Below are 52527 nucleotides of genomic sequence, written 5' to 3' on the forward strand. Positions count from 1 at the left end.
TTTTTCAATGACTTCATTTACTTGTTGTTCATTTGTTAATTCTACTTTTTCCCCGTTTATTCCATAAAAGGATGCTTCAAACGTCTCTTTCCCTTTTACAAATTCGGTTTTAATTGTCCAAAATTCTTCTGGGATAAACGCTTGAATTTCTTTTTCGCGATCTATAATTAAGCGAACTGCAACAGACTGCACACGACCTGCACTTAATCCTTTTTTTACTTTCTTCCATAATAAAGGACTAATATTATAACCAACAAGTCTATCAAGTACACGTCTCGCTTGCTGTGCATCCACTAAATCCATATTAATTGCACGAGGATGTTTAAAGGATTCTTTAATCGCATCTTTTGTAATTTCATTGAATACAACTCGGCAATCCGACTCTACATCTACATTCAGCGTATTTGCTAAATGCCAAGCAATCGCTTCTCCTTCGCGATCTGGATCGGCTGCAAGATACACTTTTTTTGCTTTTTTTGCCGCTGTTTTCAAATCTTTTAAAACAGGCCCTTTACCACGAATGGTAATATACTTCGGGGTGAAATTATTTTTCACTTCTATCCCCATTTGGCTTTTAGGTAAATCGCGAACATGGCCCATAGACGCGACTACTTTGTATTTTTTCCCTAAATATTTTTCAATAGTTTTCGCCTTAGAAGGCGACTCCACGATTACAAGGTAATCTGACATGCTAGTGCCTCCTTAAGAGGTGGATTCAAGTCTTCGTCTTTATTCACACAAAAGTTCCTTCCTCAAAGTTCCTGAAACCTTTTTGGATGGATTATTGACTAATATTATTGATTTCTCTCGTTTTTGTCAATCAACAATGAATATAACATACAGTGACTATCTACTATTTGTCAATAATTGTTTAATAAAAAACATGAAATATACTATATACATCTAAATTTAAAAACGACTTAAAACACTTTCTTTTTAGGTGGGCGAGAGCATCTGGCCATGCATAGTAGCGGTCAGGGCCTTTCTCTGCCACACGCGAGGTTTAAAACACAAGGTAGAAAGCAGGAGCGGGTTATGTTTTATTTTACGTGACAAGGATATATAGATAAATTTAGAAATATAAGTTGAGAAAACGAAAGAAAACCCTCTTTCTTTTTAGCCGCGCGAGAGCATCTGGCCATGCATAGTAGCGGTCAGGGCCTTTTTCTGCCACACGCGAAGTACAAACAAAGGAATAATCCATATGTCGAAAAATCAAAATGGATTCATATTATAATTTGAAAGTTCTTCCATCACATCTTCGGCACATTGAACTAATTTTGCTCCTTGTTGAATGAGCTGATTCGTTCCAACCGCACTCTCAATATAATTAGGACCTGGCATGGCAAATACTTCTCTATTTTGCTCTAATGCGTAATCTACTGTTATAAGAGAACCACTCCGCACTTTCGCCTCTACTACAAGAACCCCTTGACAAAGCCCGCTTACAATACGGTTTCGCCTCGGAAAATACCATTTTTGCGGTGCATAATGCGGGGGGTACTCCGTTACAAGCAAGATTTGTGCTTTCCATTTTTCATAAAAATCTTGATTCTTCTTTGGATACATATATTGTAAACCGTGTCCTAATACTGCAATTGTCGCAAAGTGATGTTCTACTGCAATTTCATGAGCAATTGTATCAATTCCATTTGCAAGACCACTCACGATTAGCCATTCATCGCTCATAAGCGGTTGTAAAATAGATTGTATGCTTCCTTTTCCATATAAAGACGGATTTCTCGTTCCAACAACAGCTAATTTTTTTGTCGATTGTAATATTTCTTTCTTTCCCTTTCCATATAAAATAAACGGGGGATCAGGAATTTGGCGCAATAAACTCGGATAATCATCATCCCATATCGTCATATAAAAAACGTGTTCATCTTGTAATTGTTGAACGCAGAAAAAAGGGGATGTTTTTTGGAGATAAGAAGCAAGTGCAGAGGCTTTTTGCATAGGCAGTCCAAGATGTTTTTCAATTTGGGTAGCTTGAAAGGAGTAAATATCCGCTAACTGCGGATCAATAGCTAATAAGCGCCTCAGTACTTTCCACTGATCTGCCAAGCAGTAGTGAAGATGCAATAATCTTTCACGTTTCATAGTCATTCTCCTTACCCATAATTATTATTATGTTAACTTTAAAAGGGATAAAAGACACCCTCTATTACAGAAGGTGTCTTTCTAAAAGATTAATAATTTTTACAAGTTTCAAATAAGCCTTTTTCTTTTAAAACAGAAATTAAAGTTTCACCCATAACAGCTGGTGTTTCAGCAACTTTAATACCGCATGCTTCCATTGTTTTAATCTTTTCAGCAGCTGTACCTTTACCACCAGAAATAATCGCACCAGCATGGCCCATGCGTTTCCCTGGAGGTGCTGTTTGCCCACCGATAAAGCCGACAACAGGTTTCGTCATGTTCGCTTGTACCCATTCAGCAGCTTCTTCTTCTGCCGTTCCACCAATTTCACCAATCATAATAACAGCATGTGTCTCTTCATCTTCATTGAATGCTTTTAATGCATCGATGAAGTTTGTGCCATTTACAGGGTCACCACCGATACCAACTGCAGTTGATTGGCCGATTCCTTCTTGTGTTAATTGATGTACAGCTTCATATGTTAACGTACCTGAACGAGATACAATGCCAACATGACCTTTTTTATGAATATATCCTGGCATAATACCAATCTTACACTCATCTGGCGTAATAACACCTGGGCAGTTTGGTCCAAGAAGACGTGTCTTTTTGCCTTGCATATACTTCTTAACTTTTACCATATCGAGTACTGGGATACCTTCTGTGATACATACTACTAAATCAAGTTCTGCATCAACAGCTTCCATAATTGCATCCGCAGCAAAAGCAGGTGGAACGTATACAACAGAAGCGTTCGCACCTGTTGATTTTGCAGCATCTTCTACTGTATTAAATACTGGTACACCTTCAATTTCAGTGCCACCTTTACCAGGCGTTACACCACCGACAATTTTTGTGCCATACTCAATCATTTGTTTTGTATGGAATAATCCTTGAGAACCTGTAATACCTTGTACAATAACTTTTGTATTTTTATTAACTAATACGCTCATTTTTTCTCCCCCCGCTTTCTATTAGCCTACTAGTGAAACAATTTTTTGTGCACCGTCTGCCATAGATTCTGCTGCAACAATATTTAAGCCGGATTCATTTAAAATTTTCTTTCCTAGCTCTACATTTGTACCTTCTAAACGAACAACAAGTGGTAATTCCAGTCCTACTTGTTTTGTCGCTTCAATAACACCTTCTGCAATTACATCACATTTCATAATACCGCCAAAAATGTTAACGAAAATACCTTTTACATTTTTGTCAGAAAGAATAATTTTGAAAGCTTCTGTAACTTTTTCAGCTGTAGCACCGCCACCTACATCTAAGAAGTTAGCTGGGTCACCGCTATAATGTTTAATAATATCCATCGTTGCCATTGCAAGTCCTGCACCATTTACCATACAACCAATATTTCCGTCTAATGAAATATAGTTTAGGTCATACTTAGAAGCTTCAACTTCTTTTGGATCTTCTTCATCAAGATCACGAAGCTCTAAAATATCTTTATGGCGATATAAAGCATTAGAATCAAAGTTTAGTTTTGCATCTAACGCCATAACTTTTCCGTCACCTGTTGTAACAAGCGGGTTAATTTCTGCAATAGAACAGTCTTTTTCAATAAACGCACGGTATAAGCCCATCATAAACTTTACAGCTTGTCCAACAAGCTCATTTGGAATATTGATATTAAACGCAATACGACGCGCCTGGAAGCCTTGCAGGCCTACCGCAGGATCAATATATTCTTTAAAGATCTTTTCTGGTGTTCTCTCTGCTACTTCCTCGATTTCTGTTCCGCCTTCCTCAGACGCCATTAACACAACTTGAGAAGTCGCACGATCTAACACAAGACCAACATAATACTCTTTTTTAATGTCGCATCCTTCTTCGATAAGTAAGCGCTTTACTTCTTTACCTTCAGGACCCGTTTGATGGGTTACAAGTGTTTTCCCTAGAATTTCCTCTGCATATGTACGAACTTCATCTAAATTCTTTGCTACTTTTACACCGCCAGCTTTGCCGCGTCCGCCAGCATGAATTTGTGCTTTTACTACACATACACTCGTTCCTAATTCTTTCGCTGCTTCTACAGCTTCTTCTACTGTAAAGGCAACCTTCCCGTTCGGAACACTTACCCCATAGTTTTTAAGGACTTCTTTACCCTGATATTCGTGGATATTCATGGTCCCATCCTCCCCTATTTTCCTGTTTTACTCGAAAAGTTTTTTAATGTTTTTAAACACTACATTGACATTGTATAAAATGATTGCCACGCTGTCTACAATAAAGTGTCAGAAAACTGAAATCGCTTTATTCTTTTTTTAAAAATAATAATGTTAATATACAAAAATAAAAAAATAAGCTGTGAATTCACAACTTATTCGTAACTACTCAGCTATACATTTCATTTAGAAGTTTGGTAAGGGTTATGATTCCAACGAAAATACGCCCTTTATTACCTATAGAACGTTTTTTTCATTTTTCAGCATATAGACTGCTGTCATGACGATAAAAATGGCAATGCACCTTGCTACCTTTCTTTGTCTTAAAACTTCGCTCGTGGCAGGAAAAGGCCCTAACCGCTCCTATACATAGCCAGTCCCTCCCAGACCATTTAAAAAAATGCTTTTCCGCTCTTCTTTTCATAGAGTAACTGAGTAGTTATACTTATTTTTCAACCATATCTTTAATTGGAGCAAACGTTTTCCGGTGCTCATCTAACACACCATAAGTTTCAATCGCTTGTAAATGTTGTTTTGTTCCATAACCCATATGTTGTTCAAATCCATACTGCGGATACCGTTTTCCAAGTTCCTTCATCATGCGATCTCTCGTTACTTTCGCAATCACAGATGCAGCTGAAATCGAAATACTTTTCGCATCTCCCTTAATAATAGATGTTTGCGGGATAGAAGCCTTAAGTTCCATTGCATCAATTAGTAAATGCTCTGGTTTACATGATAAATTACTTATAGCCTCTAACATCGCTCGTTTCGTTGCTTCGTAAATGTTTATCTCATCAATTACATGAGGCGGAATAATCCCAACCCCAATCGCTAGCGCCTCCTCTTTAATTCCATCATAAAACCGCTCACGCTTGGCCTCACTCAATTTTTTCGAGTCATTCAAACCAGGCATATAGAAATCTTCTGGGAGCACAACAGCAGCCGCAACAACAGGCCCTGCTAACGGTCCTCTTCCAACTTCATCAATACCAACGATAGATACAATCCCCTTTTGACGAAGTGCACTCTCATATGTTGACATCTCAGTGAATTTTTGTCTTTCTTTTTCTTTATCACCTTGCTGTTTTTTCCATTTTAAAATAAGTCTCTGCACACCTTTTCGTTCGTCTGTTAATAACATACTAAAACGCTCGTCGTCTTCTCGTTCAATTTCTTGCAATAAAGCTTCGATTTCTTGAATTGTTTGTTTTTTAGACATACATAGTTCCTCCTGCAAGTAAGAAAAGGCGCGCAATAGCGTGCCTTTTCTCTCCCATTTAACGATAGTAGCCTTATCTTTGCATTCAGAAAAATGAAAGACGCTAGGCTAAAATAACTGCCCGTAAAATTCATCGAGTTACATGAGCGAAATAGAAGTTTCGCTCTATGCTTCTTCCATTATCTCTTCTGGTGTCTCAAATGTCATTTTCCCAAGTTTACCAGCGCGAAGTTCACGAAGAACAAGTTCTGATGTTTTATCATAATCAACAAGTCCTCCGCCCATTAAACAGCCTCTATTTTTTCCAATCGCATCAAATAACTCTACAATATCTTCTGGAATTTCATTTAACTTATAACGCTCTTTCAAACGTTCTGGATACTGTTTCTCCATAAAGCGAAGTGCATACACAGCCACATCTTGCAAATTTAATATGGCATCTTTAATCGCTCCAGTCGTTGCAAGACGAAGCCCAACCATTTCATCCTCAAATTTTGGCCATAAAATACCAGGTGTATCTAATAGTTCCATTTCTTTTCCTACTTTAATCCATTGTTGTGCTGTTGTTACACCTGGACGATCACCCGTTTTAGCAATATTTTTCTTCGCTAATTTATTAATTAATGTTGATTTTCCAACGTTCGGAATACCAACAATTAAAGCACGAATTGCTCTTGGTTTAATGCCTTTTGCAATCATTTTATCAAATTTTTCTTTCACAAGTTCTTTACAAGCCGCTGTAATTTCTTTCATACCTTGTCCAGCTTGTGCATTAATAGAGATTGCTTTATGGCCTTTTTCTCCAAAATAAGCAATCCATTCTTTTGTTACACGATCATCCGCCATATCCGCTTTATTTAAAACAACAAGTCTTGGCTTGTGCGTAATAATTTCATCAATCATTGGATTTCGTGATGATAATGGCAACCTTGCATCAACAAGTTCAATTACCACATCGATTAATTTTAATTTCTCTGTTACTTGGCGCCTTGCTTTAGCCATATGACCAGGAAACCATTGAATTACCATACTTCCACCTTCTTTTCTACATTCATTTTACAATACGTGCATCTTTTAACGGCCAATACAATATATTAGCTTTCCCAATTACTTGGTCTATTGAAATCGTTCCAATTGTACGACTATCCTTACTAAAACGTCGATTATCTCCTAATACAAATAACTCTCCTTTTGGAACTGTTGTCTTCCCTGTAATTTCTTCAAGCTTAAAATCATACGTTAATGGACCATCAGCAAGCTGCTTTTTCTGCTTATCTAAATACGGCTCCTCATACGGTTTTCCGTTAATATAGAGTGTGTCGTTTCGATATTCTATCTGATCACCCGGCAGACCAATAATACGTTTAATGTAATCTTTATCTTCTGTCGCTTGAAACACAATGATATCAAAACGTTTTGGTTCTCCGATGTGATAACCTATTTTATTGACAATCATACGATCACGATCATGAAGAGTCGGTGACATAGATACACCATCTACAAGAATCGGTGCAAAGAAAAACTGTCTAATAATCCAAGCTAAGACAACAGCAATCAAAATAGCTTTTGTCCATTCCCAAAGCGTACTTTTTTGTTTCGTCATGCGATTCCCCTCCACGGTTATGTAAGCTGTTTAATGTATGTAAGTAAAAACACAGCTAGATTGGAAAAAGGGAGCTTGCAAATACAAGCTCCCATACATGTCTTATCGAATTTCTTTAATACGTGCTTTTTTACCGCGAAGGTTGCGTAAGTAGTATAACTTAGCACGACGTACTTTACCACGGCGAAGTACTTCGATTTTCGCGATTCTTGGCGTGTGAACTGGGAATGTACGTTCAACACCTACACCGTAAGAAATCTTACGAACTGTGAATGTTTCGCTAATTCCGCCACCACGACGTTTAATTACAACACCTTCAAAAATCTGAATTCTCTCACGAGTACCCTCTACTACTTTTACGTGTACGCGTAAAGTGTCACCAGGACGGAATGAAGGTAAATCAGTTTTTAATTGATTTTTTGTAATTTCTGCGATTAATTGTTGCATATTCAATTCTCTCCTTCCAAACAGATGCTCATGCAAAGTCATTTCATAAATTGCAGCGGAACACCGTTGTTAACGGCTACTCTCTATAAGTAGCACAAGTGTTATAATAGCATATTGCTCAGTTTGTTGCAATAGCATTTTTTTACTTCTCTTCTTTAAATTCTGCTAACCATTTTCCCTCTTGTTTAGATAAACTACGTTCCTCTAATAAATCAGGGCGACGCATAAAGGTTCGGCGCAGTGATTCTTTATGACGCCATTCTTCAATATATTTATGATTTCCAGACAGAAGTATATCCGGTACTTTCATTCCACGAAAATCCGCCGGTCTTGTATAATGCGGATGCTCTAGTAAGCCTGTACTAAATGAATCTTCTATTTGTGATTGTTGATTCCCTAAAACATCAGGTAATAAGCGGACAACGCTATCTGTAATAACCATAGATGCCAACTCTCCGCCTGTTAATACATAATCACCTATTGAAATTTCATCGGTTACAAGATGCTCACGAACACGCTCATCATACCCTTCATAATGGCCACAAATGAAAATTATATGTTCTTCTTCAGCTAATTCTTCAGCTTTCTTTTGTGTAAAACGCTCTCCTTGCGGGCACATTAACACAACACGTGGTTTACGCTCTGTTTCCTTCGTTAACTCTTCTACAGCATCAAAAATAGGCTGTGGTGTTAATACCATTCCAGCTCCCCCGCCATACGGGTAATCATCCACACTATTATGTTTATTAGTTGAATAATCTCGAAAATTAACAACTCTTAGCTGCACTGCTTCTTTTTCTTGTGCTTTTTTTAATATAGAAGAACCAAAGACACCTGTAAACATTTCCGGAAACAATGTTAAAATATCAATTTTCATTACAGTAATCCTTCCATCACGTGAATGGTCACAAGCTTTTCATTGATGTTTACTTGTAAGACAACTTCCTCAATATATGGGATTAAAACATCTTGGCCTTTTGGCTGTTTGATGACCCAAACATCGTTTGCGCCAGGAGAAAGAACTTCTTTAATTGTACCAATTGTCTCTCCGTCTTCTGTTACAACAGTACAACCAATAATTTCGTGATAATAATACTCTCCTTCAGCCAATTCTCCAAGCTGATCTTCTGGGACTTTTACTAAAGAACCTTTCAGTTGTTCTACTTCATTTACATTGTTATAGCCTTCGAATGTCAGTAAATCAAAAGACTTATGCTGACGATGAGAAGTAATCTTTACAGCTAATGGCTCAGTAGCTTTCTCTTGCCATATGTATAATGTGTTTCCTACTTTATAACGCTCTTCTGGAAAATCTGTACGTGAAATTACACGCACTTCTCCTCTAACACCGTGAGTATTTACAATTTTCCCTACATTAAACCATTTCGTCATAAACAGCACGTCACCCCTGTTCGTTATATGTCGTTAGCATCTCCATTCTCTTTGCTGAAGATGCGATTTATCTTAAAATGTTAAAAAAGGGTGAGGAACAGATCCTCGCCCTTTTTGTACTTATTGAATTTCCAGCGTGACTTTTTCATTTTGATGATGTCCCGCTGCATATAAAATCGTTCGAATTGCTCTTGCAACTCGCCCTTGTTTCCCAATGACTTTACCCACATCCTCAGGATGTACGGTTAATCGATACTTCATCTCTCCGTTGTACAGTTCCTTTGTAACCTTTACATCTTCAGGATGATCCACAAGGGGTTTAACAATTATTTCGATTAACCCTGACATAGCCATTGTTTCAATTACTTACCTTGTTTAGCTAAATGGAATTTCTCCATGATGCCTTGTTTAGAGAAAAGGTTACGAACTGTATCAGATGGTTTCGCACCGTTTCCTAACCATTTTAATGCTGCTTCTTCGTTGATTTTAACTTCAGCTGGCACAGCAACTGGATTGTAAGTTCCGATTTCCTCGATGAAACGTCCGTCACGAGGAGAACGAGAATCTGCAACAACTACACGATAGAAAGGAGATTTTTTAGCTCCCATACGTTTTAAACGAATTTTAACTGCCATTTATAAAGCACCTCCGAATATATTTCACACAGATAATAATATTAGCAAAAAGAGTGGGCCTTTGTAAAGTATTTTTTCTTAACAGAGCCATCTTTTTTTCCTTACATAAATGGAAACTTCAAACCACCTAGTCCTTTTTTCTTACCTTTTTGCATACCAGACATCGTTTTCATCATCTTTTTCATATCTTCAAATTGCTTCAAAAGACGATTGATCTCTTGTACAGTTGTACCGCTACCTTTAGCAATACGTTTCTTACGACTAGCGTTAATCATTTCCGGTTGTTCACGCTCTAATTTCGTCATTGAGCGAATAATCGCTTCAATGTGTCCAATTTGCTTTTCATCAACTTGGACATTTTTTAATCCTTTAATTTTCCCAGCACCAGGAAGCATATTTAATAGCTCATCAAGCGGTCCTAATTGACGCACTTGTCCTAGTTGCTCTAAAAAATCATCTAACGTAAAGGAAAGTGTGCGCATTTTTTGCTCAAGTTCTCTTGCTTTTTCTTCATCAACTGTCGCCTGCGCCTTTTCAATTAACGTCAGAACATCACCCATACCTAAAATACGCGATGCCATGCGTTCTGGATGAAATGCCTCTAGTGCATCTAATTTCTCACCCATACCAGCAAATTTAATCGGTGTGTTTGTAACAGCTTTAATAGATAGCGCTGCACCTCCGCGCGTATCACCATCTAATTTCGTTAATACAACACCTGTTAAACCAAGCTGTTCATGGAAACTTTGCGCAACGTTAACCGCATCTTGTCCTGTCATTGCATCAACAACAAGGAAAATCTCGTCCGGTTTCGCTACTTCTTTCACTTGTGCTAATTCATCCATAAGCTCTTCATCAATATGCAGACGACCTGCTGTATCAATAAGAACATAATCATGATGATCTTCTTTCGCTTTTGCAATTGCTTGCTTGGCGATTTCAACAGGACTTACTTTGTCTCCTAAAGAGAAAACTGGCATATCTAATTGCTTACCGAGTGTTTCAAGCTGTTTAATTGCCGCTGGACGATAAATGTCAGCTGCAACAAGCATCGGTTTCCGATTATGCTTTTTACGAAGTAAATTCGCAAGTTTACCTGTTGTCGTCGTTTTACCCGCACCTTGCAACCCAACCATCATAATAACGGTTGGCGGACGGTTAGAGACAGCAATTTTACTCTGTTCTCCACCCATTAATTCAGTAAGTTCTTCCTGTACTACTTTAATAACTTGCTGTCCAGGCGTTAAACTTCTCATTACATCTTGTCCGACAGCACGTTCAGACACACGCTTTACAAAATCTTTTACTACTTTAAAGTTAACGTCTGCTTCTAAAAGAGCAAGACGAACTTCTCTCATCATTTCTTTTACGTCAGCTTCGGATACTTTCCCTTTGCCGCGAATCTTTTGCATTGTCTGTTGAAGTCGGTCGGCTAATCCTTCAAATGCCATATTGCCGCCCTCCTAATCTAAATTTTCGATAGCTTCAACAACTTGTTTTACTTGTTCATCTACATGCTCTTCTTCGCTGATTAGCTGCTTTAACTTTGCAACAAGTTGCTGCCTTTCTTGAAACTTTTGAAGTAATAATAACTTTTCTTCATATTCTTCAAGCATCGCTTCTGTCCGTTTAATGTTATCATACACTGCTTGGCGACTTACTTCAAATTCTTCTGCAATTTCACCAAGCGATAGATCATCAAGATAGTAAAGTGACATATAACTTCTTTGTTTTGGCGTTAACAACGATTGATAAAAATCATACAAATAATTCATTCTCGTTGTTTTTTCGAGCATGTTGAATCACCCTTTGTTAAGTGAATTACCTTTACATCGATTAGTTTACATGTAGAATAAAGGTGTGTCAAGTTTTTTTCTTAACATCTTAATTTAAATTCAAAAAGAAGAAGCGGTACACACCGCTCCTTCTTTTTCTACATATGTTTTAAACTCTTGCACGTGGCAGGAGAAGACCCTGATCACTTCTATACACAGCCGGATGCTCTCGAAAAGGATTTTTGTGTTAGTTTTTAATTTGTATTTATATAGATAAAAACTATCACGAATCAAACCTTCACTTTATCCCGCATTAACGGGCAGTAAGCCCCCTCAAGATGTAGAGAAAAGCGAAGAAGATAAGCAGGGGCTAACTGTCCGTAAAAGCCCGATTCGTGGGGCTGACCATTAGTGGGGGATGAAGACCCCCCCACTTCACTTTATTCTGCTTCTGTTTCTACAAGGTCCCCAAATAATCCATATACATATTGTTCTGGATCAAATGCTTGCAAGTCATCCATTTGTTCTCCCAGACCAACAAATTTCACCGGTACATCCATCTCATTACGAATTGCTAATACAATTCCACCTTTAGCAGTTCCATCCAATTTCGTTAAGACAATGCCCGTTACATTTGTCGCCTCGCGGAATGTCTTCGCTTGGCTTAAACCATTTTGCCCTGTTGTTGCATCAATAACAAGCAATACTTCATGAGGAGCTCCAGGAACTTCACGTTCGATTACACGTTTTACTTTCTCTAACTCTTTCATTAAGTTGATTTTATTTTGCAAGCGACCTGCCGTATCACATAACAAAACATCAACTTTTCGCGATTTTGCAGCCTGAATTGCATCGTACATAACAGCCGCTGGGTCAGAACCTGATCCTTGTTTAATTACATCTACACCAACACGTTCTCCCCACACTTCTAGCTGCTCGATTGCACCAGCACGGAATGTGTCGCCAGCTGCTAATAATACAGATTTGCCGTCTGATTTGAGTTTATGTGCCATTTTTCCAATCGTTGTTGTTTTTCCAACACCGTTTACCCCAACAAATAAAATAACTGTCAATGCATTATCTTGTACATTTAATTCATTATTAAAATTACCGTTACCTTTATAAATCTCAATTAATTTTTCAGAGATAACAGCTTGTACTTCTCTTGGGTCTTGAATATTACGACGTTTCACTTCATCTCTTAATTGGTCAATTAACTCCATTACTGTGGACACACCCACATCCGCACCAATTAAAATTTCCTCTAACTCTTCGAAGAACTCTTCGTCAACTTTACGATAACGATATACTAAATCATTTACTTTTTCTGTAAAAGAGTTTCTCGTTTTCTCTAAACCTTGTTTAAACTTCTCTGTTACCGTATCTGTTTGCTTCGAAATTTTTTCTTTTAATTTTTTAAAAAAACTCATTCTTTCCCATCCTTCCTATTTGCTCGTAACAAGCTCTTCCCCATCATCTAAACGAACGGAAACAAGCTTAGACACACCAGATTCTTGCATCGTTACACCATATAATACATCAGATTCTTCCATCGTACCCTTTCGGTGTGTAATAACAATAAACTGCGTTTCATTACTAAATCTTTTCAAATACTGTGCAAAACGAGCAACGTTTGCTTCATCTAGTGCAGCTTCCACCTCATCTAGCACACAAAACGGTACAGGACGAACTTTTAAAATACCAAATAGCAACGCAATAGCTGTTAATGCTCGTTCTCCCCCAGAAAGAAGACCTAAATTTTGTAACTTTTTTCCTGGCGGCTGTGCAACAATATCAATTCCTGTATTTAATAAATCGTGCGGATTTGTCATAACCAAGTCTGCACGCCCACCGCCAAATAATTCACTAAATACGAACTGGAATTCTGTACGAATTGCTTGGAACGTATACGAAAAACGTTTTTTCATTTCTTCATCCATCTCATCAATTACTTGATGAAGTGTTGTTTTCGCCTCTTGCAAATCATCACGCTGCTCTAATAAGAACGTATGGCGCTCAGATACTCGCTCAAATTCATCAATAGCGCCTATATTCACTGTACCGAGTTCTTCAATGGATAGTTTAATTAATTTCACTTTTTTACGAGCTTCCTCGCTAGACATTGTCATCGTATATTTTTGTTTCGCAGCTTCAAAAGAAATGGTATACGTTTCTCGTAAGTGTTGCAAGCGATTTTCTAACTCCACGTCTAAACGATTTATTTTCACTTCTTGATCCTTTAATACATCAAGCAAATATTTATGCCTACGCTTCGCTTCTTTTACTTCTAAATCTAAATGTTCTAGTCGTCCTTGTAAATCAAGACGCTGTTCACGGCGTGAGCTAATTAATTCCACAGTTTGATTTCTATCGTGTGTTTTCTTTTCAATCATACTTGTAATTTGTTCTTCACCGCTAGAATTCGATGTCATTTCTTGTTTTAAGAATGCTAAATCTTCTTTTGTCTTTATAAGATTCTTTTTCGTTTCATCTCGTTCTTTTGTAAGGCGTTCTACTGTTTCTTTTTGGTTCGATAATCGTTGTTGCTTTTCAGCCACTTGTACTTTGAGCTCTGTAATCTTTTTCTGTACTTTTTCCTTTAAAGAATGCTGCTCATTCTTTTGTTTTGTTAACTCTGTAATCGTTATATCAAGTTGCGTAATTTTTTCTTGCAGCTCAGCAAGCGTTTCTTCTATTTCAGTTTTGCGCCCTTGTATCTTCACTTGGTCTTGCAAAAACCCTTCCAGTTCTAAGTCATAGATAGATAAACGCTCATTAATGCGATGTTCTTCTAGCTCTAACTGATTCATTTCTTCTTTGCATTTTTGTTCATCTAAACGCTTTTCATCGACGTTTTGTCGAAGTTCTTTCAATTTTACTTCTTTTTCTTGTATTTCTTGTTTTAATGCTTTCACGTAGTTTTCTAGCTTTTCTGTCTTTTCTTCCATATCTGTCAATTTTTCGTTCCACTCTTCCAATTCCCGTTGACGTCCTAATAAAGAAGAATTTGTTCGCTTCACAGCACCGCCTGTCATTGAACCTCCTGGATTCACAAGATCTCCTTCTAATGTAACAATACGATAACGATACTGTAGCTGCTTTGCTAATTCATTTGCTCCTTTTAAATCATGGGCAACTATGACTGTACCTAATAAATTTGTAATCACATTTCCATATTTATGATCGTACTGTACAAGCTCTGAAGCTATCCCTATAAATGACGAATGCTGGCTTATCATGCGAAGTTGCTCTACATTAAGTGCTCTGCCCTTTATAACACTTTGTGGTAAAAAGGTCGCACGGCCATGGCGATTTTGCTTCAAAAATGTAATTGCTCGGCGTGCATGCTCTTCTGTTTGTACAACCACATGCTGCATTGCTGCTCCAAGTGCAATTTCCATCGCCACTTCATATTTTTTCGGTACAGTAAGAAGCTCTGCAACCGCACCTTCAATACCATGCAACAGGCTGTCGCGCGCCTTTAATACTTCACGGACACCTTGATAAAATCCCGAATAATCTTCTTGCATTTCTTCAAGCATTTCTTTACGGGAACGGGCTTGCTGAACATATTGATATGCTTGATATAGCTTAGTCTCATTTTCACTATATTGATTTTTACATTCGCCAAGCGCAGTCTCCGTTTGCTGCATGCTTGACAACAGATTTGTGATTTGTTCTTTTATACGTTCATATTTTTCAACAAAAGTTGATTTTTGCTGTGCAATTGCTATGCGCATCTGCACATATTTTTCATTTTCTTCGTCAAGACGCTGATTTTTGAAATCTCGCTGTTTAAATTGTTCCTCTAACATAGAAAATTCATTTCGATAGCTTGCTTGTTGATTTAAAAGTTCAATATAGTCACCTTTTAAATGTTCAATTTTCTCATCCAAATTTTGTTCATATGTAGACAACAATTGTTCGCTGTCATGCAACTTCTGTTCTAACTCTTTCACATGACTTGCTAATTTCATGAATTCCTCTGTTCCTTGCATGGCACTTCCTTCATATACAGAAACTTTTTCTGTTAATTCATGAATGAGTGTTTCTAACTGCGCACAATGTGTCGTTGCATTGTGCTTTCTTTCTTTCAGCAGTTCACGTTGCCCCTCTAACTTTTCAAGCTCTTTACTAGAAAGAAGAAGAACTTCTTGTAAAGATTGAACAGACTCATCAATAGCTTGTACATTTGCACGTACTTCTTCTAAATCCGCTTCATTTTTTTGAAGATGCGTCGATAACTGCACTTCTTCATCTTTGTTATATTTAAATTGCTCACGAAGCGCTTCCCATTTTTCATGTAATTCTTCAATTTCATACACAATTAATGCCGCTTCGACTTTTTCTAGTTCATCTTTTTTCTCTAGATAATCTTTCGCAATAGAAGCTTGTCTTCCAAGAGGTTCAACTTGCGCACTTAATTCGTGAATAATATCTTCTACACGATTTAAATTTTCTTGTGTCTCCGCTAGTTTCCCTTCCGCTTTCTTCTTACGAATTTTATATTTCAACACACCAGCTGCTTCTTCAAAAATACTACGGCGGTCTTCTGCTTTACTACTTAGAATTTCTTCCACTTTACCTTGACTGATAATAGAAAACGCTTCACGCCCCATACCTGAGTCCATGAATAAATCAACAATATCTTTTAAACGACAAGACTGTTTATTAATAAGAAATTCACTGTCTCCAGAACGATATACTCGTCTCGTTACGCTTACTTCGTTGTATTCAATTGGTAGACGTTGATCCTCATTATTTAATGTTAATGTTACTTCTGCAATATTTAACGCTTTACGCGTATCGCTTCCGGAAAAGATAATATCTTCCATTTTCGAACCGCGCAGCGACTTTACAGATTGTTCACCAAGTACCCAACGAATTGCGTCTGTAATATTACTTTTCCCGCTTCCATTTGGACCTACCACAGACGTTACACCTGGTACAAAGTCAATCGACACACGTTCCGCAAAAGATTTAAATCCTGCTATCTCTAACCGTTTTAAAAACACGAAAGGCCTTCCCCCTTTATGCACAAGGAATCCCCCTAAGTACAAGGGGGATTCGCTATGATTGCTCTTTTAATTTTTCCAACGCTTCTTGGGCAGCACGCTGTTCTGCCTCTTTCTTAGACTTCCCACTTCCAAGACCTAAAGATTCGCCGTTTAATGTAACGCGCGATACAAATTCTCGATTATGGGCTGGTCCTTTTTCTTGCAGAATTTGATATTCTATATTCCCGCTACCATCACGCTGAATTAACTCTTGTAGTTGACTTTTAAAATCCATCACATGAGAAAAAGCACCTTCATTAATTTTCGGATAAACAACTGTTTTTAAAAATCCCCATACCTTGTCCAAACCTTGGTCCAGGTAAAGTGCGCCAACAAACGCTTCAAAGACATCCGCTAATAACGCTGGACGTTCACGTCCTCCTGTCATTTCCTCTCCCTTTCCTAAAAGGACAAGATCTCCAAATGATAGCTCATTTGCAAAACGAACGAGAGAAGGTTCACATACAATAGCAGCGCGAAGTTTTGTTAATTCGCCCTCACTCATTGTCGGATATTTTTGAAACAAATATTGCGAAACTGTTAGTTCTAATACCGCGTCTCCAAGAAATTCAAGACGCTCGTTATCTTCATGTGGCTTTTTTCGATGCTCATTCACATACGATGAATGCGTAAATGCTTGAATTAACAACTTTTCATTTGTAAATGTAATACCTATTTTCTCTTGAAACTTCTTAAAAGCCTCTCGATATTTAGCTTCATGCTTCTTATCTCTATACTTTCTGTACGGCATAGGTCCCTCCAGGTATATATGCTGAGAAAGCCCCGTATATAAACGGGACTTCATCAAGCATTATAGATGACTCTCTATGTAAGTCACAGCATCGCCAACAGTAGCAATCTTTTCTGCTTCCTCATCAGAAATTTCCATTTCAAACTCATCTTCTAATTGCATTACAAGTTCTACTACATCTAGGGAGTCAGCACCTAAATCTTCTTTAAAGTTTGCAGCTGGTGTTATCTCTGTTTCGTCTACTCCTAAACGATCTACGATGATTTTCGTTACACGCTCTAAAACGTCTGCCATATTCATTCACCTCCTTTAAAAAGTATAGACAAACTGTTACTTTTTTAAATCCATCCGCTCTCCTCAAGACATTATATTTAATATTGTACAGAAAAACGAGATGAAATCAACCTATTTCTATAGTTTCTTCTCTTACATCACCATGCCGCCGTCAACATGAAGTGTTTGCCCAGTAATATAACGACTCGCATCTGATGCTAAAAAGGCAACAGCATTTGAAATATCTTCTGCTTCTCCAAATTTTGCAATTGGAATTAATTTTAACATTTCGTTCTTCACATCTTCCGCCAATACATCTGTCATATCTGTTACTATAAATCCAGGAGCGACCGCATTTACTGTAATATTACGACTTGCCAGCTCTTTTGCTGAAGTTTTTGTTAATCCAATTACACCAGCTTTTGCTGCAACGTAATTTGCTTGTCCTGGATTCCCAGTAACACCGACAACGGAAGCGATATTAATAATGCGCCCATGACGTTGACGCATCATATAACGAGATACAGCCTTTGTACATAAAAAGACACCTTTTAAATTTGTATTAATAACCGCATCCCATTCTTCCTCTTTCATACGCATTAACAAATTATCTCTCGTAATGCCAGCGTTATTGACAAGAATATCAATTTGACCAAATGCATCTACAGTTTGTTTTACCATGTCAGCTACTTCTTCGCTACTAGCAACATTTGCTTTTACTGCGATTGCTTCTGAACCTAAATTTTTAATCTCATCAACAACTTCATTTGCTTTCATTTCGTTTCCTGCATAGTTTACAACTACTTTTGCACCTTGTTTTGCTAAATCTAATGCAATTGCACGGCCGATTCCGCGAGATGCTCCCGTTACTAATGCAACTTTGTCTTTTAATAACATTAGCCTTCTCCTCTCAGTTTTGAAATGGTATCTTTCATCGTTTCCTCATCGTATATTGCATATACTTTCACAGACGGAGCGATTGATTTCATAAGACCAGCTAAAACTTTTCCAGGCCCAATTTCAATAAATGTATCTACACCAAGCTCCACCATACGTTCAATGGATGGGTACCATAATACAGGGGAATAAAGTTGCTCAATTAACTTTTCTTGAATGTCTTCTTTCCGCGTAATGCAATCTGCTGTTACATTTGCAACAACTGGAATTTTTGCATCCTCGATCTTAATTTCATTTAGCACACCTCGAAACTTCTCAGCCGCTGGTTTCATAAGAGATGAATGGAATGGACCACTAACACGCAGTGGGATTGCACGCTTTGCACCGTTTTCTTTCGCTCTTTCTGAAGCTAATTCTACGCCTTGTTTTGTACCAGAAATTACAATTTGCTTTGTGCTATTCATGTTCGCAACTTGAACAGGATAACCTTCATGCGTTACTTCTTCAGTTACCCGCTTTAACATATCAGGATCTGCTCCCATAATTGCTGCCATTGCACCTTCACCACTTGGCACAGCTTCTTCCATGTATTCACCACGTTTTCTTACAGCGTATACACCATCTTCAAATGACATAGCACCTGCTGTTACTAGCGCGCTATACTCACCTAAACTATGTCCTGCAACATAGTCAGGTGTAATATCGTACTGCTCTAACACCTTTAAAATTGCAATACTTGTCGTTAACAATGCCGGCTGCGCATTAGTCGTTAACGTCAATGTTTCTTGAGGACCCTCAAAGATAAGTGATGAAAGAGAATCTTTTAAAATCTCATCAGCCTGATGAAATACTTTTGCAACCTCTTCATAACTTTCCGCTAATTGTTTTCCCATTCCAACTGCTTGTGAACCTTGTCCAGGAAAAAGAAATGCTAGTTTTCCCATTTCAAAACCTCCTCATTATTGAAGCGGTTCCTCCTCCACTACGCTCGTAATAGTAGGAATAACTTCCTTCGCTACCATTTCACGAGTTTGACGAATCGCACTAAAAATCGATTGGTCATTAGAAGAACCATGCGCTTTGATGACAGGAGCTTTCAATCCAAATAAAGCTGCTCCTCCATACTCTGAATAATCCATTTTGTCTTTTAACACCCTAAGTTTTGGTTTTAATACTCTTGCCGCTAGCTTGCTTGTAAATGAACTCGTCAATTGCTCTTTTAGCATAGAGAATAACGAAATTGCAGTCCCCTCTAAGGTTTTAAGAGCAACATTTCCAGTAAATCCGTCACAAACAACCACGTCAGCTACACCTTGTAATAAGTCTCGTGATTCTACATTTCCAACAAAGTTAAGCGGTGCATCTTTTAGCATTGCAAAAACTTGTTTAGAAAGCTCGTTTCCTTTTCCATCCTCAGTTCCAACATTCAAAAGACCTACGCGAGGATTAGAAATTCCTCTTACTTTCTCTGCATATACAGATCCCATTACAGCATACTGGTATAAATGAATTGCTTTCGCATCGACATTCGCACCAACATCTAGCATAACAAAGCCTTTTCCATCTACTGTTGGCATCGTAGGAGAAAGAGCTGGACGCTCAATTCCTTCTATACGTCCTACTACAAATAATCCAGCTGCCATAAGAGCCCCTGTATTCCCAGCTGAAATACAAGCATCAGCGGCACCTTCTTTTACTTGTTGCGCAGCAAGTACCATAGAAGCTTGTTTTTTACGGCGCACTGCTCGTACTGGCTCATCTGTTCCTTCAATTACTTCCTCTGTGTGCAGCACCGTAATACGCTCTTCATTTGTTAAATACTTACGAATTTCGTCTTCTTTTCCAACTAACGTAATATGTAAATCTGAATATTCTTTAATTGCTTTCATTGCTCCAAGCACGACAGATTTTGGCGCATGATCGCCGCCCATTGCATCTATTGCGATTCTCATAAGTTACTACCTTCCTCACTATAATTACTAGATCGATACATTTCAAAAGTGCCTGTAAATACAAGTTCGTCTCCAACAAAACTACGCACTTTGACAACCGTCCGTCCTTTATCATTCTCTACATCTTCAACACGTGCTTTCGCAACAACACGCTCTCCTAATTTTACAGGACGAATATATCGAATGATAGACTTTGCAGTTAAAGCTAATTCTTCATCAATAACCGCAACAGCTAATGAGTTTGCTTGTGCAAATAAATGATGCCCACGGGCAATTTGATTACGTTTAAAGACATGTTCTTCTTTCACTTCAAAAATAGAAATCGCATGTCTATCTAATTCTATATCAATAATTTCTCCTACCACTTCATCAAGCGGTAAAGATTTTACATCTTCTTCATGTTGTTTCGTTGCCACATGTTTAATTCGTTCTCGTAATTCTGGAATCGAAAGTTCCATTCGATCGAGACGAATTGTTTGAATACTCACTTGAAATTGTTCAGCTAATTCTTCATCCGTAATAAACGGATTTACATCTATCGTTTGTTGTAACAACTCTTGTCTTTCTTTTTTCCTTCTCTTTTTCATTCCGCACCATCCATTTTTATGACTAGGTACTAACAGTAGTATATAAGCATTAAATACAGAATGCAACATTTTTTTACGTATTGCGCTTTAATCTAGCTTTTCTCCTTGAAAAACCCCTGATTTCTCTAAATAACTACGCAGCATTTCATACTGTTCGCTTTGCCAAAACGCAGTCGAATCAACAAGTAGTGCAGCATCTTGCCTTGCTGTTTCTAACGCTCGATAATCATGTACCATATCAGCTAATTTAAATTCAGGTAAACCACTTTGCTTGCTTCCAAAGAAATCCCCAGGACCACGCAATTCTAAATCTTTTTCTGATAGGACAAATCCATCATTTGTCTCTGTCATAATACGCATGCGTTCTTTTCCTGTTTCCGATTTCGGATCAGCAATTAAAATACAATAAGATTGTTCACTTCCACGCCCCACACGACCACGAAGTTGGTGAAGTTGTGATAACCCAAAACGTTCTGCATCATAAATAACCATCGTTGTTGCATTCGGTACGTTCACACCAACTTCTACAACCGTTGTCGAAATGAGAATTTGCACTTTATTTTCGCTAAATTGATGCATTACTTCATCTTTCTCCTGAGAAGAAAGGCGGCCATGCATAAGACCAACTTGAAATTTCCCTTGATAATGATGAGTCAACATACTATGTAAATCAATCGCATTTTGCACATCCAGTTTCTCTGATTCTTCAATTAATGGACAAATGACATACGCTTGTCGTCCTTTTTTTACTTCTTTCTCTACAAATCCAAGAACACGTTCAAACATATCATGTTTCGCCCAGTATGTTTCAATGACTTTACGACCTGCCGGCATCTCATCAATAATTGATACATCCATTTCACCAAACGCAGTAATTGCTAATGTACGAGGAATTGGTGTTGCTGTCATAAATAAAACATCAGGATTTTCACCTTTTTCCCTCAATACACGACGCTGTGCTACACCGAAGCGATGTTGTTCATCCGTAATTACAAGCCCCAGCCGGTGAAATATGACTTCATTTTGAATTAAAGCATGAGTTCCAACGAGAATATCAATTTCTCCTTGTTCTAGTCTAGCTAATATCTCACGGCGACGCGCTCCCTTTACAGAGCTTGTTAATAATTCAATGTTCATATTAAAATGGGAAAATATAGATACTAACGATTGATAATGCTGCTCTGCTAAAATTTCTGTTGGTACCATTAATGCCCCTTGATATCCAGCTAATTTCGCAGCATACAAAGCAATTGCAGCCACTACCGTTTTCCCAGAACCTACATCACCTTGTAGTAAACGATTCATTCGATACGGGGACCGTAAATCTTTCATAATTTCTGTAACCACACGCTGCTGCGCATTCGTTAACGGAAAAGGAAGAGCTCCTATAAACTCTTCTAATCGTTCAAGAGATACATCTTTTTTTGTCCCCTTTGAACTTTCCCGCTCCATTTTGCGAAGTGCCTGCATCTTCAATTGGAATAAAAAAAACTCTTCATATACAAAGCGGCGACGCGCCTGTTTCATAGCTTCTTGTCCACTAGGAAAATGCAAGGCATGTAGTGCTTCATAACGAGATAATAACTTGTAACGCAACAACAACCCTTCTGGCAACACTTCTTTCACAAAAGAACCATACTCTTTAAACGCCCCTGCAATAAAGCGACGCATTTGTTTCACCGTCAATTTCCCTTTAACTGAATATACTGGTTCTACTTCTTGTTGACGAACAACCGGCCCAAAGTGAAGTTCAGATACTGAAATCGTTTGACGATGTTGATCCCATTTCCCAGATATCGTTATCGTTTCATCAATATTTAACTTCTGTTTATAGTAGGGGCGGTTAAAGCATACAGCTGTAATTAAATAACGCCCAACGAGAACACGTACAGTAAGACGAGATTTATTTTTTCCATAATATTGCAAAAGAGGCGCACTATGTACTTTCCCTTCCACAGTTACCCGTTCTTCATGTTTAACTTCAGCCAAATCCTTCATCGCATAGTCTTCATAACGATACGGAAAATGCTCTAGTAAATCAGAAACCGTAAAAATCCCCATCTCATTTAGTAATACAGCTGTTTCCTCTCCAATCCCCTTCACATCCGTAATTGGAATTTGCACAACTTTATCCAAGATCTTCACGCTCCGTCAAATCTTATTCCTAACCTTTCATGTATACAGGTTATATCTCAACAATAGATTACATATTTCCGTTTTCACGTTGAATATGCAATCACTCCCTCTCTATTCTACCATAGCATCAAGAAAGCATAGTAGTCATTTCACCTTTCCCTAGTCGCATATATATATTCGTTTTAATTTTCCGACATATAAGTCCTGTTACGCAAAATACACCATGATCGCTATTTGCTTTCTCCTTTTGTTTTAACCTTGCATGTGACAAAAAACTATGCGCGGGCAGTTAGCCCAATTGGTTCACCTAACCGTAAGCCAGGGATGAAAAATACCTTACTGATGAAGGTTTCACTTCATTTTCAAAAAGAAAGAGAGCCCCACCACATCTGCTAGCAAGGCCCTCTCATCATTTATATTAGTTCATCTCATTATAGCGTAAGTACATTTTAAACAAAAATAAAACGTTATTCTACAGAAAAAATGAAAGAATATAAAGGTTGATTTCCATTATGAACTTCCACTTCTACATCTTCAAATGTTTCTTCTACAAATGTTACTAATGCATCTACTTCTTCTTCCGATGCATCTTCACCCTGTAAAATTGTTAAAATTTCTGCATCTTCATCAAGCATATTTTCTAACAGTTTTTTCGCAGCTGTAATTTTCTCTACATCTGTCGATACAATTTTCCCATCTGCAATACACATGAAGTCATCTTTATTAATTGTTACACCATCAATTTCTGTATCACGAACCGCATATGTGATTTGACCTGTTTTCACATGAGCAAGAGCTTCGTTCATATGCGCTTCGTTTTCTTCAAGGGTTCCTGCTGGATTGAAAGCAAGCATCGCTGCCATACCTTGTGGAACTGTTTTTGAACGAACAACAATTACTTTTGGGCCCACTACAGAAGCTGCTTGCTCTGCAGCCATTACAATATTACCATTGTTCGGTAATATAATAACTTTTTCTGCATTCACTTCTTCAATAGCTTTTACAATATCTTCTGTACTTGGATTCATCGTTTGACCGCCTTCAATAACTACTGTCGCACCGATGCTTTCAAACAATTCTTTAATACCAGAACCCATTGCCACCGTTACAATTCCATAAGGCTGTTTTTCTGCAGGTTGTTTTACTTCTACATGCATCGCTGCAGGCTCATCTAATAAAGCAGTATGTTGTTCACGCATATTCTCTACTTTAATTTTGATTAAGCTTCCATAACGTTGCCCGTAGTTCATCGCATCTCCAGGATGCTCTGCATGAATATGAACTTTTACGATTTCATCATCAGATACAACAAGCAATGAATCACCGTACACACTAATCTCTTCACGGAATTTTTGCTCAGAGAAATTATGTTCTTTCATCTTCTCTTCGTCTAACTTAACCATGAATTCTGTGCAGTAGCCGTATTTAATATCTTCTGTACTCAATTGGCTTTGTACACTACGGTGATGTTCTGCACGTACCATTTCGTTCATAGATGGTTGTGTTGGCTCATTAGAGGCGATTGTTTCACCTTTTAAATCCGCTAGAAATCCTTCATAAACGACAACAAGACCTTTCCCACCGCTATCTACAACACCAACTTGTTTTAATACAGGTAATAAATCTGGTGTACGATTTAATGATGCATTCGCTTCTTTCACAACTTCTTCCATAAACAAAACAAAGTCGCGCTGTTTTTTCGCAACTGTAACTGCATGTTTACTCGTTTCTCTTGCAACTGTTAAAATCGTTCCTTCAATCGGCTTCATAACTGCTTTATATGCCGTTTCTACGCCCGCTTCTAACGCATCAGCAAAATCAATTGTTGTTAATTCTTCTTTTTGTTCAATGGATTTCGAAAAACCACGGAACAACTGAGATAAAATAACACCTGAGTTACCACGCGCTCCCATTAATAATCCTTTAGCTAAACTTACTCCGACTTTACCAGCGTGTTGTGAAGGTTTTCCTTTCACCTCGCGCGCGCCTGAAGTCATCGATAAGTTCATGTTTGTACCGGTATCGCCATCTGGAACTGGAAAAACGTTTAAAGCATCAACAAGTTGAACATTGTTTGTTAAATTATTTGCTCCTTGTATGATCATTTGTGACAAACGTTTTCCATCAATTTTTTGAATTGACACAGTTCTTCCTCCTTAATGCACATTACAAGTTTATTACTTTAACTCCCTGTACGTAGATGTTTACAGAATCTACTGCTAGTCCTACCGTTTGATCTAGTGTATACTTCACTTTCGTTTGGACGTTATGTGCTACCTCTGAAATTTTTGTACCATAGCTCACGATAATATACATATCAATATGTACTTCATCTTCGTCTTTACGAACAATAACGCCTCTAGTGAAGTTTTCTTTTCGTAAAATTTCTGTCAACCCATCTTTTAATTGGTTTTTAGAAGCCATACCGACGATGCCGTAACAGTCTACTGCAGCGCCTCCAGCAATTGTTGCAATTACATCTGTACTAATATCAATTTGACCGTACTTTGTCTTAATTTCAATTGACATCTCGTTTCCCCCTTCTGAAATGGTGAAAGTGAGCTAGACTACTTTATTTACTATAATATAATCTTTTTAAAGAAAATTCCATTGTTCTTTCTTTTCGCTCTCACATTTATAAAATAAAATAGCACTTTTTTCTAGTGAGCAAAATAGTCCATTTTTATTATACAACACTTACCGCTACAATATGTCAAGTGATTTTTCTTGATTTCCGCTTTTGTTTCCCTACATATAGTGTCAAGTAATTTTTCTTGATTTCTTTTTTATACACTGTTGCATTCTCTTTTTAGTTGTGTTAAATTATAGTAGTGTTTTTAGCATCGCATAAAAGACTAACATTGAAAATTACGTAGGTTACGGTAGTTAAGGGAGGGAAATATAGATGGCTCGTGTTTGTGCTATTACTGGAAGAAAAGCTCGTTCTGGTAACTCTCGTTCTCACGCAATGAACGCTACAAAACGTAAATGGGGCGCTAACCTTCAAAAAGTTCGCGTACGCATTGACGGTAAAGTTCAACGTGTTTACGTTTCTGCTAGAGCATTAAAATCTGGCAAAATCGAACGTGTTTAATAATAAAAAAGAGAGCCAATTGGCTCTTTTTTTATTATACTCATGAAAAAAGCACCGCTAATAGGTGCTTTTTATCCTTTTTTAAAGGTATTCAATACCGCGCGAACAATTCCACCAAGAAATTTCGGTAACTTAATTGTATAAAATCTCATGGTTTCCCTCCTAATCCCCATTACTCCACTTGTTTACTATAGACGCCGCATTAAAAGTATTTCTTCAATCAGTGCTTCTTATCACCATTAATATGCCAGAAGTAAATGAAAAAGTACCTTTTTCCGCAACGAGTTCATTACTTATACAAAGTGTCGATCCCCATTTTATCGTTTTATCAATAAGGGGATATTTAAAACCATGGAGTGTGATTCCCGTTACTATTTCTGTCACTGGAACAAAGGATATGTAAGGAAATAATGAATTTTCTTCAATTGTATATGTACCTAATTCTCTAACTGAAATTTCATTTTTATAATCTACAATGCTTATATTGGTATTGGATTGTAAACCTTTTATTAGCATTTGAATGTTTGCTAAACTATGATCCAACCTTCCACCTGTTGCACCAAAAATACGAATTTGTGCTGGTTGTTGCTTTAAAGCCCAGTTAATCGCAATCTCTAAATCAGTTTCATCCTTTTCTTTCGGTACAATATGCAGATCATGCTTCTGCTTTTGCATCCATACTAGTTCCTCTTTTGTAACAGAGTCATAATCACCAAACGCTACTTCTGGCATGATTCCAAATTGCAACAAATGGTATACTCCGCGATCAACAGCTGCCCATACAACCTCTTCACTCTCATATTTAGAAAAATCTGCCCAGCACTCTACTGGACCCCCAGCTAAAATATGAATAATCACGTTCTCTCTCCTCCTATAGAAAAAAGGCAATCTGCTAATAGCTAGATTACCTTTTCTTTTGATTCATTTTCCTATTTACCGCTTCATTCTTATCCGCGAATTGCAGCAATTGCTGCCCCGCGATCTTTTTCATTATATACTGCAGATCCAGCAACGAGAACATTAGCTCCTGCTTCTACACATAATTTTGCTGTTTCTACATTCACGCCGCCATCAACTTCAATCTCTACTTGCAAATTACGTTCACGGATCACATCAGCAACTTGTTTAATTTTCGGCAATACAGAATGAATGAACTTTTGTCCGCCAAATCCTGGATTTACCGTCATAAATAGCACCATATCTACATCTTCTAATACATGTTCAATCATAGAAACCGGTGTATGTGGATTTAAAACAACACCCGCTTTAATGCCTTGTGATTTAATTAATTGAATTGTCCGATGTAAGTGCGGGCAAGCTTCTACATGTACCGTAATAATGTCCGCTCCTGCTTTCGCAAAAGCCTCAATATACTGATCCGGATTTTCAATCATAAGATGAACATCTAATGATAAAGAAGTAATTGGGCGAATAGCTTCCACAATTAACGGTCCAATTGTAATGTTTGGAACAAAATGTCCGTCCATTACATCAACATGTATGTAATCTGCTCCGCCTTTTTCTACATCTTTAATTTCTTCTCCCAATCTTGAAAAATCTGCTGATAAAATCGATGGTGCAATTTTAATCATAATTAATACCTCGGCTTTCTCTCTCTAATTTCTTCAATAAATTGCACATAGTGCTCATAACGATAGTTTGTAATATTCCCTTCTTCTACCGCTTCTTTCACCGCACACTTCGGTTCAGAAAGATGTGTACAACCTCTAAATTTACAGTATTGACTCTGTTCTTTCAACTCCGGAAAACAATATGTGAGATCTTCTACTTCTATATCGATGAAATCGAGTGAGCTAAATCCAGGTGTATCGGCCACAAGCCCACTTCCTACTTCAATTAATTCCACATGTCTTGTCGTATGCTTACCTCGTCCCAAATGAGCTGAAATCCCACTCGTCTTTAGTGCTAAATCTGGACGTAACACATTTAAAAGTGAAGATTTCCCTACACCAGATTGACCTGCTACAACAGAAACACATCCTTCTAAAAACGGCTTTAACACTTCTATACTTTCTGATGTTGTCGTTGAAGTGAATATAACATCATATCCAATTGCCATGTAATCCTTCGCATATGCCTCAATCATTTCACGTGTTTTCACATCTATTAAGTCCATCTTACTAATACAAATAATTGGCTTAATATTATGAAACTCAATTAAAACTAAAAACCGATCTAATAGCAATGGATTGAATTCTGGTTCTACGGCTGAAAACACAAGAAGTGCTTGATCAATATTCGCAATCGGTGGACGCACAAGTTCATTTTTTCGTTCTAATATCTCTAGAACATACCCTTCACTCGGATTATCAGCCTGAAATACAACTTGATCACCAACAAGCGGTGTAATCTTATTCTTACGAAATACACCACGCCCTCGGCACTGTGTTATCCCTTCTTCATGCTGCACATAGTAGAACCCACTTAAAGCTTTTATAATTTTCCCTTCTGGCATACATTCTCTCCTTTATTTATCCCGCTATTCGCGGGCAGTAATACTCCCATCTCAAAATTCAGCGAAAGCATCGTCCAGTTCCAGTGACTAGAATGTTCGGTGGCTTCGCCCCCTCGGACGAGGCAAAAAGCGCCTCTCTGCCTTGGGCGTGGGCGTCCTGCGATTCTGAGCGAGCCGCTTCCGCTTTCCTTAAAAAGTTTAGTGGGAGATAAACTGCCCGTAAAAGCCCGATTGGTGAGGGCCGAAAATCCCCACTGATTAAAGTTTCACTTTATTGTGTTGGATACAAAACTTCTTTTTCAATTAAGGTCGTTCCATCACGAACAATTTTGTAACGCCCTTTTTTTCCTTCTTGAATAATAAAATCAAGAGAGACTGTCGTTGACTCCGTTATTGTTCTCGTTTCAAGCGGTTTATCCATAGTATTTTTCATATCTTCTTTATATATTTCAATCGTTTGCGGTGTTTTCTCTCCAGTTGCTGGTCCTTGATACTGAATTTGGATATTATCAACTTTCACAATTTTTGTTGGTTTTTCTTTCTGTCCATCAGAGAAAGTAATCGTTACTTTTGCCCCTTCTTTTAAGTTCGTATCCGGCTTTGGTGATTGGGAAATAACTAGCCCCTTATCCACTTTATCGGAATACTCTCTTTTTATTTCTGGCACAAGCTTTTTCTCGTTTAAATAGCTATTCACACTACTTTCTGTCCAACCAGAAAAATCGGCGAGGCTAATTTGTTTTGGCCCTTTACTAATCCACACCTTTACCTCTTGCTCTGCTTCTACAATAAGTTGCCCTGCTTCTGGAATTTGTTCCACAATTTCACCTTGCGGCTTGTCACTTTCAATATAATAAGGAATAACCCCTTTATATGGAATCAATTCATCTTTAGTGTTGTCATAATCTTTCCCTATTAAATTAGGCATTTTTTTCTTTTGCTTTCCACCTGATTTAAAAATCGTAATTTTTGTACCTTTTCGTACAACTCGATCTGCCGCTGGACTTGTTTTAATAACCTTACCTTCTTCTACTGCATCTGTATATACAGTTTGCGGCGATGTCAAGTCGAATCCTTTAAGTGTATTCACCGCTTTTTCATATGTCATCCCAGACACATCCGGCACTTTGACTTCCTTTGGAATAAAGAAACCTGGAATCACCGTCACTGCTAATATTCCACAAACGACTAAAAATAGGAACGTTGTTAACAAAATTTTAAGCCAACGATTGCTTTTTTTCTTCTTTTGTTTTTCTGGTTCGTCCTGCTGCTTTTCTTCTTTCGGCTTTCCAGGTAAAATAATTGTTTCTTCAGTAGTTGCACTTATTAACTGTTCCTGCTGAATGATAGGAATCGCTTTTGTTGCTTCCATATCTTCTGGTATATAGAAAGGTTGTTCATTTATTCGCTCTGGATATAATGCAGTTGCAATATCACGGTTCATTGCATTTACAGACTGATAACGATGAAACGGATCTTTCGCTGTTGCTTTTAAAATAATATTTTCTACACTTTGCGGAATATCAGGATTCCACCTTTTGGGAGATGGTGTTTCATTTTGTAAATGTTTAAGCGCAATAGAAACAGCAGATTCTCCAGAAAATGGCGGCCTTCCAGTTAATAATTCAAACATTACAATCCCAAGAGAATAAATGTCTGATTGCTTATTTGCAACACCACCTCTTGCCTGTTCAGGAGATAAATAATGAACAGAACCAAGAACAGAATTTGTGTGTGTTATAGTAGTTGCACTTGTCGCAGTTGCAATCCCAAAGTCTGTAACCTTCACAACACCATCATTTCGAATTAAAATGTTATGAGGCTTAATATCACGATGGACAATTTCAAAATGATGCGCATGAGCCATCGCAGCAGTTAATTGTTCCATAATATCAATCGCTTCTTCTACAGGAAGAAGACCTCGCTGTTGTATGTATTGTTTTAACGTTTGACCTGGTACATATTCCATAACAAGATAATAGATTCCATCTTCTTCTCCAACATCATACATATTCACAATATTTGGATGAGATAACGTTGTAACCGACTGTGCTTCTCGATGGAAACGCTTAATAAATTCCTCATTATTTGAATAGTCAAGCCGCAGCATTTTTACAGCTACATCACGATCGAGTATGTCATCATGTGCCAAATATACATTGGCCATTCCCCCGCCGCCAATCATTTTTAGTAGCTTGTAACGGTCATTTAGGCGTCTTCCAATCATCACGTTGTCATTCACCTACTTTCGTTCGCCGAGTCCGCATAATCAATAATGACAAGAGTAATATTGTCTTCCCCTCCAAAATCATTTGCAAGCTGCACAAGTTGCTCACTTTTTGCTTGCAGAGGCTCATCAGATTTTAAAATCTCTTGCATATTACTCATTGCAACTTTATTAGATAATCCATCCGAACAGAGTAACAGTTGATCTCCCTCTTCTAATACTAAGGTTTTCACATCTAATATAACGGTTTCTTCCGTACCAAGTGCCCTAAGTAAAACATTTTTTCTAGGATGATATTCAGCATCTTCTTTTGAAATTTCTCCATGCCGAACGAGTTCATTTACAAGGGAATGATCTTCTGTAATAAGTGACATATAATCATCTGATAACATATAACAACGACTATCTCCAATATGACCAATCGTAACAAAAGTATTCGTACATATAGCAGCAACGATCGTCGTCCCCATTCCACTACATTCTGGATGTTCTCCAGAATATTTATATACTCGTTCATTAATAATTTGAGCATGATTATATAACCATTGTTCTGCTTTTTTAGGCGTATTCATATTATACGTTTGTTTCCAATAGTCATGGAACAATTGGATTGCCATCGAGCTAGCAACATCGCCTGCTCGATGACCTCCCATTCCATCTGCTACAACAGCTAAAACCTCTCCATCTAAATTATGAAATACTCCTGCACTATCTTCATTATGTTGACGAACCTTTCCTTTATCAGATAGAAACACGGTTTTCATTATTTCACCTCGTCTCTTCTTTGCGCTCCTTTGCACGCAACTGACCGCAGGCTGCATCAATATCATGACCTTGTTCACGACGAATTGTTACGTTAACACCACGATCTTTTAATGTTTTTTCAAACAAGAAAATTTGCTCACGCGGCGTTCTCACATAATCGCGTTCTGGTACGTAGTTAACTGGAATTAAGTTAACATGACATTTCACACCTTTTAACAGCTGAGCTAATTCTACAGCATGTTCGACTTGGTCATTTTCTCCTCCAAATAAGCCATATTCAAACGTAACACGGCGCCCTGTTTTTTCAGTATAATATTTAATAGCTTCCATTAAATCTGGCAGCTTGTACGCTCGGTTAATTGGCATTAATTTTGAACGCAGCTCTGTATTTGGAGCATGTAAAGAAACCGCAAAATTAATTTGTATATTTTCTTCAGCAAACTTATAAATTTTCGGGATAATTCCACTTGTTGATACCGTCATATGACGAGCCCCAATGTGAAGACCTTTTTCATGATTCACGATGCGTAAAAACGCCATTAAACTGTCATAATTATCAAACGGTTCTCCGATTCCCATTACAACAAGAGAGCTAACACGCTCATCTGAAGCGTCTAACTCACGTTGTACTTCAACTACTTGCGCAACAATCTCACCAGCTTCTAAATTACGTTTTAAGCCGCCAAGTGTTGACGCACAAAATGTGCAGCCAATTCGGCACCCAACTTGTGTTGTCACACAAATTGAATTTCCATATTCATGGCGCATTAATACTGTTTCAATCGAATAACCATCATGCAGTTGGAATAAAAATTTAATCGTTCCATCTGAAGATGTTTGTTTTACTAATGTTTTTAAAGTCGTAATATCAAAGGAATTCGACAATTTTTCACGCAATCCTTTAGAAAGGTTTGACATATCCTCAAAAGTTGTTACTCTTTTTTTGTATAGCCAATCAAAAATTTGACCGGCACGGAATTTAGGTTCTCCTTGTTCCTTTAGCCATTGTTCCATATCATGAAGCTGCAAGGAATAAATAGATGGTTTTTTTTCTTCTAATTCTTTTTTTTGTTTTTTCACAGTTGTTTCCATGATGCTACACCTTCTTTCTTAAACAAGCAATATAAAATCCATCCGTTGCAAAGTAATGTGGCAAAATTTGCACTTCACCATTAACTACATAAGGATGCACAGCTTTTGGTAATCGGTCTTTCATTGTTGCATCCCATTCAAATTCAGGATGTGATTGTAAAAACTGCTCTATTACTTGTTCATTTTCTACTTTCTCAATTGTACACGTACTATAAACAAGACGTCCTCCTTTTTTCAACAAAGGAGCTACCTTTTCTAAAATAGATAGTTGAATATTAGCAAGTCTTTCACTATCTTCTTTCTGTTTCCCTATTTTAATATCTGGTTTACGGCGGATTACTCCAAATCCAGAACACGGTGCATCTACTAATACTTTATCAAAGCTTTCTTGTTCAAAATGCTCTTGCACTTTCCGTGCATCAAGAGCTTTCGCTTCTACATTTTCTAATTCAAGACGCTTTGCTTGCTGCTGAATTAAACGCACTTTATGTGGGTGTAAGTCAAGAGAAATAACTTTTCCCGTTCCTCCCAAACGTTCTGCAATATGCGTCGTTTTCCCACCAGGAGCAGCGCAGCTATCTAGAACTATATCTCCTGCCTCTGGATCAAGCGCACGAGCTACAAGCATAGAACTTTCATCTTGAATAGATAACATTCCTTCTTGAAATGCTTCTGTATGAGCTACATTCCCTTTTTCAATTTGAATCGCATCTTCCGATAAATCGCCATGCTTTGCCTGAATTCCTTCTGTTTCTAACATTTTGAGCGCATCTTCTATAGACGCTTTCGCTACGTTAACGCGAGCTGTCGGAACTGGCGGGAGTATGTTTACTTCGCACATTTGCTTTGCCGTTTCAATTCCGTATGCTTCTATCCATTCTTTAACAAGCCATTCTGGATGACTTGTTGCAATAGCAAGACGCTTTTCCGGACTTTTAATCTCATCTAGTGATGGAATACCTTCACGCTGAATCGAACGAAGTACTCCATTCACAAGTCCGGCGATTCCTTTATGGCCACGACGCTTCGCAATTTCAACCGCTTCATGAATGGCTGCCCGTTCTGGAACACGATCTAAATATAACATTTGATATAAAGAGAGACGAAGCAATACTTTTACCCACAGTTCAATCTTTTTTCGTAAAAACGGCTGTAAATAATAATCAAGTGTATCGCGTCGTTGAATTGTTCCGTATACAATTTCAGTTAACAATCCAACATCTTTTTTATCAATACTATTTTTTTCAATAAGGTTGTTTAAAAGCAAATTGCTATATGCGCCGCTTTTTTCAACTTGCGTTAAACCGTCAAGAGCTAATTCACGAACGTTTTGTTTCATGCGTCTTCTCCTAACTTCGTACCTATTTCAGGCTTTGTTCCACGTAAAAATTGTGAACAGTCCATGCGTTTTTTACCAGATGGTTGCAACTCAGTAATCTTAATTGCCGTTGCATTTCCTGTAGCCACAACGAAACCATCTTCTTCAATTGCAACAACTGTTCCAGCTTCAGCTTTCTCTGTGACAGGAACTTTTTCTCCCCACCATACTTTTACAACTTGTCCTGCTAATGTCGTATAAGCAACTGGCCAAGGATTTAAGCCACGAATATGATTGTAAATCTCTTCTCCAGTTTTCGACCAATCAATCTTTTCCTGCTCACGTTTAATATTATAAGCAAATGTTGCTTCTTCCTCATTTTGTTTAATTGGTTCTAACTTTTCTTGTATTAAAAGCGGCACCGTTTCAGATAATAACTGAGCTCCAGCTACGCTTAATTTATCAAATAATGAGCCGGTTGTTTCACGTTCAGTAATTTCGACTTCTACTTGCGTTAAAATATCACCCGCATCTAATTTTTCAACCATATACATAATCGTAATGCCTGTTTTTTCTTTTCCTTGCATAATCGAATAATGAATAGGTGCACCGCCGCGAAGTTCTGGAAGTAACGAAGCATGGACATTAATACATCCATATTTCGGCGCTTCTAAAATTTCATTTGGAACAATTTGTCCGAATGCAGCTGTCACAATCAAATCTGGCTCTAATGCCAACACCTTTTCATATTCATCTTTTTCACGAATCTTTAACGGTTGTAATACCGGAATACCATGTTTTTCTGCTTCAACTTTCACAGGCGTTGGGGTTAACACTTTTTTTCTACCTACTGGACGATCAGGCTGCGTCACAACACCAATCACATCATATCCATCTTCAATAAGACGACGAAGCACCGGCACTGAAAAGTCCGGTGTTCCCATAAATACAACTTTCACCATTTGAAAAACTCTCCTTTTACATCTCTTCTAATTCATTTTCCTCATAATATCGCGTTACTTTCGATGTAAACAACACACCATGTAAATGATCGATTTCATGTTGAATTGCACGGGCCAAAAAGCCGTCTGCTTCTAATAAAAACACTTTACCACGACGATTTTGGGCACGTACTTTAATATACTCAGCACGTGTTACATCACCAAAAAGCCCCGGAAAACTTAAGCAGCCTTCGGGACCTACTTGTTCACCACGTTTTTCTAAAATAACAGGATTAATTAATTCAATCTTCCCGTTATCATCATCAATGTCTACAACAGCAACTTGCAGACTAACACCAACTTGCGGCGCTGCTAATCCAACACCATCCGCAATTAACATTGTTTCGTGCATATCTTTTAAAAGCTTCACTAACTTTTTATCAAAATTAATAACACGTTCACACGGTGTTTCTAATACTTCATTTGGATGTTTTACAATTTCTAATGTTGCCATACTACTCTCCTTTTCAACATACAATCAAATTGAAACTTCCATCAATGGAGGCAACTCCATTGATGATTTGCTTGCCTATTTAGGCACATGCCAGCAGTACGGGCAACGAGGCCCTTCTTCCTAGCTTATAAAAGTTTCACTCTATTTTATCCATTTGCCTCTAAATTCAGCTCTACTACATCAACATAGTTGGATTAAAATCAATTGAGATTTGCAAATCTTTTTGCATTTCTGCCTGATAATGTTCATTTACCATTTTAAGCACGTACTTTAAGTTTGGTTCCCGTTTGTATTTTATCATGCATTGGTATCGATATCTATCTTTTATACGAGGAATTGCCGAAGCAACTGGACCTAAGATCATCGTTTGCTGTGAGCAATGTTGTCGTAAAAAACCTACAATTTTTTCTGTTACCTGCACTGCTTTTAATAATTCCGGGTGAGATACTGTAACTAACGTAACATAATAATATGGTGGATATTGCCGCATTTTCCTCATATACATTTCACGCTCAAAAAACAAATCATACTTCTGCTTTTTTGCTAATTCTATACTATAGTGTTCAGGTGTATACGTTTGGATCACAACTTCTCCTGGAAGTTCGTGACGTCCAGCTCGGCCGCTTACTTGCGTTAAAAGCTGATATGTTTTTTCACTCGCCCGAAAATCCGGCAAATGCAACATTGTATCTGCTGTCAATACACCTACAAGCGTCACATTTGGAAAATCAAGACCTTTCGCAATCATTTGCGTTCCAAGTAAAATATCCGCCTCTCCTGCTCCAAATGATTTCAGGAGCTTTTCATGCATCCCTTTACGACTTGTCGTATCCACATCCATTCGAATAACGCGTGCTTCTGGAAACAATTTTGTAATTTCTTCTTCAACCTTTTGTGTCCCTGTCCCAAAGAAGCGGATATAGGAACTATTACAAGCAGGACAAGCATTCGGTAAATTTTCCTCATAACTACAATAATGACATTTCAAGCGGTTATTCATTCTGTGATATGTAAGTGAAATATCACAATGCGGGCATTGCACGACATATCCGCAATCACGGCACATAACAAATGTCGAATGCCCTCTTCTGTTTAAAAAAAGCACCATTTGTTCTTTTTTCTCTAATCGATCTGCTATCTTCTCATGAAGAAGCTGAGAAAACATAGAACGATTGCCATCACGAAGCTCTTCTCTCATATCAATAATCTCAACTGCTGGCAAATCCATTTCATTCATCCGTTTTGTCATTGTAAGCAGCTTATATACACCTTTTTTTGCACGAGCGAACGATTCTAGTGTGGGTGTAGCACTTCCTAATACAACAGGACAATTGTGATATTCTCCCCGCCGAATTGCAACAGTACGTGCGTGGTAGCGTGGATTGTCCTCTTGTTTGTAACTCGATTCATGTTCTTCATCAATAATAATAATTCCTAAATTCTCAAATGGTGCAAAAATCGCTGAACGCGCCCCTACAACTACTTTAACTTCTTTCCGCAAGATTTTACGCCATTCATCATATTTTTCCCCAACAGACAATGCACTATGAAGAACTGCAACTTGCGAGCCAAAACGCCCTTTAAAACGATCCACCATTTGCGGAGTTAACGAAATCTCCGGTACAAGTACAATGGCTTCTTTTCCTTTTCTAAGCACTTCTTCAATTGACTGTAAATAAACTTCTGTTTTTCCACTCCCTGTTACACCGTACAGTAAAAACGTCTCATGCTTCTCTTCTGTAATGGAAATTAAGATCGGCGCAATAACTTGTTGTTGCTCTTCTGTAAGCGGGAATGGTTTTGTGCGCTCAAAAGTATCATCATCATACGGATTTCGATATACTTCCACATATTTTTCAGCTAACAAACCTTTTTTCACAAGAGATTTAATGGGAGCATCCGTCATTTGCAATTCTTCCATTACTATTTTTAATGGTACAGACCGATAGTGTTCCATGAAATAATACAATACATCTTGCTGCTTTTTACTCTTTAAATGAAAAGCCGTTTCCTCTAATTCTTCATGAGGCAAAACAGGTTGAATCATTTTTTGTTTTTTCTTTTGCGCTTTATCTTTTACTTCATAAACAACTTCCACAGTGCCTTTCGCAATTTCTATTTGTACTGCACGGTACAAATGTGGTTGTTCATCAAGCACGTTCCAATCGATGCTTTCTTTTCCTTGAAAGAGCAATTTCACATTGGCCGCTACGTCTTCCGGTCGATGAAGACGTAGCTGTTTTTTATATGTCGCTTTAATTGCTGTTGGCAACATAACTTGGAACGCCGAAATGGTGAAACAAAGTGTTTCTTCTGTAAGCCACTTTCCAAGCTGCAACAATTCCTTATTTAATACAGGTGTTACATCTAACAATTCATGCAATGTTTTCAACTTATTTACATCTACATCTACTGTATCTTTTATCCCGATGACAAATCCTTGTAATTTTCGCGGTCCAAATGGAACAACAACTCGCATACCCGTTTGAACAAGATCTTCCCAACGCTTAGGAATAATATAATCGAATGGCCTATCCGTTTGCCTTGCTGGAACATCGACAATTACACTTGCAAATTTCATGCAGGATCCACTTCCAGCATTTTTTCAACTTGCAGTAAAATTTCTCTCGCTACTTCCTGCTTTGTTAGTAGCGGCAATTCAACCACGGCGCCATTTCGTTTATACATCGTCACAATATTTGTGTCCGTACCAAACCCTGCTCCTTCTGCTTTTACATCATTGGCAACAATCATATCAGCATTTTTTTCGCGTAATTTTTTCGTTGCATACTCTTCAACGTTTGTTGTTTCTGCTGCAAAGCCAATGAGTAATTGATGTTCCTTTTTCTCACCTAATGTTTTCAAAATATCTGTCGTTCTTTCTAATTCAATAACTGTATCGCCGCTTTTCTTTTTCATCTTCTCATCGTATACAAACTTTGGACGGTAATCCGCTACTGCTGCTGTTTTGATTACAACATTCATATTGGTATAATGATGTAAAACTGCCTCTAACATATCTTGTGCAGATTGCACTTGTATTGTCGTTACATTCGCAGGCGGCGTTAGCGCCGTTGGACCAGAAATAAGAATGACTTCTGCACCAAGACTTGCCGCAACTTCCGCAAGTGCATATCCCATTTTCCCAGAAGAAAAATTCGTCATAAAACGAACTGGGTCAATTTTTTCACGTGTCGGTCCCGCCGTCACCAATATTCGTTTTCCTTGCAGCGGCTTCTCTTGCGAAAAACTCCGTTCTAACATTGCTACAATGTTTTCTGGTTCTTCTAATCGACCTTTGGCAACATATCCGCAAGCTAAAAATCCTTCTCCAGGCTCAATAAATGTATAACCTAATTGTTTTAACGTTTGCATGTTTTTTTGGACAACTGGATTTTCGTACATATGAACATTCATCGCAGGTGCAATCCACACTGGAGCTGTCGTTGCAAGAAGCGTCGTTGAAACCATATCATCGGCAAGACCATTTGCAAATTTACCAATAATGTTTGCTGTCGCTGGTGCAACAAGTACAATATCAGCCCAGTCTGCCAAATCAATATGAGCAATAACTGCTGAATCTTTTTCATCAAATGTATCTGTATATACATCATGGCGAGAAAGTGCTTGAAATGTAAGCGGTGTAACAAACTTCATTGCCGACTCACTCATTATTACTTTTACAAGCGCACCTGCCTGTGTTAATTTACTTGTTAGCGCAGCTGCTTTAAATACAGCAATTCCTCCTGTGACACATAAAAGTATTTTTTTCCCTTTTAACATAAGTCTCGTCCTCTTTCTTTCATGACTCCTATCGGAACTTCAAGTCACTTATCATCACAGCATACAAGTACAAGCTGTCGTTATTCTATATACTACATGAATCCATTTTGATTTTTCGACATCGTAAAAAAATAACAACCTACTTGTAAATAGGTTGTTACTGTTACATAGAAAAGTATAGTATCTATGCCTCTATTTGTCGAAAAGAAAGCTTTATTTTTGATTGTTATCTTCACTTGGTTCGTATTTTAATAATTGTGCATTAATTTCTTCTAATGATTTCCCTACAAATTTATGAGATACCGGTTTTTCAACAGCACAATCATCATGCTCTTGCATTTCACGAGCGCGCTTTGCAGCTACTGTTACTAGTGTATATTTAGAATCAATTTTTTGTAATAATGAATCAATAGATGGGTTTAACATATTACATTTCCTCCGTCATTTCTTTATAATATTTTGCTACTCGCTCACGGCGACAATGTTCACCTATCACAATCGCATTAATACGTTCGCAAGCAAGTTCTACTTCATCGTTTTCTACTACGTAGTCATAAGCATCCATCATTTCGATTTCTTCTTTTGCTACTGTTAAACGATTTTGAATTACTTCCTCTGTTTCTGTACCACGACCCACAATGCGGTTTTTTAGCTCCGATAAACTTGGAGGAGCTAAAAAAATAAATACTCCTTCTGGAAAAGCTTTCTTTACTTGAATTGCACCTTGCACTTCAATTTCTAAAAAAACGTCTTTCCCTTGCTGCAATGTTTGCTCTACATAATCAATTGGTGTTCCGTAATAGTTTCCAACAAACTCCGCCCATTCAAGCAGTTTATTGTTACGAATCATCTCTTCAAACTCTTCTCTTGTTTTAAAGAAATAATCAACGCCGTCTACTTCTCCTTCACGCGGTTTACGTGTTGTTACAGAAATAGAATATTGTAAATTTGTATCTTCTTGACTGAACAATTCCTTTCGAACTGTTCCTTTTCCAACACCAGAAGGCCCTGAAAGAACAATGAGCAACCCTCTTCTACTTCTCATATATATGTTAAACCTACCCTTCGTCACTTAAATCTTCTTTATTGTTTAACCGATGTGCAATTGTTTCTGGTTGTATTGGACTTAATACAATATGTCCATCATCCATAACAATCACCGCTCGTGTTTTTCGACCATAGGTAGCATCAAGTAGCACATTTTGTTCGCGAGCTTCTTGTACTAACCTTTTAATCGGTGCTGATTCCGGACTTACAATGGAAATAATTCGATGTGCAGATACGATATTTCCATATCCAATGTTTAAAAACCGCATGGCCATAATTTGCGCCTCCTAGTAAGTCTATCCGATTTCTCCCTCTTGTATAACTTCGTATACAATTGACAGCTACTCAATATTTTGTACTTGTTCACGAATTTTTTCAAGATTATTTTTCATTTCAACAACATATTTGGAAATTGTTAAATCATTTGCTTTTGAACCAATTGTATTAATTTCACGATGCATCTCTTGTACGATGAAATCTAATTTCCTTCCAACTGGCTCTTTACTTTGCAGCGCCTCTTGAAATTGTTCTAAATGACTTTGCAAACGAACTAATTCTTCATGAATATCACAGCGGTCTGCAAACACTGCTATCTCTGTAAGTAATCGTTGTTCTTCTAATTCTTGATTATGTAATTCTTTCAAACGGTTTTCTAAGCGTTCACGATATTTTTGAATGACTGACGGTGCATACGGGACAATGGCATGCAAGCACGTATAAATCCCTTGTAAACGATGCTCCAAATCTTTATGTAGTCGTTCCCCTTCACCATCACGCATCGTTTTTAACATATGAGCTGCGCGGCGAACCGCTTCATACAAACTATGTTCAAACGCTTCATTTACATTTTCAACTTCTTCAATTGCTGTCACTTCCGGCATAGCAATAAGCTGCTGTAATGTAATCGAATCCTGTAATTGAAATTTTTCCTTTGTTTCTTCCATAATGAGCTTATATTGCTCTAAAAGGGACCAATCCACGCGTAACTTCCGTTCAACGAGTCCTTCCCCTTCAACAATAATCGATACTTCAATACGTCCGCGGTCTACTTGTTCTGCAATTAATTTGCGAATTTTATCCTCGAACACCATCATTTGTTTCGGAAGACGAATATTCATCTCTAAAAAACGATGGTTGACCGACTTCATTTCTACTGTAATTTGGAACGCATCGCTTTCTACTTTTGCACGTCCAAAACCTGTCATACTCGAAATCATTTTATCACATCCAAGCCATGATCTTACTCAATGAAAAAGGTAATAGAGATTCTACTCTACTACCTTTTCAAATTATAGCATACTTTTATCTCATTTACTATTTCAAGTTTACCCCTCTTTTAAATACAATTGTTTTCTTCTTTTCGGACTTCCCAGTTAGTAAAGATCCTACTAATAAAAATGTTGGAATAGAAGAAAGCCCAACGATTAAGAGCCAATCTCTTGCTTGAATTGGCATCGTACTAAAAATTGGTTGCAACGGCGGATAATATATCACTACTAGCATGAGTAAAATCGAAATAATGACCGCTCCTACTAAGTACATATTTCCAAATGGATTACGGTGAAAAACAGAATGCTTACTGCGGCAATCAAACACATGAATAAGCTGAGCTAAAACAAGTGTTGCAAATGCAACTGTTTGCGCATACTTTAATTCATTTGGATGTTGATTGTATGCAATAATGAATGCTAAGAGTGTCATCGTACCGATTAAAAAACCACGGCTCACAATTTTCCATGCAAGCCCTCTCGCAAATACCCCTTCTTTAGGATGACGTGGTTTTTGTCGCATCACATCACCTTCTGCTGCATCAAGTCCGAGCGCCATCGCTGGCAAACCATCTGTTACTAAATTCACCCATAAGATTTGAATGGGTACGAGCGGCAATGGCAATGCTAATATCATTGCAAATAGCATAACTAAAATTTCGCCAACATTAGACGCTAATAAATAACGAATAAACTTACGAATGTTTTCGTAAATATTTCTTCCTTCTTTAATTGCTGTTTTTATAGTTGCAAAATTATCATCTAATAGCACAAGAGATGATGCTTCTTTCGCAACATCTGTCCCCGTAATCCCCATCGCCACACCAATATCAGCTGCTTTTATAGCCGGCGCATCATTCACGCCATCACCGGTCATTGCCACAATATGATCTTTATTTTGCAACCCCTTCACAATTTTTAATTTATGTTCCGGAGAAACACGTGCAAAAACATATGTTTCATCCACAATATCTTCCAATTCTTCAACTGACATGTTTGCAAGTTCGATTCCTTCCACAACGCGGCCGCCATGTGGTAAAATTCCAAGCTGCTCTGCGATCGCCATCGCTGTTACTTTATGGTCTCCTGTAATCATAATTGTTTTAATACCCGCCTCTTTACACTCTTGTACTGCTTGCTTCACTTCCGGTCTTGGCGGATCGATCATTCCTTGCAATCCAATAAACATTAAATCTCGTTCTGCTTCTCGTTCACTTTGCAATTGCTCTGTTGTTTTTAATGGTTTAAAAGCAATTGCAATTGTACGAAGTGCTTGACTTCCTAAATGATAAATTGCCGTTTGTACTTCATTTCGATACAATTCTGTTAATGGCTGCTGTTTATTTCCCCATAAAATGGTTTGACTCATTTGTAATAAAACATCAGGTGCCCCCTTTGTTATTACAAATTTTTTCCCTGCCTTGTCACGAACAATTACACTCATCATTTTCCGTGTTGAATCAAACGGAAACTCGTGAATGACCTCAAATTGATCCTTTATCCCTTCTCTTGAAATACCAGCCTTCATCGCCGCTGCAACGAGTGCACCTTCTGTCGGATCACCATCTAATACATATGTTTTTTTCTTTTTCACAATATTTGCGTTGTTACATAAGCATCCAAATGTGAGAAGCTGATATAAAGATCGAGCTGCTGTCGGATTTATTTTCTGATCACCTTTCATAAATTCGCCTTTTGGTTCATAGCCTTGCCCCGTTACATTCCACGTTTCACCACTCGACCATACATGTGTGACCATCATTTTATTTTGCGTCATTGTCCCTGTTTTGTCTGAACAAATGACAGATGCACATCCTAAAGTTTCAACCGCAGGTAGCTTTCTTACAATTGCTCTTTTCTTAATCATCCGCTGAACACCAAGTGAGAGTGCTACTGTCACAATGGCTGGCAACCCTTCAGGAATTGCTGCAACAGCAAGCGAAACACCCGCTAAAAACATATGATATGTTTCATTTCCTTGATAAACACCAACTAATACAACGAGTGCCGTTAAAATTAATGCAACGATAATCAAAATTTTCCCAAGCTGCTCAAGTCTTCTCTGCAATGGTGTTTCATTTTGCTCCGCATTTTGCAGCATATTTGCAATTTGTCCCATTGCTGTATTCATTCCTGTTCCAATAACAACTCCAATACCAGATCCTCTCGTAATCATCGTTCCCATGAAAGCCATATTTGTTTGATCACCAATTGAAACATCAGCACCATGCAGAACATCTATTTTCTTTTGGACTGGCACTGATTCTCCAGTTAATGCTGACTCTTCAATATATAGACTTGAAGCTTCAATGAGCCGTACATCCGCACCGATACGATCCCCGCTTGAAAATTTAATAATATCTCCAAGCACAAGGCCTTTCGAAGGAATTTTCATCCACTTTCCATTTCGAAGGACAGTTACTTGCGGGGCGGCAAGCTCTTTTAATGCTTCCAGTGATTTTTCTGCTTTTCTCTCTTGAAAAAAGCCGAGAATCCCGTTAATAATGACAATGGCCACAATCGCAATGGCATCAACATATTCTCCTAAAAAAGCAGAAATTATCGTTGCTCCAAACAAAACAAGTACCATAAAATCTTTAAATTGCGCCAAGAACACAACAAGTGCAGAAGGCCGTTTTGCTTCTTGCAATTCGTTTGGTCCAAGTTTTTCCAGACGAACTTCCACCTCTTGTCCCGTCAATCCTGTTTTTACATTTGTATTCGTTCGCTCTTCTACTTCATGTGCACGCAGTTCATACCAATTCATCTCGCCACCTACCTCCTGATTGCAGACATGCTCTAATGAAAGCTTATTCAGCCTCGTCCGAAAAAATGCTATAATTAACTTTTAGTGAGAAAGGAGTGTTTAACGTGGCATTCGATGGATTATTTACAAGAGCAATCACACATGAAATTGCAAATTCTCTTCAAACAGGAAGAATTTCAAAAATATACCAACCGTCAAAATATGAAATTTTATTACATATTCGGGCAAACGGAAAAAATCAAAAATTAATTCTTTCCGCACACCCAACATATGCACGGATGCATCTAACAACTCAAAATTATGACTCCCCGGCATTACCGCCAATGTTTTGCATGCTTCTTCGTAAACATTTAGAAGGTGGATTCATTGAAAAAATTGAACAAATCGATTTAGAACGAATGATTCAAATTACAATTCGCAGCCGTAATGAAATTGGTGATGAATCATTAAAAACATTAATCATTGAAATTATGGGGCGTCATAGCAATATCATTTTAGTAGACTCCAAAACAAATACAATTTTGGATAGCTTAAAACACGTTTCTTTAGCGGTAAACCGTCACCGCACTGTATATGGCGGAGCTGAATATGTTGCACCGCCAACGCAACAGAAAATCAATCCCTTGCAAATTGAAACGCAAGAAGAATTTATCGGGCCGCTCGACTTTTTATCAGGAAATATGGATAAACAACTCGTAGGTGCTTTTATTGGGATCTCTCCACTATTTGCAAAAGAAGTAGTTTCAAAAGCTGGTATGGTGAATGAGCGTACATTATCCGAAGCATTTTTCACACTACAAAAACCGCTGCTACAACATGAGTATACGCCTTCGATGATCATAGCAAATGGGAAAGAATTCTTTTACTTATTCCCACTTTCACACTTAAAAGGTGAAGAGAAAACATTCTCATCTGTCAGCGAATTACTAGATCGATTCTTCTTCGGAAAAGCAGAGCGTGACCGCGTAAAGCAACAGGCCCATGATTTAGAACGGTTTATGCAAAATGAAAAAGCCAAAAATGAAAAGAAATTAATTAAATTACAAAAAACGTTAGAAGACGCGGGAAAAGCAGATAAATATCAACTTTTTGGTGAATTGCTTACAGCTAATATGTACGCAATGAAAAAAGGCGACAAAGAAATTGAAGTTATCAATTACTATGATGAAAATAGCGGAACTGTAAAGATTACATTAGATCCACTGCGCACTCCATCAGAAAATGCACAGCGTTATTTCCAAAAATATCAAAAAGCCAAAAATTCTGTCGCAATCGTTGAAGAACAAATCAAAAAAACACACGAAGAAATCATTTACTTTGACAGCTTACTACAACAAATGGAAGCTGCTTCTTCTAAAGATATTGAAGAAATTCGCGACGAACTAGCTGAAGAAGGATATATGCGGAATCGCAGGGCGAAAAATGGAAAGAAAAAACCAGCGAAACCTATATTAGACAAATATATTGCAAGTGACGGAACAGAGATTTTAGTCGGGAAAAATAACAAACAAAACGATTATTTAACAAATAAACTTGCACGCCGGGATGAAATTTGGCTTCATACGAAAGACATTCCAGGATCACACGTAGTCATCCGCTCATTAGAGCCAAACGACGAAACATTAATGGAAGCAGCAAAGCTCGCTGCTTACTTTAGTAAAGCAAAAGAATCGAGCTCAGTTCCAGTCGATTATACGAAAATTCGTCATGTGAAAAAGCCAAGCGGAGCAAAACTTGGGTTTGTGACATACGATAATCAACAAACGGTATATGTAACACCAGATACAGACACAGTGATGAAATTAAAGGCTTAAAGATACAAATTAAAAATTCCGATACACTCTCCTCGTTTCATTTCATTCACGAGGAGAGTTTTTATGTACATTACATATTCCATAAAAAAATTGAAGAGAATCGAAAGTGCTATAAAATGATAGATCAAAAATGCCTCGTAACCCCATATCGTACGATAAAGTGAAACTTTAATCAGTGGGGGTTTTCTTCATCCCCCACTGATTATCAGCCCTCACCAATCAGGCTTTTACAGGCAGTTTATCTCCCGCCTAACTTCTTAAGAAAAGCGGAAGCGACTCGCTCAGAATCGCAGGACGCCCACGCACAGGGCGGAGAGGCGCTTTTTGCCTCGTCCGAGGGGGCGAAACGACCGGAGATTCTAGCCGCTAAAGCTGGACGAGCCACTGGAACTGGACAATGCTTTCGCTGAATTTTGAGGCGAGAGTATTACTGCCCACAAATAGCGGGATAAACAATAAGAATCCATTTTGAAAAAAGATTTCAAAATGGATCTCACATTTAATATGAATGATTGAACTTTCATAAAAAAGTTTGTTCATTTTTTTACTCAGCATTTACTGACCTCTGTTGCTCTAAATCTGTTTTTCATACTATAAAAATGTAGACAAATGGAGAATAACATAGAAATCACTGCAAAATAAATCAGTGTAATAGCTCCCATTCCTAAAGACAATACAATTCCACCTAGAGTAGCACCTATTGCACTCCCTAAATAATTAACAGAACTGTTTAATGCCACCGCTGAACTTCCATTATTCGGCTGGTATGATAATAAAATATGCTGTTGCGGTGCTTGACTCGCCCAGCCCATTGCTCCCCAGACAAAGAACGGTAAATACTTTAATAGTGGTAAGTTAATCATTAGTGGTATACATATAATAGATATTGTTAAAGTGATTAAAATTATTGTAACCAAAGTTTTTGGCTTTTTAAAATGATCGATTAGATAACCAATCATGATACTTCCAAACAATCCTCCTAACCCCCATGCCCAAAGATACATCGTTACATTACTAGCGACTGTAATTTCTTTCAATAATGGTAATAGATATGTGTATAGTCCTAAACTGGAAACGCTACCAAAAAATGTTATACACACAGTTATAGTTACCCTTTTATCTAGGAACATCTTTAACCTTTCATTTAGTGCAGGAGGAGGTGTAGTTGGGAAATCTGGAAGAAATTTAAGCATACCTAACATAGCGATTACACCAATGATAACTAATAGCCAAATTGTTGCTTTCCACTCAAACAGGTCAGAAATATAAAGACCAAAAGGAACTCCAAGCACCGTCCCTATGCTCATACCTCCTATAGTCAAGCCTAGAGCCCTTCCTTTCTTTTCGTTTGAAACTAGCTGTGCAGAGGCTGCTACAGCTAATGGTGAGAATAGACCAGCTCCTGCCCCAGCAATTGCTCTAGATAATAAGAGAATGGAAAATGTAGGAGCGAGAGCTGTAATACCATTAGCGATGGTAAAGACAAGCATTGAACATATTAATACTTTTTTGATCGGTTTTCCGGCAAGTAGAGAGGAAAATAATGGTGCTGATATAGCGTAAAATAAAGTAAATATACTAACGGCTTGCCCTACTTGTGACATATTTTTATGATATGTTTCACTAATCCCTGGGATAAGTCCTGCAATAATATAAGCATCAAAACCCAAGGCAAACATGCCCAATGATAATAATAAAACTTTTTTCATAAGTAAATCCTCCTTAACTTATAGGCGATAAACATTCTGTGTAGTAGAATCCCTTATTAATTATTATAATTATATATACACATATAACAAATTCTAAGGGTAGTGTTACAAACACCCCTTGTTCATTCTAGTTTAAAAATGAACCGGAACCGCATTAGATGATGACCTATAAGGTTATGTTATAATTGGAATATCTTTCATATTTAAGAGATTATCAAACAAACAACGAATAAGGAACAATCATTATTTTATGAGGATATAACAAATCGTTATAAGGTGTGGAGTGAATACAATGAATATAGATTGGTTACAAAGCTTTGCTGAAGCTGCTAAACAAAAAAGTTTTTCTAAAGCTGCAAAAACAAATAATATTTCTCAACCAGCATTGAGTAAACATATTCAAAATTTAGAAAATGATCTTGACATTGTGTTGTTTCACAGGAAGTCAACTGGTATTGAGCTTACGAAAGCTGGTGAACTTTTCTATACTCGAATTATGCCTGTTATTGCTGAAATAACCGCAATTCGTCAAGAATTACAACTATTTTGTAGTAATAGCCCTATAACCATAGGTAGTCTACCTAGTTTAGCCACTTACTATTTGCCCTCAAGGATTAAGGGACTTCGGATATCGGATAGACCCTTAAAATTAATACTTCAAAATACTTCTGCCGAACTGTTACACTCTTTACAAGAAGGAAGACTTGATGCAATCTTTGTTGATACTTTATATACTGGAGAATCGTTGTGGAGTTACGAATTGTTTACGGAATCTTACTATGCGATACTCCCTTTAGATCATCGATTTAAATCGAAAAAAACGGTTGAGCTTGCTGAATTGTGTGAAGAACCGCTAATTGTGCATCAAGCTCCTTGTGATACAAGAAAGCATATTATTGAACAAATGGAATTGCTCGGTCACAACCCAAACATAGTAAGCGAGGTAGCTTTTAGTGATTTTATCCTTGGATCCGTAACAGCTGGAATGGGCATAACTATACTTCCTGAGGTGATGGCTAAGAATATAGGTCATCTCGAACTTTTTGCCATACCGATTGTTAATTTTGGAAGAAAAAGAACGGTTTCATTAGTCACTCGGAATAATCAACTTGGTTCAAAGTTATATCAACTTACATCAAAAATTAATTAGACCTTTTATAAAAAGTTTATAAGATATTGATTCTCTTAACATGCAGAAGATACTTACTAAACGTACCCTGGTCCAACAAAAACAAACAATGGGCTAGCTTATAAAAAAGGTGTGTTAATTATGAATAAAAAACAATTGATGATAACTCAGTAATTGCTCGCTGTAAAAATACAGATGAAACAAACGACTTTTTCGTTCATTTTTTACACAATCATTTTGACTGTCAAATAATATAGACACAAAATCATCTTATGTGTCTATATTATTTGACATAGATCTAATGAAACTCTTTTCTCAGCAGCGCTTTACTCCCTATTCATGCTGAATAAACCATTTTTTCTCTTATACAAAATGTTGGCATTATTATTGCTTTATATAAGGGGATGAAAGGGAGGAATTAAATTGAATGCAAGAATAAAAAAAATACAAGAACAGCTACATCACTATGAAATAGACGGTTTACTTATTACAAAAAAAGAAAACCGTAGGTACGCAACTGGATTTACGGGTACTGCTGGAGTTGTCTTAATCTCACCTACAAATGCCGTATTTATTACAGATTTCCGTTATACAGATCAAGCGAAAGCACAAGTACACGAAGCAGAAATTATTATGCATAAAGGAAACATAGAACAAGAAATTGCCGCTCAAGTAGACAGATTACAAATTAAAAAACTAGGTATAGAAGAAAATAATATGACGCTGAAACAATACACAGCGTTAAAGAAATATACAAATATCGAACTTGTTCATGTAAATGAAATAATTGAGACAATTCGTACCGTAAAGGAAGACTTCGAAATCGAAATGATTAAAATTGCCGCTTGTATCGCAGATGATGCTTTTGGGCATATTACAACTTTTCTAAAACCTGGCGTATCCGAACGCGATGTAAGAGATGAATTAGAATTTTTCATGCGAAAACAAGGAGCTTCCTCTTCATCGTTTGACATTATCATAGCGTCCGGTACTCGCTCTTCTCTTCCGCACGGAGTAGCTACAAGTAAAATCATTGAAGACGGGGACATTGTTACATTAGACTTTGGTGCACTTTATAACGGATATTGCTCTGATTTAACGCGCACTGTTGCAATTGGCAGTTGTTCTGAAGAATTTGTAAAGATATACAACATTGTACTTGAAGCTTTAAAACGCGGTACTGAAGCAATTCGCCCAGGTGAGTCAGCAAAAACAATCGATGACATTACAAGAAATTACATTACTGAACATGGATACGGTGAATATTTCGGTCATTCAACAGGCCATGGAGTTGGATTAGAACTTCATGAACCTCTTCGACTATCAAAAGATAGTACAGACACACTGCAAGAAGGAATGGTTGTAACTGTAGAACCAGGTATTTATATCCCAAATTGGGGCGGTTGCAGAATTGAAGATGATATTGTCGTGACGAAAACTGGGCATGAAGTGATTACACATGCGAATAGAGAACTTATCGTTTTAGGATAAAGAGAAGCTTTTCATTTTTCCCCCCTCATAAATAGCGGTTATATTTAGAAGAATATAACCGCTATGAAATACTACTTATTCCGCTCATGGATTTAACTTATATGCTTTAATTGTGTGTCTTCTTTCTTTCTATTCCGTCCTTTAAGTAAAGCAAAACCAATTAAAATTACTAAAATTGTAAAACAAACCACTGTTCCAACCGAAATTCCATTACTAAACGTTGAGCCTATGAAAATAATACATAACCCCACGATTCCAATAATAGTCGTAGTTGGAAATAACTTCATTTTAAAATTAGGCATCGTTGAATAGTTAGGACGTAATTTAAGTTGCGCAAAACAAATACTTAACCAAAGCAATAACATTGTAAATCCTGGAATTGTCATCATTGTTCCTATAATACTATCTGGAGCAAAGTATGCTAGTCCTGCACCTATCAATAATAATAAGCCATTCAAAGAAATTGCAATGATTGGTGCACCTGATTTCGCAGTCTGTTTCAATATTTTTGGCGCTTCTCCTTTTTCAGCTAACGCAACCATTGTTCTGGAAGTAGCAAAAACTCCTGAATTCGCAGCTGAAAGAACTGCAGTTAATAAAACAAAATTCATAATGTGTGCAACACCTGGAATACCAATGGCATTCATTACTTGTATAAATGGACTTTCATTTCCTGCAACTTCATTCCAAGGTATTAATCCCGCAATAATTGTAATAGGTAAGATATAAAATATGATAACGCGCCAAACAACACCCTTTATCACTTTAGGTAAAACCTTTTCAACGTCTTTTGTCTCAGAAATTGCTACCCCTATTAACTCAGATCCTCCGAACGAAAACATTACAATAAAACAAGCACTAAATACTCCTTTCATACCATTTGGAAAGAATCCACCATGCCCTAATAAGTGTTGCGTTGGTGTTGATGGAGCAAAACTCGTTAGTCCAAATAAGACTGCTCCTCCTAAAAGGATGAATAGTACAAGTGCCAAAATTTTTATACTAGCAAACCAAAATTCCATTTCGCCGTAAAATTTCACCTGAAAGCTATTAATTCCCACAACTACAAGCGCACAAATAGCACTTAGTAACCAAAGAGGTACATTCGAAAACCAAAATTGTAAAAAAGATCCTGCAGCTAATATTTCTACAATTGTAACAAGCGTCCAGTTAATCCAGTATAGCCATCCAACGACAAATGATACATGAAAACCAAAAGCCTTATGAACTAAATGTTGAACATTATGATTTGGATAAACAACAGCCATTTCAGCTAAAGCCACCATAACAATCATCATTAATAATCCACCAAGTAAGTACGAAATAATTACGCCAGGCCCGGCAATCCCTAAAGTATCTCCGCTTCCTTTAAAAATACCCGTACCAATCATTCCCGCTAACGCTAAAAACTGCACATGTCTAGGTAATAACTCTTTCTTTAAGCCATCTTTCTTCATTCTTTTTTCCTCTTTCTGTTCCTAATTTTTTTAATTGTTTTGCAAGTGATTTTACATAGTAATAGCCATCTTTCATGGCTATTCACCTCCTTTACATCACTATTTTTATTTGATAGATGAATTGATTGTAGTGACTGAGTAGTTACAATTGATTTATATATATTATCTAAATAAAAAATCCCTACTGAAATTAATCAGTAGGGACGATCTTATTCGCGGTACCACCCTAATTATTGACAAACTTTATATGCCAATCTCTTCATTCTCTATAACGGCTCTTCACCGTCTTCCCCTTACTATTCGCTCGAAGAAGATGCTCCTGGATTGTAATTCATGTTGTTCTATGTACTGACTTACACCTACCGTCAGCTCTCTTTGACAGGGAGAACATACACTACTCTATTCCATTCATCGCTTATCTATTATTTAGTTGTTATGAAAATACAAAAAACCCTACTGAAATTAATCAGTAGGGACGATTTTATTCGCGGTACCACCCTAATTATTGACAAACTTTATATGCCAATCTCTTCATTCTCTATAACGGCTCTTCACCGTCTTCCCCTTACTATTCGCTCGAAGAAGATGCTCC

The 52527-nt window shown here is 37.6% G+C and carries 48 protein-coding genes and 1 other annotated feature (1 of these 49 running past the window's edge); of the genes, 4 read left to right on the forward strand and 44 right to left on the reverse strand.

The features are described 5' to 3' along the window. The 25 genes from topA to MR076_RS08260 all read right to left on the reverse strand — a co-directional run. Nucleotides 1-690: the start of a type I DNA topoisomerase gene (gene topA, locus MR076_RS08140; protein ID WP_242219505.1), read on the reverse strand. Its footprint begins 1389 nt before the window's first position; the window shows 690 of its 2079 coding nt (coding positions 1-690); the start codon lies at nucleotides 688-690; its stop codon lies off the left edge, out of view. A 525-nt stretch (nucleotides 691-1215) separates the two neighbouring features. Beyond that, complete coding sequence (gene dprA / locus MR076_RS08145; protein ID WP_242219506.1) at nucleotides 1216-2103, reverse strand: DNA-processing protein DprA; 888 nt, start codon at nucleotides 2101-2103, stop codon at nucleotides 1216-1218. 89 nt (nucleotides 2104-2192) lie between these two features. After that, a complete protein-coding gene (gene sucD / locus MR076_RS08150) occupies nucleotides 2193-3095 on the reverse strand; it encodes a succinate--CoA ligase subunit alpha (RefSeq protein WP_242219509.1) in 903 nt (300 codons plus the stop codon). Nucleotides 3096-3116: 21 nt separating this feature from the next. Then, complete coding sequence (sucC, locus tag MR076_RS08155) at nucleotides 3117-4277, reverse strand: ADP-forming succinate--CoA ligase subunit beta (RefSeq protein ID WP_242219511.1); 1161 nt, start codon at nucleotides 4275-4277, stop codon at nucleotides 3117-3119. Between the two features lie 484 nt (nucleotides 4278-4761). Further along, nucleotides 4762-5538 carry a ribonuclease HII gene (locus tag MR076_RS08160; RefSeq protein ID WP_242219514.1) on the reverse strand — a complete coding sequence of 259 codons (777 nt, stop codon included), beginning with the start codon at nucleotides 5536-5538 and terminating at the stop codon, nucleotides 4762-4764. A 165-nt stretch (nucleotides 5539-5703) separates the two neighbouring features. Then, entirely contained in the window at nucleotides 5704-6567 is an 864-nt protein-coding gene (ylqF, locus tag MR076_RS08165; protein WP_242219516.1) for a ribosome biogenesis GTPase YlqF, read from the reverse strand. 22 nt (nucleotides 6568-6589) lie between these two features. Further along, nucleotides 6590-7141, reverse strand: coding sequence for a signal peptidase I (gene lepB / locus MR076_RS08170; protein WP_242219518.1), 552 nt, complete (start codon nucleotides 7139-7141; stop codon nucleotides 6590-6592). A gap of 102 nt (nucleotides 7142-7243) precedes the next feature. Next, nucleotides 7244-7588 carry a 50S ribosomal protein L19 gene (gene rplS / locus MR076_RS08175; RefSeq protein WP_035428999.1) on the reverse strand — a complete coding sequence of 115 codons (345 nt, stop codon included), beginning with the start codon at nucleotides 7586-7588 and terminating at the stop codon, nucleotides 7244-7246. Nucleotides 7589-7730: 142 nt separating this feature from the next. Next, the gene (gene trmD, locus MR076_RS08180; protein WP_242219520.1) at nucleotides 7731-8465 is read right to left on the reverse strand and encodes a tRNA (guanosine(37)-N1)-methyltransferase TrmD; all 735 of its coding nucleotides are present in this window, start codon (nucleotides 8463-8465) and stop codon (nucleotides 7731-7733) included. Then, nucleotides 8465-8980 (reverse strand): ribosome maturation factor RimM, encoded by a 516-nt coding sequence (gene rimM / locus MR076_RS08185; protein ID WP_242219522.1) that lies wholly within the window; start codon nucleotides 8978-8980, stop codon nucleotides 8465-8467. The genes trmD and rimM overlap by 1 nt, the downstream gene beginning before the upstream one ends. Nucleotides 8981-9100: 120 nt before the next feature. Then, entirely contained in the window at nucleotides 9101-9328 is a 228-nt protein-coding gene (locus tag MR076_RS08190; RefSeq protein ID WP_242219524.1) for a KH domain-containing protein, read from the reverse strand. A 14-nt stretch (nucleotides 9329-9342) separates the two neighbouring features. Then, nucleotides 9343-9615 carry a 30S ribosomal protein S16 gene (rpsP, locus tag MR076_RS08195; RefSeq protein ID WP_242219527.1) on the reverse strand — a complete coding sequence of 91 codons (273 nt, stop codon included), beginning with the start codon at nucleotides 9613-9615 and terminating at the stop codon, nucleotides 9343-9345. Nucleotides 9616-9716: 101 nt separating this feature from the next. Further along, the gene (ffh, locus tag MR076_RS08200) at nucleotides 9717-11066 is read right to left on the reverse strand and encodes a signal recognition particle protein (protein WP_242219528.1); all 1350 of its coding nucleotides are present in this window, start codon (nucleotides 11064-11066) and stop codon (nucleotides 9717-9719) included. A gap of 12 nt (nucleotides 11067-11078) precedes the next feature. Continuing rightward, nucleotides 11079-11411 carry a putative DNA-binding protein gene (locus MR076_RS08205; RefSeq protein WP_098916231.1) on the reverse strand — a complete coding sequence of 111 codons (333 nt, stop codon included), beginning with the start codon at nucleotides 11409-11411 and terminating at the stop codon, nucleotides 11079-11081. 419 nt (nucleotides 11412-11830) lie between these two features. Beyond that, nucleotides 11831-12820, reverse strand: a complete 990-nt coding sequence (gene ftsY, locus MR076_RS08210; protein ID WP_242219530.1) for a signal recognition particle-docking protein FtsY — start codon at nucleotides 12818-12820, stop codon at nucleotides 11831-11833. 15 nt (nucleotides 12821-12835) lie between these two features. After that, nucleotides 12836-16405, reverse strand: coding sequence for a chromosome segregation protein SMC (smc, locus tag MR076_RS08215; RefSeq protein WP_242219532.1), 3570 nt, complete (start codon nucleotides 16403-16405; stop codon nucleotides 12836-12838). A gap of 55 nt (nucleotides 16406-16460) precedes the next feature. Further along, nucleotides 16461-17198: a ribonuclease III gene (rnc, locus tag MR076_RS08220; protein WP_242219534.1), complete on the reverse strand. Its 738-nt coding sequence runs from the start codon at nucleotides 17196-17198 to the stop codon at nucleotides 16461-16463. Between the two features lie 60 nt (nucleotides 17199-17258). Next, nucleotides 17259-17492 carry an acyl carrier protein gene (gene acpP, locus MR076_RS08225; protein WP_242219536.1) on the reverse strand — a complete coding sequence of 78 codons (234 nt, stop codon included), beginning with the start codon at nucleotides 17490-17492 and terminating at the stop codon, nucleotides 17259-17261. 132 nt (nucleotides 17493-17624) lie between these two features. Next, nucleotides 17625-18368 (reverse strand): 3-oxoacyl-[acyl-carrier-protein] reductase, encoded by a 744-nt coding sequence (gene fabG / locus MR076_RS08230; RefSeq protein ID WP_242219538.1) that lies wholly within the window; start codon nucleotides 18366-18368, stop codon nucleotides 17625-17627. After that, on the reverse strand, nucleotides 18368-19312 hold the full coding sequence (fabD, locus tag MR076_RS08235; protein ID WP_242219540.1) for an ACP S-malonyltransferase: 945 nt from the start codon (nucleotides 19310-19312) through the stop codon (nucleotides 18368-18370). Before fabD ends, fabG begins: the two co-directional genes overlap by 1 nt. 15 nt (nucleotides 19313-19327) lie before the next feature. After that, a complete protein-coding gene (gene plsX, locus MR076_RS08240; protein ID WP_242219542.1) occupies nucleotides 19328-20320 on the reverse strand; it encodes a phosphate acyltransferase PlsX in 993 nt (330 codons plus the stop codon). Beyond that, complete coding sequence (fapR, locus tag MR076_RS08245) at nucleotides 20317-20907, reverse strand: transcription factor FapR (RefSeq protein WP_242219544.1); 591 nt, start codon at nucleotides 20905-20907, stop codon at nucleotides 20317-20319. Before fapR ends, plsX begins: the two co-directional genes overlap by 4 nt. 87 nt (nucleotides 20908-20994) lie before the next feature. Beyond that, the gene (gene recG, locus MR076_RS08250) at nucleotides 20995-23043 is read right to left on the reverse strand and encodes an ATP-dependent DNA helicase RecG (RefSeq protein ID WP_242219545.1); all 2049 of its coding nucleotides are present in this window, start codon (nucleotides 23041-23043) and stop codon (nucleotides 20995-20997) included. 467 nt (nucleotides 23044-23510) lie between these two features. Then, complete coding sequence (locus MR076_RS08255) at nucleotides 23511-25187, reverse strand: DAK2 domain-containing protein (RefSeq protein ID WP_242219547.1); 1677 nt, start codon at nucleotides 25185-25187, stop codon at nucleotides 23511-23513. Nucleotides 25188-25209: 22 nt separating this feature from the next. Next, nucleotides 25210-25572 (reverse strand): Asp23/Gls24 family envelope stress response protein, encoded by a 363-nt coding sequence (locus tag MR076_RS08260; RefSeq protein WP_000021111.1) that lies wholly within the window; start codon nucleotides 25570-25572, stop codon nucleotides 25210-25212. Nucleotides 25573-25948: 376 nt separating this feature from the next. Between MR076_RS08260 and rpmB the strand changes: the two genes are divergently transcribed. Further along, nucleotides 25949-26137, forward strand: coding sequence for a 50S ribosomal protein L28 (gene rpmB, locus MR076_RS08265; RefSeq protein WP_000124776.1), 189 nt, complete (start codon nucleotides 25949-25951; stop codon nucleotides 26135-26137). A 71-nt stretch (nucleotides 26138-26208) separates the two neighbouring features. Here rpmB and spoVM read toward each other — a convergent pair whose 3' ends face one another. The 17 genes from spoVM to MR076_RS08350 form a co-directional block, all read right to left on the reverse strand. After that, entirely contained in the window at nucleotides 26209-26289 is an 81-nt protein-coding gene (gene spoVM / locus MR076_RS08270) for a stage V sporulation protein SpoVM (protein ID WP_020059192.1), read from the reverse strand. 64 nt (nucleotides 26290-26353) lie between these two features. Then, complete coding sequence (locus tag MR076_RS08275; RefSeq protein ID WP_242219550.1) at nucleotides 26354-26995, reverse strand: thiamine diphosphokinase; 642 nt, start codon at nucleotides 26993-26995, stop codon at nucleotides 26354-26356. Nucleotides 26996-27084: 89 nt separating this feature from the next. Next, nucleotides 27085-27729, reverse strand: a complete 645-nt coding sequence (gene rpe / locus MR076_RS08280; protein WP_242219552.1) for a ribulose-phosphate 3-epimerase — start codon at nucleotides 27727-27729, stop codon at nucleotides 27085-27087. 2 nt (nucleotides 27730-27731) lie between these two features. Further along, on the reverse strand, nucleotides 27732-28613 hold the full coding sequence (rsgA, locus tag MR076_RS08285) for a ribosome small subunit-dependent GTPase A (RefSeq protein WP_242219554.1): 882 nt from the start codon (nucleotides 28611-28613) through the stop codon (nucleotides 27732-27734). Between the two features lie 271 nt (nucleotides 28614-28884). Next, nucleotides 28885-30843, reverse strand: a complete 1959-nt coding sequence (pknB, locus tag MR076_RS08290; protein ID WP_242219555.1) for a Stk1 family PASTA domain-containing Ser/Thr kinase — start codon at nucleotides 30841-30843, stop codon at nucleotides 28885-28887. An 8-nt stretch (nucleotides 30844-30851) separates the two neighbouring features. Then, nucleotides 30852-31604 carry a Stp1/IreP family PP2C-type Ser/Thr phosphatase gene (locus tag MR076_RS08295; RefSeq protein ID WP_242219557.1) on the reverse strand — a complete coding sequence of 251 codons (753 nt, stop codon included), beginning with the start codon at nucleotides 31602-31604 and terminating at the stop codon, nucleotides 30852-30854. Between the two features lie 4 nt (nucleotides 31605-31608). After that, nucleotides 31609-32697, reverse strand: coding sequence for a dual-specificity RNA methyltransferase RlmN (gene rlmN / locus MR076_RS08300; RefSeq protein ID WP_242219559.1), 1089 nt, complete (start codon nucleotides 32695-32697; stop codon nucleotides 31609-31611). A 4-nt stretch (nucleotides 32698-32701) separates the two neighbouring features. Then, entirely contained in the window at nucleotides 32702-34036 is a 1335-nt protein-coding gene (gene rsmB / locus MR076_RS08305) for a 16S rRNA (cytosine(967)-C(5))-methyltransferase RsmB (RefSeq protein WP_242219561.1), read from the reverse strand. Continuing rightward, complete coding sequence (gene fmt / locus MR076_RS08310) at nucleotides 34033-34977, reverse strand: methionyl-tRNA formyltransferase (protein ID WP_242219563.1); 945 nt, start codon at nucleotides 34975-34977, stop codon at nucleotides 34033-34035. Before fmt ends, rsmB begins: the two co-directional genes overlap by 4 nt. Nucleotides 34978-34993: 16 nt before the next feature. Beyond that, entirely contained in the window at nucleotides 34994-35470 is a 477-nt protein-coding gene (gene def, locus MR076_RS08315) for a peptide deformylase (protein WP_242219565.1), read from the reverse strand. A 175-nt stretch (nucleotides 35471-35645) separates the two neighbouring features. Beyond that, the gene (gene priA, locus MR076_RS08320) at nucleotides 35646-38051 is read right to left on the reverse strand and encodes a primosomal protein N' (protein ID WP_242219567.1); all 2406 of its coding nucleotides are present in this window, start codon (nucleotides 38049-38051) and stop codon (nucleotides 35646-35648) included. Further along, nucleotides 38048-39253, reverse strand: a complete 1206-nt coding sequence (gene coaBC, locus MR076_RS08325; RefSeq protein WP_242219569.1) for a bifunctional phosphopantothenoylcysteine decarboxylase/phosphopantothenate--cysteine ligase CoaBC — start codon at nucleotides 39251-39253, stop codon at nucleotides 38048-38050. Before coaBC ends, priA begins: the two co-directional genes overlap by 4 nt. 213 nt (nucleotides 39254-39466) lie before the next feature. Then, entirely contained in the window at nucleotides 39467-39679 is a 213-nt protein-coding gene (gene rpoZ, locus MR076_RS08330) for a DNA-directed RNA polymerase subunit omega (RefSeq protein ID WP_242219571.1), read from the reverse strand. Between the two features lies 1 nt (nucleotide 39680). Further along, nucleotides 39681-40298 carry a guanylate kinase gene (gmk, locus tag MR076_RS08335; RefSeq protein WP_242219573.1) on the reverse strand — a complete coding sequence of 206 codons (618 nt, stop codon included), beginning with the start codon at nucleotides 40296-40298 and terminating at the stop codon, nucleotides 39681-39683. A gap of 13 nt (nucleotides 40299-40311) precedes the next feature. Beyond that, nucleotides 40312-40575 (reverse strand): extracellular matrix/biofilm regulator RemA, encoded by a 264-nt coding sequence (gene remA, locus MR076_RS08340; RefSeq protein ID WP_020059206.1) that lies wholly within the window; start codon nucleotides 40573-40575, stop codon nucleotides 40312-40314. A gap of 66 nt (nucleotides 40576-40641) precedes the next feature. Next, complete coding sequence (locus tag MR076_RS08345; RefSeq protein ID WP_242219575.1) at nucleotides 40642-41517, reverse strand: YicC/YloC family endoribonuclease; 876 nt, start codon at nucleotides 41515-41517, stop codon at nucleotides 40642-40644. A gap of 97 nt (nucleotides 41518-41614) precedes the next feature. After that, the gene (locus MR076_RS08350) at nucleotides 41615-44335 is read right to left on the reverse strand and encodes a calcium-translocating P-type ATPase, SERCA-type (RefSeq protein ID WP_242219576.1); all 2721 of its coding nucleotides are present in this window, start codon (nucleotides 44333-44335) and stop codon (nucleotides 41615-41617) included. Nucleotides 44336-44439: 104 nt separating this feature from the next. On the opposite strand from MR076_RS08350, the gene MR076_RS08355 reads away from it, so the two are divergent. Next, complete coding sequence (locus MR076_RS08355; protein WP_242219578.1) at nucleotides 44440-46149, forward strand: Rqc2 family fibronectin-binding protein; 1710 nt, start codon at nucleotides 44440-44442, stop codon at nucleotides 46147-46149. A gap of 548 nt (nucleotides 46150-46697) precedes the next feature. Here the strand turns inward: MR076_RS08355 and MR076_RS08360 are convergent. Continuing rightward, nucleotides 46698-47858 carry an MFS transporter gene (locus tag MR076_RS08360; protein WP_242219580.1) on the reverse strand — a complete coding sequence of 387 codons (1161 nt, stop codon included), beginning with the start codon at nucleotides 47856-47858 and terminating at the stop codon, nucleotides 46698-46700. Between the two features lie 292 nt (nucleotides 47859-48150). Between MR076_RS08360 and MR076_RS08365 the strand changes: the two genes are divergently transcribed. Further along, nucleotides 48151-49008, forward strand: coding sequence for a LysR family transcriptional regulator (locus tag MR076_RS08365; RefSeq protein ID WP_242219582.1), 858 nt, complete (start codon nucleotides 48151-48153; stop codon nucleotides 49006-49008). A 402-nt stretch (nucleotides 49009-49410) separates the two neighbouring features. After that, nucleotides 49411-50478 carry a M24 family metallopeptidase gene (locus MR076_RS08370; RefSeq protein WP_242219584.1) on the forward strand — a complete coding sequence of 356 codons (1068 nt, stop codon included), beginning with the start codon at nucleotides 49411-49413 and terminating at the stop codon, nucleotides 50476-50478. 92 nt (nucleotides 50479-50570) lie between these two features. Here the strand turns inward: MR076_RS08370 and MR076_RS08375 are convergent, their stop codons facing one another. Next, nucleotides 50571-51935 (reverse strand): amino acid permease, encoded by a 1365-nt coding sequence (locus MR076_RS08375; RefSeq protein WP_242219586.1) that lies wholly within the window; start codon nucleotides 51933-51935, stop codon nucleotides 50571-50573. A 196-nt stretch (nucleotides 51936-52131) separates the two neighbouring features. Beyond that, nucleotides 52132-52356 (reverse strand) — a binding site (T-box leader). Nucleotides 52357-52527: the final 171 nt, after the last annotated feature.

The sequence above is a fragment of the Bacillus cereus group sp. BfR-BA-01380 genome, from assembly GCF_022663535.1.
Classification (GTDB): domain Bacteria; phylum Bacillota; class Bacilli; order Bacillales; family Bacillaceae_G; genus Bacillus_A; species Bacillus_A cereus_BB.

Excerpts from the sequence above, each read along its gene's own strand:
- dprA (WP_242219506.1), bottom strand. The coding sequence starts at position 2,103 with ATGAAACGTGAAAGATTATTGCATCTTCACTACTGCTTGGCAGATCAG.
- sucD (WP_242219509.1), bottom strand. The coding sequence starts at position 3,095 with ATGAGCGTATTAGTTAATAAAAATACAAAAGTTATTGTACAAGGTATT.
- sucC (WP_242219511.1), bottom strand. The coding sequence starts at position 4,277 with ATGAATATCCACGAATATCAGGGTAAAGAAGTCCTTAAAAACTATGGG.
- MR076_RS08160 (WP_242219514.1), bottom strand. The coding sequence starts at position 5,538 with ATGTCTAAAAAACAAACAATTCAAGAAATCGAAGCTTTATTGCAAGAA.
- ylqF (WP_242219516.1), bottom strand. The coding sequence starts at position 6,567 with ATGGTAATTCAATGGTTTCCTGGTCATATGGCTAAAGCAAGGCGCCAA.
- lepB (WP_242219518.1), bottom strand. The coding sequence starts at position 7,141 with ATGACGAAACAAAAAAGTACGCTTTGGGAATGGACAAAAGCTATTTTG.
- rplS (WP_035428999.1), bottom strand. The coding sequence starts at position 7,588 with ATGCAACAATTAATCGCAGAAATTACAAAAAATCAATTAAAAACTGAT.
- trmD (WP_242219520.1), bottom strand. The coding sequence starts at position 8,465 with ATGAAAATTGATATTTTAACATTGTTTCCGGAAATGTTTACAGGTGTC.
- rimM (WP_242219522.1), bottom strand. The coding sequence starts at position 8,980 with ATGACGAAATGGTTTAATGTAGGGAAAATTGTAAATACTCACGGTGTT.
- MR076_RS08190 (WP_242219524.1), bottom strand. The coding sequence starts at position 9,328 with ATGTCAGGGTTAATCGAAATAATTGTTAAACCCCTTGTGGATCATCCT.
- rpsP (WP_242219527.1), bottom strand. The coding sequence starts at position 9,615 with ATGGCAGTTAAAATTCGTTTAAAACGTATGGGAGCTAAAAAATCTCCT.
- ffh (WP_242219528.1), bottom strand. The coding sequence starts at position 11,066 with ATGGCATTTGAAGGATTAGCCGACCGACTTCAACAGACAATGCAAAAG.
- MR076_RS08205 (WP_098916231.1), bottom strand. The coding sequence starts at position 11,411 with ATGCTCGAAAAAACAACGAGAATGAATTATTTGTATGATTTTTATCAA.
- ftsY (WP_242219530.1), bottom strand. The coding sequence starts at position 12,820 with ATGAGTTTTTTTAAAAAATTAAAAGAAAAAATTTCGAAGCAAACAGAT.
- rnc (WP_242219534.1), bottom strand. The coding sequence starts at position 17,198 with ATGCCGTACAGAAAGTATAGAGATAAGAAGCATGAAGCTAAATATCGA.
- acpP (WP_242219536.1), bottom strand. The coding sequence starts at position 17,492 with ATGGCAGACGTTTTAGAGCGTGTAACGAAAATCATCGTAGATCGTTTA.
- fabG (WP_242219538.1), bottom strand. The coding sequence starts at position 18,368 with ATGTTATTAAAAGACAAAGTTGCATTAGTAACGGGAGCATCTCGCGGA.
- fabD (WP_242219540.1), bottom strand. The coding sequence starts at position 19,312 with ATGGGAAAACTAGCATTTCTTTTTCCTGGACAAGGTTCACAAGCAGTT.
- plsX (WP_242219542.1), bottom strand. The coding sequence starts at position 20,320 with ATGAGAATCGCAATAGATGCAATGGGCGGCGATCATGCGCCAAAATCT.
- fapR (WP_242219544.1), bottom strand. The coding sequence starts at position 20,907 with ATGAAAAAGAGAAGGAAAAAAGAAAGACAAGAGTTGTTACAACAAACG.
- MR076_RS08260 (WP_000021111.1), bottom strand. The coding sequence starts at position 25,572 with ATGTCAATTGAAATTAAGACAAAGTACGGTCAAATTGATATTAGTACA.
- rpmB (WP_000124776.1), top strand. The coding sequence starts at position 25,949 with ATGGCTCGTGTTTGTGCTATTACTGGAAGAAAAGCTCGTTCTGGTAAC.
- spoVM (WP_020059192.1), bottom strand. The coding sequence starts at position 26,289 with ATGAGATTTTATACAATTAAGTTACCGAAATTTCTTGGTGGAATTGTT.
- rpe (WP_242219552.1), bottom strand. The coding sequence starts at position 27,729 with ATGATTAAAATTGCACCATCGATTTTATCAGCAGATTTTTCAAGATTG.
- rsgA (WP_242219554.1), bottom strand. The coding sequence starts at position 28,613 with ATGCCAGAAGGGAAAATTATAAAAGCTTTAAGTGGGTTCTACTATGTG.
- MR076_RS08295 (WP_242219557.1), bottom strand. The coding sequence starts at position 31,604 with ATGAAAACCGTGTTTCTATCTGATAAAGGAAAGGTTCGTCAACATAAT.
- rlmN (WP_242219559.1), bottom strand. The coding sequence starts at position 32,697 with ATGGAAACAACTGTGAAAAAACAAAAAAAAGAATTAGAAGAAAAAAAA.
- rsmB (WP_242219561.1), bottom strand. The coding sequence starts at position 34,036 with ATGAAACAAAACGTTCGTGAATTAGCTCTTGACGGTTTAACGCAAGTT.
- fmt (WP_242219563.1), bottom strand. The coding sequence starts at position 34,977 with ATGGTGAAAGTTGTATTTATGGGAACACCGGACTTTTCAGTGCCGGTG.
- def (WP_242219565.1), bottom strand. The coding sequence starts at position 35,470 with ATGGCAACATTAGAAATTGTAAAACATCCAAATGAAGTATTAGAAACA.
- priA (WP_242219567.1), bottom strand. The coding sequence starts at position 38,051 with ATGAAATTTGCAAGTGTAATTGTCGATGTTCCAGCAAGGCAAACGGAT.
- coaBC (WP_242219569.1), bottom strand. The coding sequence starts at position 39,253 with ATGTTAAAAGGGAAAAAAATACTTTTATGTGTCACAGGAGGAATTGCT.
- rpoZ (WP_242219571.1), bottom strand. The coding sequence starts at position 39,679 with ATGTTAAACCCATCTATTGATTCATTATTACAAAAAATTGATTCTAAA.
- gmk (WP_242219573.1), bottom strand. The coding sequence starts at position 40,298 with ATGAGAAGTAGAAGAGGGTTGCTCATTGTTCTTTCAGGGCCTTCTGGT.
- remA (WP_020059206.1), bottom strand. The coding sequence starts at position 40,575 with ATGGCCATGCGGTTTTTAAACATTGGATATGGAAATATCGTATCTGCA.
- MR076_RS08345 (WP_242219575.1), bottom strand. The coding sequence starts at position 41,517 with ATGATTTCGAGTATGACAGGTTTTGGACGTGCAAAAGTAGAAAGCGAT.
- MR076_RS08350 (WP_242219576.1), bottom strand. The coding sequence starts at position 44,335 with ATGAATTGGTATGAACTGCGTGCACATGAAGTAGAAGAGCGAACGAAT.
- MR076_RS08360 (WP_242219580.1), bottom strand. The coding sequence starts at position 47,858 with ATGAAAAAAGTTTTATTATTATCATTGGGCATGTTTGCCTTGGGTTTT.
- MR076_RS08365 (WP_242219582.1), top strand. The coding sequence starts at position 48,151 with ATGAATATAGATTGGTTACAAAGCTTTGCTGAAGCTGCTAAACAAAAA.
- MR076_RS08375 (WP_242219586.1), bottom strand. The coding sequence starts at position 51,935 with ATGAAGAAAGATGGCTTAAAGAAAGAGTTATTACCTAGACATGTGCAG.